The organism is Streptomyces sp. NPDC093094, assembly GCF_044754345.1.
Taxonomy (GTDB): Bacteria; Actinomycetota; Actinomycetes; order Streptomycetales; family Streptomycetaceae; genus Streptomyces.
In genome coordinates, this window is sequence record NZ_JBIVOX010000008.1 from 115,344 (window position 1) to 171,774 (window position 56,431).

The 56,431-nt window shown below is 71.8% G+C and carries 49 protein-coding genes and 3 pseudogenes (2 of these 52 only partly in view); 33 read left to right on the forward strand and 19 right to left on the reverse strand.

What is annotated here, in order from left to right; all coding sequences use genetic code 11:
* Nucleotides 1–196: the 5' end (the start) of an ATP-binding protein gene (locus ACIQGV_RS18655; RefSeq protein ID WP_402496084.1), read on the reverse strand. Its footprint begins 1,199 nt before the window's first position; 196 of the gene's 1,395 nt are visible here — the first part of the coding sequence; the start codon lies at nucleotides 194–196; its stop codon lies beyond the left edge, outside the window.
* Between the two features lie 534 nt (nucleotides 197–730).
* Nucleotides 731–1,252 (reverse strand): hypothetical protein, encoded by a 522-nt coding sequence (locus tag ACIQGV_RS18660; protein ID WP_402496087.1) that lies wholly within the window; start codon nucleotides 1,250–1,252, stop codon nucleotides 731–733.
* Nucleotides 1,253–1,714: 462 nt separating this feature from the next.
* On the opposite strand from ACIQGV_RS18660, the gene ACIQGV_RS18665 reads away from it, so the two are divergent.
* Both ACIQGV_RS18665 and ACIQGV_RS18670 read left to right on the forward strand, forming a co-directional pair.
* A complete protein-coding gene (locus ACIQGV_RS18665) occupies nucleotides 1,715–2,008 on the forward strand; it encodes a hypothetical protein (protein ID WP_402496089.1) in 294 nt (97 codons plus the stop codon).
* Nucleotides 2,008–2,193 carry a hypothetical protein gene (locus ACIQGV_RS18670; RefSeq protein ID WP_402496092.1) on the forward strand — a complete coding sequence of 62 codons (186 nt, stop codon included), beginning with the start codon at nucleotides 2,008–2,010 and terminating at the stop codon, nucleotides 2,191–2,193. The genes ACIQGV_RS18665 and ACIQGV_RS18670 overlap by 1 nt, the downstream gene beginning before the upstream one ends.
* Nucleotides 2,194–2,426: 233 nt before the next feature.
* On the opposite strand, the gene ACIQGV_RS18675 is transcribed toward ACIQGV_RS18670, so the two are convergent.
* Together ACIQGV_RS18675 and ACIQGV_RS18680 are read right to left on the reverse strand one after the other, a co-directional pair.
* A complete protein-coding gene (locus ACIQGV_RS18675; protein ID WP_402496095.1) occupies nucleotides 2,427–3,272 on the reverse strand; it encodes an NAD(P)H-binding protein in 846 nt (281 codons plus the stop codon).
* A gap of 512 nt (nucleotides 3,273–3,784) precedes the next feature.
* Nucleotides 3,785–4,882, reverse strand: a complete 1,098-nt coding sequence (locus ACIQGV_RS18680; RefSeq protein WP_402496383.1) for a MerR family DNA-binding transcriptional regulator — start codon at nucleotides 4,880–4,882, stop codon at nucleotides 3,785–3,787.
* Between the two features lie 501 nt (nucleotides 4,883–5,383).
* Here ACIQGV_RS18680 and ACIQGV_RS18685 point away from each other — a divergent pair.
* The 3 genes and pseudogenes from ACIQGV_RS18685 to ACIQGV_RS18695 form a co-directional block, all read left to right on the forward strand.
* Nucleotides 5,384–6,289: a universal stress protein gene (locus ACIQGV_RS18685; protein WP_402496098.1), complete on the forward strand. Its 906-nt coding sequence runs from the start codon at nucleotides 5,384–5,386 to the stop codon at nucleotides 6,287–6,289.
* A 64-nt stretch (nucleotides 6,290–6,353) separates the two neighbouring features.
* Complete coding sequence (locus tag ACIQGV_RS18690; RefSeq protein ID WP_402496101.1) at nucleotides 6,354–7,376, forward strand: zinc-dependent alcohol dehydrogenase; 1,023 nt, start codon at nucleotides 6,354–6,356, stop codon at nucleotides 7,374–7,376.
* Between the two features lie 5 nt (nucleotides 7,377–7,381).
* Nucleotides 7,382–7,528: pseudogene (locus tag ACIQGV_RS18695) on the forward strand (universal stress protein); the annotation flags it as partial.
* Between the two features lie 25 nt (nucleotides 7,529–7,553).
* Here the strand turns inward: ACIQGV_RS18695 and ACIQGV_RS18700 are convergent.
* The 4 genes and pseudogenes from ACIQGV_RS18700 to ACIQGV_RS18715 all read right to left on the reverse strand — a co-directional run.
* Complete coding sequence (locus tag ACIQGV_RS18700; RefSeq protein ID WP_402496103.1) at nucleotides 7,554–8,363, reverse strand: ABC transporter permease; 810 nt, start codon at nucleotides 8,361–8,363, stop codon at nucleotides 7,554–7,556.
* Nucleotides 8,360–9,370: an ATP-binding cassette domain-containing protein gene (locus ACIQGV_RS18705; protein ID WP_402496104.1), complete on the reverse strand. Its 1,011-nt coding sequence runs from the start codon at nucleotides 9,368–9,370 to the stop codon at nucleotides 8,360–8,362. The genes ACIQGV_RS18700 and ACIQGV_RS18705 overlap by 4 nt, the downstream gene beginning before the upstream one ends.
* Before the next feature lie 226 nt (nucleotides 9,371–9,596).
* Complete coding sequence (locus ACIQGV_RS18710; protein ID WP_402496107.1) at nucleotides 9,597–10,268, reverse strand: enoyl-CoA hydratase-related protein; 672 nt, start codon at nucleotides 10,266–10,268, stop codon at nucleotides 9,597–9,599.
* Nucleotides 10,269–10,455: 187 nt separating this feature from the next.
* Nucleotides 10,456–10,971, reverse strand: a pseudogene (locus ACIQGV_RS18715) (TetR/AcrR family transcriptional regulator); the annotation flags it as partial.
* 125 nt (nucleotides 10,972–11,096) lie between these two features.
* Here ACIQGV_RS18715 and ACIQGV_RS18720 point away from each other — a divergent pair.
* The 19 genes from ACIQGV_RS18720 (at nucleotide 11,097) to ACIQGV_RS18810 (ending at nucleotide 36,517) form a co-directional block, all read left to right on the forward strand.
* Entirely contained in the window at nucleotides 11,097–11,336 is a 240-nt protein-coding gene (locus tag ACIQGV_RS18720; RefSeq protein ID WP_402496110.1) for a hypothetical protein, read from the forward strand.
* 803 nt (nucleotides 11,337–12,139) lie between these two features.
* Nucleotides 12,140–14,188 (forward strand): phage tail sheath C-terminal domain-containing protein, encoded by a 2,049-nt coding sequence (locus tag ACIQGV_RS18725; protein ID WP_402496112.1) that lies wholly within the window; start codon nucleotides 12,140–12,142, stop codon nucleotides 14,186–14,188.
* A 14-nt stretch (nucleotides 14,189–14,202) separates the two neighbouring features.
* The gene (locus ACIQGV_RS18730; RefSeq protein WP_402496384.1) at nucleotides 14,203–14,724 is read left to right on the forward strand and encodes a phage tail protein; all 522 of its coding nucleotides are present in this window, start codon (nucleotides 14,203–14,205) and stop codon (nucleotides 14,722–14,724) included.
* On the forward strand, nucleotides 14,721–15,488 hold the full coding sequence (locus tag ACIQGV_RS18735; RefSeq protein WP_402496115.1) for a hypothetical protein: 768 nt from the start codon (nucleotides 14,721–14,723) through the stop codon (nucleotides 15,486–15,488). Before ACIQGV_RS18730 ends, ACIQGV_RS18735 begins: the two co-directional genes overlap by 4 nt.
* A gap of 47 nt (nucleotides 15,489–15,535) precedes the next feature.
* The gene (locus tag ACIQGV_RS18740) at nucleotides 15,536–16,342 is read left to right on the forward strand and encodes a hypothetical protein (RefSeq protein ID WP_402496118.1); all 807 of its coding nucleotides are present in this window, start codon (nucleotides 15,536–15,538) and stop codon (nucleotides 16,340–16,342) included.
* Complete coding sequence (locus ACIQGV_RS18745; protein WP_402496120.1) at nucleotides 16,339–17,088, forward strand: Pvc16 family protein; 750 nt, start codon at nucleotides 16,339–16,341, stop codon at nucleotides 17,086–17,088. The genes ACIQGV_RS18740 and ACIQGV_RS18745 overlap by 4 nt, the downstream gene beginning before the upstream one ends.
* On the forward strand, nucleotides 17,088–19,094 hold the full coding sequence (locus tag ACIQGV_RS18750) for an ATP-binding protein (RefSeq protein ID WP_402496122.1): 2,007 nt from the start codon (nucleotides 17,088–17,090) through the stop codon (nucleotides 19,092–19,094). Before ACIQGV_RS18745 ends, ACIQGV_RS18750 begins: the two co-directional genes overlap by 1 nt.
* The gene (locus ACIQGV_RS18755) at nucleotides 19,091–19,348 is read left to right on the forward strand and encodes a hypothetical protein (RefSeq protein WP_402496124.1); all 258 of its coding nucleotides are present in this window, start codon (nucleotides 19,091–19,093) and stop codon (nucleotides 19,346–19,348) included. The genes ACIQGV_RS18750 and ACIQGV_RS18755 overlap by 4 nt, the downstream gene beginning before the upstream one ends.
* Nucleotides 19,345–22,911 carry a DUF4157 domain-containing protein gene (locus ACIQGV_RS18760; protein WP_402496126.1) on the forward strand — a complete coding sequence of 1,189 codons (3,567 nt, stop codon included), beginning with the start codon at nucleotides 19,345–19,347 and terminating at the stop codon, nucleotides 22,909–22,911. Before ACIQGV_RS18755 ends, ACIQGV_RS18760 begins: the two co-directional genes overlap by 4 nt.
* A gap of 25 nt (nucleotides 22,912–22,936) precedes the next feature.
* Complete coding sequence (locus tag ACIQGV_RS18765) at nucleotides 22,937–23,593, forward strand: hypothetical protein (protein ID WP_402496128.1); 657 nt, start codon at nucleotides 22,937–22,939, stop codon at nucleotides 23,591–23,593.
* Between the two features lie 65 nt (nucleotides 23,594–23,658).
* The gene (locus ACIQGV_RS18770) at nucleotides 23,659–23,982 is read left to right on the forward strand and encodes a hypothetical protein (RefSeq protein WP_402496130.1); all 324 of its coding nucleotides are present in this window, start codon (nucleotides 23,659–23,661) and stop codon (nucleotides 23,980–23,982) included.
* Nucleotides 23,969–25,087 (forward strand): hypothetical protein, encoded by a 1,119-nt coding sequence (locus ACIQGV_RS18775; RefSeq protein WP_402496132.1) that lies wholly within the window; start codon nucleotides 23,969–23,971, stop codon nucleotides 25,085–25,087. The genes ACIQGV_RS18770 and ACIQGV_RS18775 overlap by 14 nt, the downstream gene beginning before the upstream one ends.
* A complete protein-coding gene (locus tag ACIQGV_RS18780; protein WP_402496134.1) occupies nucleotides 25,084–25,596 on the forward strand; it encodes a phage baseplate assembly protein V in 513 nt (170 codons plus the stop codon). The genes ACIQGV_RS18775 and ACIQGV_RS18780 overlap by 4 nt, the downstream gene beginning before the upstream one ends.
* Before the next feature lie 93 nt (nucleotides 25,597–25,689).
* Nucleotides 25,690–26,025 carry a hypothetical protein gene (locus ACIQGV_RS18785; protein WP_402496136.1) on the forward strand — a complete coding sequence of 112 codons (336 nt, stop codon included), beginning with the start codon at nucleotides 25,690–25,692 and terminating at the stop codon, nucleotides 26,023–26,025.
* Nucleotides 26,022–26,396, forward strand: a complete 375-nt coding sequence (locus ACIQGV_RS18790) for a GPW/gp25 family protein (RefSeq protein WP_402496138.1) — start codon at nucleotides 26,022–26,024, stop codon at nucleotides 26,394–26,396. Before ACIQGV_RS18785 ends, ACIQGV_RS18790 begins: the two co-directional genes overlap by 4 nt.
* Entirely contained in the window at nucleotides 26,393–28,897 is a 2,505-nt protein-coding gene (locus tag ACIQGV_RS18795) for a baseplate J/gp47 family protein (protein WP_402496140.1), read from the forward strand. The genes ACIQGV_RS18790 and ACIQGV_RS18795 overlap by 4 nt, the downstream gene beginning before the upstream one ends.
* Nucleotides 28,894–31,518 (forward strand): baseplate J/gp47 family protein, encoded by a 2,625-nt coding sequence (locus ACIQGV_RS18800; RefSeq protein ID WP_402496142.1) that lies wholly within the window; start codon nucleotides 28,894–28,896, stop codon nucleotides 31,516–31,518. The genes ACIQGV_RS18795 and ACIQGV_RS18800 overlap by 4 nt, the downstream gene beginning before the upstream one ends.
* Nucleotides 31,515–34,016 carry a hypothetical protein gene (locus tag ACIQGV_RS18805; protein ID WP_402496143.1) on the forward strand — a complete coding sequence of 834 codons (2,502 nt, stop codon included), beginning with the start codon at nucleotides 31,515–31,517 and terminating at the stop codon, nucleotides 34,014–34,016. Before ACIQGV_RS18800 ends, ACIQGV_RS18805 begins: the two co-directional genes overlap by 4 nt.
* Nucleotides 34,013–36,517: a DUF6519 domain-containing protein gene (locus ACIQGV_RS18810; RefSeq protein ID WP_402496144.1), complete on the forward strand. Its 2,505-nt coding sequence runs from the start codon at nucleotides 34,013–34,015 to the stop codon at nucleotides 36,515–36,517. Before ACIQGV_RS18805 ends, ACIQGV_RS18810 begins: the two co-directional genes overlap by 4 nt.
* A 306-nt stretch (nucleotides 36,518–36,823) precedes the next feature.
* On the opposite strand, the gene ACIQGV_RS18815 is transcribed toward ACIQGV_RS18810, so the two are convergent.
* Nucleotides 36,824–37,744 carry a matrixin family metalloprotease gene (locus ACIQGV_RS18815; RefSeq protein ID WP_402496145.1) on the reverse strand — a complete coding sequence of 307 codons (921 nt, stop codon included), beginning with the start codon at nucleotides 37,742–37,744 and terminating at the stop codon, nucleotides 36,824–36,826.
* Nucleotides 37,745–38,548: 804 nt separating this feature from the next.
* On the opposite strand from ACIQGV_RS18815, the gene ACIQGV_RS18820 reads away from it, so the two are divergent.
* Nucleotides 38,549–39,154, forward strand: coding sequence for a DinB family protein (locus tag ACIQGV_RS18820; protein WP_402496146.1), 606 nt, complete (start codon nucleotides 38,549–38,551; stop codon nucleotides 39,152–39,154).
* A 24-nt stretch (nucleotides 39,155–39,178) separates the two neighbouring features.
* Nucleotides 39,179–39,553 carry a hypothetical protein gene (locus tag ACIQGV_RS18825; RefSeq protein ID WP_402496147.1) on the forward strand — a complete coding sequence of 125 codons (375 nt, stop codon included), beginning with the start codon at nucleotides 39,179–39,181 and terminating at the stop codon, nucleotides 39,551–39,553.
* Nucleotides 39,554–39,998: 445 nt separating this feature from the next.
* Here ACIQGV_RS18825 and ACIQGV_RS18830 read toward each other — a convergent pair whose 3' ends face one another.
* A complete protein-coding gene (locus ACIQGV_RS18830; protein ID WP_402496148.1) occupies nucleotides 39,999–40,880 on the reverse strand; it encodes a GyrI-like domain-containing protein in 882 nt (293 codons plus the stop codon).
* Between the two features lie 291 nt (nucleotides 40,881–41,171).
* On the opposite strand from ACIQGV_RS18830, the gene ACIQGV_RS18835 reads away from it, so the two are divergent.
* The 4 genes from ACIQGV_RS18835 (at nucleotide 41,172) to ACIQGV_RS18850 (ending at nucleotide 43,830) form a co-directional block, all read left to right on the forward strand.
* Complete coding sequence (locus ACIQGV_RS18835) at nucleotides 41,172–42,287, forward strand: serine hydrolase domain-containing protein (RefSeq protein WP_402496149.1); 1,116 nt, start codon at nucleotides 41,172–41,174, stop codon at nucleotides 42,285–42,287.
* 136 nt (nucleotides 42,288–42,423) lie between these two features.
* Nucleotides 42,424–42,909, forward strand: a complete 486-nt coding sequence (locus tag ACIQGV_RS18840; RefSeq protein WP_402496150.1) for a DUF2750 domain-containing protein — start codon at nucleotides 42,424–42,426, stop codon at nucleotides 42,907–42,909.
* A gap of 22 nt (nucleotides 42,910–42,931) precedes the next feature.
* A complete protein-coding gene (locus ACIQGV_RS18845; protein WP_402496151.1) occupies nucleotides 42,932–43,093 on the forward strand; it encodes a hypothetical protein in 162 nt (53 codons plus the stop codon).
* Nucleotides 43,094–43,167: 74 nt separating this feature from the next.
* Nucleotides 43,168–43,830 (forward strand): lysophospholipid acyltransferase family protein, encoded by a 663-nt coding sequence (locus ACIQGV_RS18850; RefSeq protein WP_402496152.1) that lies wholly within the window; start codon nucleotides 43,168–43,170, stop codon nucleotides 43,828–43,830.
* A gap of 134 nt (nucleotides 43,831–43,964) precedes the next feature.
* Here the strand turns inward: ACIQGV_RS18850 and ACIQGV_RS18855 are convergent, their stop codons facing one another.
* The 3 genes from ACIQGV_RS18855 to ACIQGV_RS18865 form a co-directional block, all read right to left on the reverse strand.
* Nucleotides 43,965–45,614, reverse strand: coding sequence for an alpha/beta hydrolase (locus ACIQGV_RS18855; RefSeq protein ID WP_402496385.1), 1,650 nt, complete (start codon nucleotides 45,612–45,614; stop codon nucleotides 43,965–43,967).
* A 537-nt stretch (nucleotides 45,615–46,151) separates the two neighbouring features.
* Entirely contained in the window at nucleotides 46,152–47,237 is a 1,086-nt protein-coding gene (locus tag ACIQGV_RS18860; protein WP_402496153.1) for a MerR family transcriptional regulator, read from the reverse strand.
* A gap of 155 nt (nucleotides 47,238–47,392) precedes the next feature.
* Nucleotides 47,393–47,785, reverse strand: a complete 393-nt coding sequence (locus ACIQGV_RS18865) for a hypothetical protein (RefSeq protein WP_402496154.1) — start codon at nucleotides 47,783–47,785, stop codon at nucleotides 47,393–47,395.
* A gap of 90 nt (nucleotides 47,786–47,875) precedes the next feature.
* Between ACIQGV_RS18865 and ACIQGV_RS18870 the strand changes: the two genes are divergently transcribed.
* Entirely contained in the window at nucleotides 47,876–49,858 is a 1,983-nt protein-coding gene (locus ACIQGV_RS18870; RefSeq protein ID WP_402496155.1) for a CHAT domain-containing protein, read from the forward strand.
* On the forward strand, nucleotides 49,855–51,057 hold the full coding sequence (locus ACIQGV_RS18875; RefSeq protein ID WP_402496156.1) for a hypothetical protein: 1,203 nt from the start codon (nucleotides 49,855–49,857) through the stop codon (nucleotides 51,055–51,057). The genes ACIQGV_RS18870 and ACIQGV_RS18875 overlap by 4 nt, the downstream gene beginning before the upstream one ends.
* A gap of 78 nt (nucleotides 51,058–51,135) precedes the next feature.
* Here ACIQGV_RS18875 and ACIQGV_RS18880 read toward each other — a convergent pair whose 3' ends face one another.
* From ACIQGV_RS18880 to ACIQGV_RS18890, 3 genes are all read right to left on the reverse strand, one after another.
* Complete coding sequence (locus tag ACIQGV_RS18880; protein ID WP_402496157.1) at nucleotides 51,136–51,813, reverse strand: cyclic-phosphate processing receiver domain-containing protein; 678 nt, start codon at nucleotides 51,811–51,813, stop codon at nucleotides 51,136–51,138.
* Between the two features lie 243 nt (nucleotides 51,814–52,056).
* Nucleotides 52,057–52,731 (reverse strand): NAD(P)H-binding protein, encoded by a 675-nt coding sequence (locus ACIQGV_RS18885; protein WP_402496158.1) that lies wholly within the window; start codon nucleotides 52,729–52,731, stop codon nucleotides 52,057–52,059.
* Between the two features lie 126 nt (nucleotides 52,732–52,857).
* Nucleotides 52,858–53,466, reverse strand: a complete 609-nt coding sequence (locus tag ACIQGV_RS18890; RefSeq protein ID WP_402496386.1) for an SDR family NAD(P)-dependent oxidoreductase — start codon at nucleotides 53,464–53,466, stop codon at nucleotides 52,858–52,860.
* On the opposite strand from ACIQGV_RS18890, the gene ACIQGV_RS18895 reads away from it, so the two are divergent.
* Entirely contained in the window at nucleotides 53,419–53,580 is a 162-nt protein-coding gene (locus ACIQGV_RS18895) for a helix-turn-helix domain-containing protein (RefSeq protein WP_402496387.1), read from the forward strand. The two genes, ACIQGV_RS18890 and ACIQGV_RS18895, sit on opposite strands and share 48 nt — an antisense overlap.
* 82 nt (nucleotides 53,581–53,662) lie before the next feature.
* Here the strand turns inward: ACIQGV_RS18895 and ACIQGV_RS18900 are convergent, their stop codons facing one another.
* From ACIQGV_RS18900 to ACIQGV_RS18910, 3 genes and pseudogenes are all read right to left on the reverse strand, one after another.
* A complete protein-coding gene (locus ACIQGV_RS18900; RefSeq protein ID WP_402496159.1) occupies nucleotides 53,663–54,457 on the reverse strand; it encodes an SGNH/GDSL hydrolase family protein in 795 nt (264 codons plus the stop codon).
* Between the two features lie 470 nt (nucleotides 54,458–54,927).
* A pseudogene (locus ACIQGV_RS18905) lies at nucleotides 54,928–55,284 on the reverse strand (ATP-binding protein); the annotation flags it as partial.
* Nucleotides 55,285–55,503: 219 nt separating this feature from the next.
* Nucleotides 55,504–56,431: the 3' portion of a hypothetical protein gene (locus tag ACIQGV_RS18910; protein WP_402496160.1), read on the reverse strand. The gene runs 50 nt beyond the window's last position; 928 of the gene's 978 nt are visible here — the last part of the coding sequence; its start codon lies beyond the right edge, outside the window — the gene reads right to left on this strand; its stop codon occupies nucleotides 55,504–55,506.

The following is a 56,431-nucleotide window of genomic DNA, read 5'->3' on the forward strand; positions in this document are numbered from 1 at the left end:
CCTCGGCCAGAGCCGGGAGCCGAACCCCGGCAAGGTGCCGGACCTCCTTCTCACGTGCGAGCAGGCCAGCTTCCTGGGCCGTCAGCCGACAGCGCAGGACGGCGGTGATCCGGTACTGGCGTACCAGCAGCAACGGCCCGGCGAGCGAGACCGCGGCAAGGCACCAGAACACCGCCTCCGGTATGTGTTGTGTCATCAGATCCTCATGAAAGGGGAGCGCGGCAGGCCCGGAGGGAACGAGGCAGGCGGAAACCGGCGCTGAGGACCATCGGATTGCGATTGGCCGGGCCGGACACAGCACCGTGGTGTCGGTGGTGCCAGGAATCACTCGCGTCCGTCCAACGGGCGCTGGAGTGCCCGATCATTCATGGCCGGAAGGGATGCTTCAAGTGCCGTACGGGCACAAATAGAGTTCAACAAGGTGCTACCACTCGGTAACAGTCCGTTACGTCCGGATGGCGAAGACTCACAGGGCTTCGACAGGTCATGTCCGCCGCAGCGGCGCAGCCGGTCGGCCTGTCCTCCGTCTTCTGCCCTCTGTCCTCTCTCCCGACCACCCTCAACTCCCACGGCGCGGGCCTCGGGGGCGGCTCTGCCGCAGAGCTCGCCGGGTCGGTCCGGGCGCGGTTGAGCAGGTCATGCCTCGCCCTGCCCCGGCAAGTGCTTCTGCCGGGGCAGGGCGAGGACGTAGCCGCGGGCCGACGGCCGCCCCGTCGGCCATGAGTGTCCTCTAGAGGCCGCCGACCTTGACGGGGAACTTCTCGATGACGGCGATCACCTTGGCCGGGTCGTCCGGGTCGACCAGTTCGACGGGCTTCTCGATCCGGTAGAGGTCGCCCCGGGGCGGGTACTGGGTCAGCTGTCCGATGAGGACCATCGGCTCCTTGGTGACCGCGACCACCGGTTCGCTCTCGGGCTGCTCGAAGATCATCGTGAAGCTCAGGAAGTCGCGGTGCTCGTACCTCGGCGGGAACTGCTGGGTCAGACGCAGGATGCTCTTCGCGTCGACATCGATGTCGTTCTGCTCGATGGTGACGCTGCCCCCGCTGTCCCCCGGGAGCTCCGCGGACACCCGGTGCCCGACGATCCGCAGGCGGACGGAGTTGATCGGGTCGTCGGGGTTCACGTCGACGCGGTGCTTGATGCCGCCGCGGAAGTCGATGCTGTGGAGCTGGTCCTTGTAGCGGACCGGGGTGTTGATCGCGAGATGCGAGCAGGGGATCTCGGCGCCGATCGGCGGAAGTCCGGGCATGTCACTGAAGCCTTACCTGAGCGGGGATGTCTGCACACGCCACCCAAGCAGGACGTCACCTGCCGACTTTCCCATTCACTCCGTCGTGGGCGTGCTCCTGCGGCCGGATGAAGCGCATCCGGCGGTGTCCTCACAGCGGACCCGGGGCGGCAGCCCCCGCCCACCGGAGCCGAACCCTCTTCCTGAGAAGCGCTCGTCCATGACACACCCGAGCCCGACCCTGACCTTCAGGACACCCGCCGCCGCCCCGGAAGACAGCCGCCACGCGTGGCACCGTCCTGCGCGCCTGCGCCGACCGCATCGCCCGGTCCGCCGAGCTGCCCGCGATTCTGGATGCCTCGCAGGGGTGGGACGCTCCCGCGCTGCTGCGCTTCCTGACCGCATCGGCCGCCGGCCACCGGGCCGCGGCCGCCCGCCACGGACACCAGGCCCGCACCGCCGACGGCGACCGACGACCGGCGTGTGGCCGTGTCCGTGTCCGTGTCCGTGGCTGCCTGGTGGTACGCCGCACGCCTGTTCACCGCCCGCCCGCACCCCGTGCTGGTGGTGCTGGCCGACTCCTACGGCTCCCTGTCGCGCACCACCCACATCGTGCAATGGCTCGGTCCGTACTGCCTCGCCACGGCCGGCGAGGAAGGTGAGCGGGCCCGCCGCACCCCCGGACGGAGGCCGATTCCCTGCGCGCCCAGCAGCGCTCACGCCGCCGGCGCCGTCGACTGCGGTCCGTCCGGGGGTACCGTGATGTGCGCCGGCTGATGACGCTCGGAGAGCGCAGCCGCCCCGGCACTCCCCCGTACGCCGGCTGCCCCGCACCGGGCGAGGCCCGCGCCGTCGCCCTGGGCCGGCTGTTCTCCGTCCTCCTCATGTGGCGGCGCGCCCTCGGCAGCGAACCGACCGCCTGGGCGGCAGAGTTCGAGGCGGGAGAACCGGCGGCTCCGTGAGCAGCTCGCCCGCGCACTCGGCGAACAGCGCACGGCGACGAACCGCACAGGCCCGCCGCGAGCGGACGCGAGGGATGCCGGGGCTGTCTGATGAGATCGTCCCCGCCCCGTGCCCGGCATTTCCCCGGGCCTGCCCCTGGGTCCCCACTCCGAGATACGGGAACCGTCTGGGCGGGGTCGGCGGTGCGTCGTGACGGATCGTCCAGGAATTGCCCTGGCCGGAGACACAGGGCCTATCGGAAGGCGGCGATGTGGCGCTCCGCCCACGCCGCGAACGGGCGGGGCGCGCGGCCGAGCACCCGCTCGACGTCCGGACTGACGCGCAGCTCCGCCTCGTTGGGCTCACCGAGGGCGGAGAGCGTCGTCTCCACCACCGGCTCGGGCATGAAGCCGAGCATCTTCTCCCGCGCCTCCGCCCGGGTCAGCTCGACGAACCTGACCGGCTCACCGAGCGCGTCCGCGATCGCCGCCACCTGCTGCCGGGGAGTGCTGAGCTCGGGCCCGGTCAGCTCGTAGATCTGGCCGGCGTGTCCGTCCTCGCGCAGCGCCGCGGCGGCGACCTCCGCGATGTCGGCCGGGTCGATGACGGGAATGCCGACGTCGGCGAACGGCGCGGCCACGATCCGCTCGGCGCGGACCGACTCCGCCCAGGCGAAGGTGTTGGAGGCGAAGCCGCCGGGCCGCAGGATCGTCCACTCGAGACCCGACCGCCGGACACCGTCCTCGATGGCCTTCAGCACGCCGCCGTGCGAGGCCGACTCCGGCCGGGACGCCACCCCCACCGAGGACAGCAGCACCACCCGCCGGACCCCGCCGGCCTTGGCCACGTCGAGGATGGCCGGCGTGTTCAGCAGGTGCGCGCTGGCGCCGCCGCTTTGGAGGAACAGCGCGTCGGCTCCGTCGAGAACGGGCCGAAGGCTCTCCGGATCGGCCAGGTCCGCCTGCGTGTACCGGACACTCTCCGGCACGTCCGCGCCCGAGATCCCCCGGGATGTCGCGGTCACCTGCGCACCGGCCGCCGTGAGGGCCTGCACGAGCGATCGGCCGACGTTACCGGTCGCACCCGTCACTACGAACATGAACAACTCCCGTGTGAATTCAGCATCGTTGTCGCCGCCCGAGCGGGCGGGACCGCCGCGGGGAGCAGCTCTCCGGGCGACACGGGGACGCTAACACCGTCGATATAGCAGGTACCTACAGGAAAGTGACTATCCCTAGGGGCGTGGACGGCCGGTGGCACCGACCGGGTGGCAGCCGCTGCGACCGACCCGGAACTCGCCTGTCCGACCGGGGCGTCGGTCATGCAGCGACCCTACGGAGGCTGTCCGGCCCGCCATCAGCCCCGTCCCGTGTGCCGGTCAGACGACCGGCCATCGGGGAGTTGCCCCTTTTCCGTAAACCGGCCACGGCTTGACTCCGCGATGAGACCCCCTCCGGTCCGGGTCGGATTCCGTCCGCGGCACAGACGAGTGCGTGATGGCCGTGTCCGGCTCCCACTCGTCGTCGGCAGTCGTCCGGTGGAGCCTCGACGGACGTCGAGGCCGAAAACACAAGGGCTTGAGCCACGGAGGGGGCTCCCCTGCGGAGGGGTTCACGAGATGAGCAGGCGGAGGCCGAGATCTGCCGCGTCGAGATGAGCGAGATCGCTGTTGCGCTCGGCCCATCGGCCGGAGTCGAGGTCGTCGCCGAGGCTTCGCACCGCCCGCTGCTCGGCCTCCGGCCCGACCCTCGTCCACACCGACATCGCACGGCGTACGTGATCCTCCAGATACGCTCCCGGCCGGCGCCAGTACGCCTCGAACAGGCCGTCGGCGCAGTCCCACGGGACGGGCACCGGTTCGGTGCGGGCGCCGATCGCGTCGGCCATCCCGGCAAGCGAGGGAAATCCCGCGAGGACGTCGGCGAACTCGGGCAGGTAGTCGCGGGTGAGCCAGAACCGGTCCTGCCATCCGGGTTCGTCGGTGTCGAACGTGAGCACCACCACCCGGCGGGCCACGCGCCGCATCTCACTCAGCCCTGCCATCGGGTCCTCCCAGTGGTGAACGGTGGAGACGGCCATCGCGACGTCGAAGGAACGGTCCTCGAACGGCAGGCTCTCCGCGGCGGCGGCCACGCACGGCGCCGAGCCGGCAGGCCGCTGACCCCGCATGACCTCCGACGGCTCCACCGCGGTCACGTCCCGGTCGCAGGGCTCGTAGGAGCCGGTGCCGGCCCCGACGTTCAGCACCGTCTGCGCGTCCCCGAGCGCGTCCGAGATCTGCGCGGCGATCCGTGGCTCGGTACGCCGTGTCGTGGTGTAGGAGCCGCCGATCGCGTCGTACAGCCGTGCACCGAGCATCTCCAGTTGCTCCTCCGGTGTCACCTTCAGTCCCTTCGCCCGTGTCTCGAGTTCCCTGTCGATGGCCGTCACCATGGCGTCAGCGCGATCACGCCGCTCCAGCAGCAGGCCGCGCAGTCGGCGCAGGTGTGCGACCGCGTCGGTGGACGGGTCGCCGACCAGTTCCGCGACCTCCCGCAGCCCGAAGCCCAGCCGCCGGTAGGCCAGCACCTCCCTGAGTCGCTCCACGTCGCCCGCCGAGTAGGCCCGGTACCCGGCCGCGGTCCGTGCCGACGGACGCACGAGTCCGATCTCGTCGTAGTGATGCAGCGTGCGGACGCTCACGTCGGCCAGTTCGGCCACGCGTCCCACGGTCCAGTGATCCTCCACGGCACCGACTATGCAGTCTGACGTCACGTGAGGGTCAAGGGCCGCACTCACGGCGGCAGGAGCCGAAGCGGAGGTCACGGCGGTACGCCGCATCACTGCCGGAAACGACCCCCCGCCCGGCCGCCCTCTCGGCAGCACAGGAAAGCGCCGGTTGCGAGCCGGTCCGGCTGCTCGAGGACACCGGTCTCGTCGACGGGCTCGCCGAGCATGCCGCCGGACTCCTTCACCGAGTGCCACGCCGTCGTGCCGGTCGCCCGCGCCACCGCGTCCGCGGGGAACGCCTTCGGCCTCGGCGGGCTCCGGGCCGCACTCCCGTCGGCGCGGGCCCGCGAGACGGCCGACGGACCCGGGCCCGTGGGTCCGTCGCCCCGGAACCCGGGCGGTTGGGCCGGGCGGTCCCGGGCAGGGACCTGCGGCCCATGCCGGGGAGATCGCCGTTGCACAAGGCTCGTGTTCAGAGCCCCGGATTCGAAGGTGGAGATCATGACCCGCACGATCATCGTCGGCCTCGACGGTTCGAGGGAGAGCCTGGCCGCTGCCGGGTGGGCGGCCCGCGAGGCAAGGATGCTCGGTCTGCCGCTGGAGCTGGTCCATGTACGGGAGCCGGTGCCGGCTCCCATGGCGCAGGCACCGTCGCTCGGAGCGGAGACGCAGACGCACTGGGCCGAGCGGATTCCCCGTGAGGCGGCGGAGGGCCTTCGGCTTCGCCACCCCGAACTGGAGGTGAGCACCGAGCAATTGTCCGGCCACCCCGCCGACGTCCTGGCGAGCGCGGCGAAGGGCGCCGAGATGCTGGTGCTGGGCTCTCGCGGGCTGAGCAGCGTCGGGGGGTTCCTGGCCGGCTCGGTCGGGCTGTCCGCCGTGGCGCACGCCGAGCGGCCGGTCGTGCTGGTCCGGGCCGGGCAGCAGGCCGCCGACGAGCACCACAGGGACCCGGACGGCGTCCCGTCCGCCGAGACGCCGTTCCGGCCCGTCGTGCTCGGCCTCGACGTCGAGAGCCTGGACGAGGAGCTCATCGGGTTCGCCTTCGCCTCCGCCGCGTGCCGTGGCACGTCCCTGCGGGTCGTACACGGCTGGAACCCGCCTCCGTACTACGCTTACGGTCTCTCCGCCGACCTCGAACTCCACGGTGCCCTCGCCCGCCGCGAGGCCGTCGCCCTGACCGAGTTCCTGCGCCCGTGGCGCGAGAAGCACCCGGACGTCGAAGTCACAGAGGAGTCCCACTGCGGCACCCCCGGCAACCACCTCGTGGACGCGTCCCGTGATGCCTCACTGATCGTCGTGGGCCGCCGCGTCTGGCGCAACCCGTTCGGCCGCCACATCGGGCCCGTCACACACGCCGTCCTGCACCACGCGTCCGCCCCCGTCGCCGTCGTCCCCCACGACTGACACCAGGCGGCGGAGAACCCGGACACCCCGAAGTCCTCCAGGAACCCGAGGAGTTGAACCCCCCATGAAGGCAGCGGTCGTACGAGCCTTCGGTGAGCCCCTGGTCATCGAGGAGCGCCCCGATCCCGAACCCGGACCCGGCCAGGTCCGCGTCGCCGTCGAGGCATCCGGGCTGTGCCACACCGACATCCACGCCGCCCACGGCGACTGGCCCGTCAAGCCCAGGCCGCCGTTCGTGCCGGGCCACGAGGGCGTCGGCCTGGTCGAGAAGCTCGGAGACGGTGTCACCCACCTGGCGGTCGGGCAGCGCGTCGCCGTGCCCTGGCTCGGCTGGGCCTGCGGGCGGTGCGAGCACTGCCTGACGGGCTGGGAGACGCTGTGCGAGCAGCAGGTCAACACCGGCTACGGCTGCGACGGCGGATACGCCGAGAAGATGCTTGCCTGGGCCGACTTCGCCCAGCCCGTGCCCGAGGGAATCACCGCCGTGGACGCCGCCCCGCTGACCTGCGCGGGCGTGACGACGTACAAGGCGCTCAAGGTCGCGGGCGTCCGGCCCGCCCAGCTCGTCGCCGTCTCCGGGATCGGCGGGCTCGGGCACCTGGCCGTGCAGTACGCGAAGATCGCCGGGGCGCAGGTCGCGGCGATCGATGTCACCGACGACAAACTCGAACTCGCGGCCGAACTCGGCGCCGACATCGTCATCGACGCGCGCAAGGACGACGTCGGCACGGCGCTGAAGCAGCACGGTGGCGCACACGCCGCGATCGCCCTCGCCGTCGACACCGCCTCCTTCGAGGCCGTCAACTCCGGGCTGCGGCGCGGCGGCAGACTGGTCATGGTGGCGCTGCCCGCGCACGGCACGGTCCGGGTGCCGGTCTTCGACACCGTCCTGAACGGCACGAGCGTGATCGGCTCCATCGTCGGCACCCGGCAGGATCTCGCCGAGGTGTTCCGGCTGCACGCGGCCGGACTCACCCGGGTCATCCACGAGACCCGCCCGCTGACCGCCGTCAACGACTGCATCGGCGAGGTGCTGCGCGGTGAGGTCAGGGCCCGGATCGTCTTCGACCTCGGCGCGGGGCGGTGACGGAGATGACGCCGGGCCTGCCGGTCGTCGCCGGTGTCGACGGCTCCGGGTCCGGTCTGCGGGCCGTGGACCGGGCGGCGGACGAGGCCGCCCTGCGCGGGGCGCCGCTGCGGCTGGTGCACGCGTCGCTGTGGGAGCGGTACGAGGGCGCCCTGGTTCCGGCCGGCGCGAGGCCCGTCATGCCTTCGCCCGGTACGCCCGCATGGCCAGCGGGTAGAACACGGCGGCTATCCCGGCCGCCCACACCAGGGACCATGTCACGGGTTCGGCGACGGGCCCGCCCAGCAGCAGCCCGCGGAAGGCGTCCGACAGATGAGTGACGGGGTTGACGTCGCTCCATGCCTGGAGCCAGCCCGGCATCGTGTCCACCATGACGAACGCGCTGCTGGTGAAGGTGATCGGGAAGATGATCGTGAAGGCGAACGCCTGCACCTTCTCGGCGTCGCCCGCGAGCATGCCGATGAGCACGGCGCTCCAGGAGACCGCCGCGGCGAACACGACGACCAGCAGCACGCCCAGCAGGAGTCCGCCGAAGCCGCCGGTGACCCGGAAGCCGAGCAGCAGGCCCAGGCCGATCATCAGCAGCATCGCCCACACGTGCTTGGCGAGGTCAGCGGTGATCCGTCCGACGAGCGGCGCGGACCGGGCGATCGGCAGGCTGCGCAGCCGGTCGAAGACACCCTTGGTCAGGTCCGTGTTCAACGCCATCGCCGTGTACATGGTCATGAAGAGGGTGTTCTGCACGATGATCCCCGGCAGCGCGTATTTCAGGTACGCCTCCGGAGAGCCTGCCATCTGCCCGCCCAGGACATAGGTGAACAGGAACACGAACATGATCGGCGTGATGCTGTAGTCCACGAGCTCCAGCGGGTTGTGCTTCACGGCGACAAGAGAGCGCCAGGCCATCGTGAAGGTCTGCTGGAGCCCCGCGAGGGGGCGTACCCTGCCGGACTTGGTCAGCGGGGCCGTGACCGTGGTGGCGGTCATGCCGAACTCACCGCCTTCTCGTACTCGCTCTCGTCCGCACCGGAGCCGGGACCGGAACCGTTCGGCTGCTGCTCCGGCTCGGCCTTGTGCCCGGTCAGCGCGAGGAAGACCTCGTCGAGGGACGATTTACGGAGGGTGAGCTCGCCGACCGCGATACCGGCACGGTCGAGGGTGCGCACGACGGCGGGCATCAGCACGGGGTCGTTGACCGGGGCGGTGATGGTCTCGCCCTCGATACGGGTGTGGGGTCCGGCAGCCTCCGTGACCAGTACGTGGGCGGAGGCCAGCTGTTCCCGGTCGACAGGCCGCAGCTCCAGCACCTCTCCGCCGACCTGGGACTTCAGCTCGTCGGGGGTTCCTCCGGCGATGACCCTGCCCTTGTCGATGACGACGATGTCGTCCGCGAGCACATCGGCCTCGTTGAGGTACTGCGTGGTCAGCAGGGCCGTGGCACCGTCGGCGACAAGCCCGCGGAGCATGTCCCACAGCTCGCCGCGGCTGTGCGGGTCGAGACCGGTGGTCGGCTCGTCGAGGAAGAGAATCTGCGGCCGTCCGACGAGACTGGCGGCGAGGTCCAGCCTGCGCCGCATGCCGCCGGAGAACGTCTTGGTCGCCCGCCCTGCGGCGTCGCTGAGCTGGAACCGCTCCAGCAGCTCATCGGCGCGGGCCCGGGCCTCGCGCCTCGGCATCCCCAGGAGGCGCCCGATGAGCAGCAGGTTCTCGGTCCCGGTCAGATTCTCGTCGACCGCGGCGTACTGCCCGGTGAGCCCGACGAGTGCGCGTACCGCGCCGGCTTCCTGCACGACATCGTGCCCGGCCACCCAGGCTCGCCCGGCGTCGGGCTGCAGCAGCGTGGCGAAGATCCGCACGGCGGTCGTCTTGCCCGCACCATTGGGTCCGAGCAGTCCGAGCACCGTGCCGGATCGTGCCGCCAGATCGACGCCTGCGAGCGCCTGGGTGTCCTTGAAGCGTTTGGCCAGGCCCTCCGCCTGGATGGCATACGACATGGGAGGTCCCCTCGCGGGTCCGTGGGCGTCAGGCCGACGCCCACTCCTCAGACAACTGTGACGTACGCCACTGACATTCCTCCGGGGGCTTCCTCGTACGGGCGCTCTCCCGCGCCTCCCCGGGAAGCGGTGCACGCCGCCTCGGACGAGGCGGTACGGCGGCGGCCACGACGCAGGCCGGCTCGGCCGCCGGTGTCGCCTCGGTGCGCGAGCGGCGAGGTGCCGGTCAGCCGAGCGGGTCGGCGGTGTCGCGCAGGGTGGCCAGCGCCGGGGCGTACATGCGGGCCTTGATGGTGCCGAGGGTGTCGCCGGCCCTGTTCAACTGCGCCCGGGCGATCTCGACGGCGGTGGAGCGTACGGCGTCCTCGCCGACCGCCCGGTCGACGATGCCGGCGGCCGCGGCGTCGGCACCGCCGTAGCGACGGGCGGTGAGCATGGCCTCGTGCGCGGTCTGCGGTGCCAGCCGGGACTGGACGAGTGCGGACATGGCGGGGGTGAAGGGGATGTCGATGTCCGCCTCGGGCAGGCACCAGTAGCCGCGGTCGGCACGCATCACACGGAAGTCGTGGGCGAGGGAGAACATCGCGCCGGCGGCGAAGGTGTGCCCTTGCAGCGCGGCCACCGTGACGACCGGCAGTGACAGCATCCGCGCGAACAGCTCATGGACGGACACGACGTAGTCCCGGTGCCGGTCGGCGTGGGCGAACAGCCAGTCCAGGTCGAGTCCGTTGGAGTAGAACTTGCCCGTGGCGGCGGTCACGAGGGCGCGGGGGCCTTCCGCCTTCTCCACCTCCTCCAGCGCGGCGCTGACGGCGGTGATCCAGTCGGGGTGAAAGCGGTTCTCTCCGTCTCCGAGATCGAGAACGAAGACGTTGTCCTGACGGTCGAGCGAGGGCATGGCGACTCCTTCGAGCTGAACTGAACAGGTCACATGACTGCGGACCACGGCCGAAGCCCGGGGCCGGGGCCGGCGCCGGGACGGTCACGCAAGGCGTGGAGAAGCAGGTCGTGGATCCCGGCGGCGGCCGCCTCGATCGGGCGGTGCTCCGCTCGGCCCTGCACATGATCATCGCGCCTTCGACCGCGGCGACGACGAAGGCGCCGAGCCTGCGACTGCGGTCCCCGGTCAGGCCGTGCCGGACGAACAGGGCCGCGAGCGCCCTCTGCCGGCGGGCGAAGACGGCGGCGGCCGGCCGCGCCGGCTGTGGTGCGTCGTCGTCGGTCTCCACGGCCACCGCCACGATCGGGCAGCCGGCCCGGAAGCCGCTCTCCACGAGCCGGTCGCGCCACGGCACGAAGAACGCGTCGACCGCCTCCACCGGATCGTCCGCCTGCACGGCAGCGTCGATCAGTCCCGCGATGAAGTCCCCCGCCGGCGCCACCGCCTCGTCGATGAGCTGCGCCCGCCCGCCGGGGAAGTGGTGACACACCGAGCCGCGAGGGGCCCCGCCGTGCGAGAGCACCCGGTCGACGCCGGTCGCGCTCGCCCCGTACTCACGCAGCAGGGCCGCGGCACCGAGGACCATGCGGTCACGGCTGTCGCTCCTGCGCGGACTCACCCGCCCACCACCCTTCCGGCCACGGAACGGGCCGACCGGCATGCTACTTGCCGGTAACTTATGGGGTGTGGCACAGAGCACGCAAGAGGGGCGGCGGCGGTCCGACAGCGGCGCCGGTGGACGCCACCCGGCCTGCGAGCGGTGCTCCACCGGCCGGAGCCGTCCGCGTGGGTGGCCGTCCACGGGGCAAGGAGTACGCCGACACCGGCCCGGCCGCCATCGGCGCACTCGCCCGCCGCGAACGACTGGGCCAGGGCGTTCGCCGACCGCACCTCTGCGCGGTCGGCGGCGGCCGCCTCACCTCGGGCGGCAGCATCGCCGAAAGCGGTACCGCCCCGCCGCCACCCGCGCACGCGCGGAACGACAACCGGTCACGAGCCGACCAGGACGGCACATGCGCCTCGTGACCGGCGTCAGCGCTCGCGGATCCTTGACCAGCACCAGCCCGCCCACCGCCCGTTCGCCCACCGGTCCAGGGTCCGGCAGAGTGCGGCGCTCGAACTCCTCGTCGATGCGGGCAATCAGCCGGCCGAGATCACGCCGGGCACCGTGAGGGAGGTGAAGCACGGCCTCCTCCAGATCGTCACGGGCATGCTCAACCTCCACCCCGGGCCGCCGGACCTCAGACACATCCGGATGACGGCCGGGGCGTCCGAACGCCCAATCGAATCGGGTGAGCGCGTCCGCAACCGCGTCGGGCCACATGCGCTCGTCCTCGACACGGCGGACGGCTGCTCGCGTCCTCGCGGAAACACCACGGATCCGCCGGACTGCGACATGTCCGCGAGGCCGCCGTCGCTCGGCGCGGACGGCCTTCGGGCACCCACGCGGCATCGCCCTTTCCGGTCAGCATGACGTCATCCCGCCACGAACGAGGCTGCACCCGCGCGCACGACCGAGCTTCCCGCCACCTCACGTGCTCCTGCTTCTCATCACCACTCACGCGCGCCGGCCCGACGCCGAGCCGCAGACTCATGATCCGCCCGACTTCGCACGACCACACAGTCATACGGGTCTCAGCCACAACGACACACGCCCGTCAGCCATTTGCCGTATCGACAGGGCGACGACGACGATGGGAGCCTGGTCCGGCAGGACACGAGCTGAAGGGGCGTCAGGTCGACAGCTCCCATGGTGACGCACCCTCGGCATCGCTCGTCGTCGTAAGCCGCTGTCACTGCCGGCCGCACAGGCCCACGGAGGCGATCAGATGCTCAACCTCACCTATCCGGGCGTGTACACACGTGAGCTGGACTCCGGTGTACGGACCGTCACGGGGGCGCCCACCTCGGTCGCACTGTTCGTGGGGCCGACCCTGACGGGCATCGACGAGCGGCCGGTGACCTGCCTGAGCTTCGCGGACTTCGAACGGCACTTCGGCGGACTGTCCGCGAAGAGCTCGCTGTCCTACTCCTTGATGCACTTCTTCGCCAACGGCGGGGGCCAGGCGGTCGTCATCCGGCTGCCCGTGCAGAACGCCCGGGCGGCCGAGTCGACGATCCGGCGCGACGTGACGGAGAGCAAGACCTCGCTCACGGTCACCGCGCTCAGCTCGGGCGCCGCCGGTGGATCGCTCTTCGTCGAGATCGACTCCTTCGGCATCGACGCGCACCCCTTCTCCACCTCGCCGCCGTCCGACAAGAAGCGTTTCAACCTCACGGTCGTCGATCCCGTCACGGGGCTGGTCGAGCGGTTCCCCGACCTCACCACCGAGGCGGGCAACGCGCGGACGGCCGGCACGGTGGTCAACGATCCGGCCACCGGCTCCCGCCTGGTCAAGGTGTCCATGGCCGAGGACGCCATCGGGGCGGAGGGGCCGCAGAGCACCGGATCCGTCTACCGGATCGGCAAGGAGCCGACGACGGGCACCTTCGACAAGGCGTTCGCCCTGAAGCTGTCGGTGACCCGGTGGAAGCCCGAGGACGGGAAGGCCGACGACACCTCGTCGGTCAAGGACCTGCCGGTGACCGTCTTCAAGCAGAACGACAGCAGACCGGCCAGTCGCCTGGAGCTGGTGACCCGGCTGGTCGCCGCGCTCAACGAGGCGATCCGGGCCGACGACGACGCCCGGCGCAAGCTCGCCGGCGCTTCCGTCGAGGGGACCCTGCACGAGGACGGCGGCTTCCTGCGCCTGTCCGTCAGCCGGCCCGCCGCAGCAGCCGGGTTCGAGCGCGTGCACGACGCGACCGTCACGATCGCCGGGCCGGCAAGTGGCACGGACTCGTTCCTGACGGAGTACACCGTCGAGCAGAAGGTCGCCAACCCGTCACGCTACCGGCTCGGCCACCCCTACGACGCGGCCCAGGCGTCGAGGAAGACGAAGGCCGAGGACGGCGACGCCGCCGGCCAGCCGTCGTCGTCCGACTTCAAGGACGCGGTCACCGCGCTCGCCGGACCCGACCCGTTCTTCAACCTTCTGTGCCTGCCCGACCTCGTCCGCCCGAAGACCACGGACCCCAGGGCGCTGCACCACAGCAACGCGTTCACCGTGTACGCCGAAGCGGCCCGGGTGTGCGCCGAGAAGTTCGCCTTCCTCGTCGTGGACCCGCCGCCCGACGTCACCGACATCGGGACGGCTGTGGCGTGGAAGTCGGCCAAGCTGGGACTTCGCTCGGTCCACGCCGGTGCCTGGTTCCCGAACATCCGGGTCGACGACCCGTTGCAGCCGGGCACGATCGTGTCGCATCCGCCTTCGGGAGCCGTCGCGGGCGTCATCGCCAGGACCGACAGCCGGGTGGGCGTCTGGCAGGCTCCGGCGGGCACCGATGCCTTCCTGGCCGGTGTCCACGGCCCCTCCGTCGAGGTGTCCGACGCCGAGCAGGGCCTGGTGAACCCGCTGGGCGTCAACGTGATCCGGCGGTTCCCCGTCTACCAGACCGTCGCGTTCGGCTCGCGCACCGTGGACGGCGCCGACGCGCTGGCCAGCCAGTGGAAGTACATCCCCGTGCGCCGCACCGCCAGCCACATCCTGCGCTCGCTGTCGGAGTCCCTGCGCTGGGCGGTGCACCAGCGCAACGGCGAGGAGCTGTGGTCCCAGCTGCGGGTCAACTGCACGGCCTTCATGCACGGGCTCTTCCGCCAAGGCGCGTTCAAGGGCGTCTCGGCTCGCGAAGCCTACTTCGTCGCCTGTGACGCGACGACCACCACCCCGGCGGACATCGACCTGGGGATCGTCAACATCGTGATCGGGTTCTCGCCGCTCAAGCCGGCCGAGTTCGTGGTGATCAGTCTCAAGCAGATCGTGCAGCCGGCCGTCTGAGACAGGAGCACATGGTGGGACAGTTCTCGGTCAACGCCCAGCGGCTCGACCCGTACAAGAATTTCAAGTTCCGCGTGAAGTGGGACGGCCGCTACGTGGCCGGCGTGTCGAAGGTGTCCCTGCTCAAGCGGACCACCGAGGTCGTCAAGCACCGGTCCGGCGGGGACCCTTCCACGTCCTACAAATCTCCCGGACGCACCGAGTACGACGCGATCACACTCGAACGCGGAGTCACCCACGACCAGGAGTTCGAGCAGTGGGCGAACAAGACGTGGAACTTCGGATCCGCGCTCGGCGGTGAGGTGTCCCTCGCCGACTTCCGCAAGGACATCATCATCGAACTGCTCAACGAGGCCGGTCAGGTCGTGCTCAGCTACGCCGTCTACCGGTGCTGGGTGTCGGAGTACCAGGCGCTGCCGGACCTCGACGCCAACGCCAACGCCGTGGCCATCGCCAAGCTCAAGCTCGAGAACGAGGGCTGGGAGCGCGACTACGCGGTCGCGGAGCCCAAAGAGCCGAGCTTCGTCGAGCCGTGAGCCGCAGCGTGAACACCTCCACCGGCCCCACCGCCGTCCCGGGCGCGGAGAGCGCCGTACGGCTGTGGCCGCTCGTGCGGCACCGTCCCGCGGGGGAACGCGTCGTCGGCCTCCTGGTCGCGCTCGACGGACCCGCCGCGCTGCGCTATCCGCTGGGAACCCGCAACCAGCGGCTGCTGGCGGTGCATCATGCCTGGGTGCACCGGCCGGTCGACGGCCTCGTCCCCTGCCCGACCTGCGGGACCGACAACGAGTTCACGCTGCCCGTCCGTGCCGTGGCCGAGCTGCCGCCGGCGGCCCCGGACGCGGTGGCACGCCTTGAGGCAGGCGGCACAGAGCTGACGTTCCGGCTGCCGGTCCTCGCCGACCTGGTCCTCGTGGCGGGCCGTCCCCCGGCCGGCAGCCTGTACGCGCTGGCATGCGGCACCTGCTTGGACGCCCAGGTCCCGCCTCTGGACGCGGACGATCTCGACCGGCTCGCCGACGCCTGGGAGGTTCTCGATCCCGCCGGTTCGCTGCGTGTCGACCTCACCTGCGCGGAGTGCGGGCGGGAGATCACCGCGGACGCCGATCCCGCCGACTTCGTGGCCCGCGACCTGGACCTGCTCGTCGACGAACTGATGCACGAGGTCGACGTGATCGCCGGTGGCTACGGCTGGTCGGAGGAGGCGATCCTGGCGATGCCCGCACCTCGCCGCCGCCGCTACGCGGAACTCATCACCGGCCGGCGTTCCCCGGCCCGGCACGCGGCGGCCGTCCGATGACGGCGCGGCGGTCGGCGTACGCGGAGGCGCTTCGGCGTGCCGGAGGAATGACGGTCACCGCCGCCGAACACGACGGTGCCGCGGCCGTGGCCGCGGCACCGAGGCCGCGCTCCCTCTTCGAGGAGTCCTGGGACGAGGCCGTCGTCGACCTGGCGCCCTCCCCGGAGGACGGCGTGCCCGGCGCGCCCCCGGCCCCGGCAGCCCGTCGGTCATGGGCGGCCGGGACACACGGCTCCGATCCGTCCGCCGTCGGCGACGTCCCTGCCGGCCCGTCCCCGCCGCGGTCCCACAGACCCGCGCCGGACGCGCAGCGGCCGCCGTACGTGCCCTACGCCGCCGTGGAGGACGGCGGGCGCCGGGACGCAGCCCCCGAGGTCCCCCGTCCGGGCGCGCGTCCCGACGCCCCCGGGCGGGTCGACGGGCCCACGGCCCGGGCGGAGACCTACGAGGGGGCCATGACGCACGTCGGCCCGCTGCCCCCTGCTCCCGTCGCCCCGCCCGTGGCCGCCTCGTGGACTGCGGTGCCCGCGCATGCGCCGGCGCCGCCTCACGACAGCCGCGACGGCATCCTGCCACCCCGTACGGTCGCGGCCCCGGCCGACGGCACGGCGATCACCGAGGCCGCACCGGAAGTGGTGCGTGCCGAGCCGGTGCCCGTGGCACCTGACGCCGTGGCAACGCCGGCCATGCCTCCGGCGGAGTCCGTCCCTGTGGTCGTGGAGATCGAGCGGCTGGAGGTGAGAGTGGTCACCGACACGCCGTCGGGGCCCTCACGCGAGCGCAGGCCCCGGCCCCGCACCGGGCCGACCCTGGACGAGTACCTGGGAAGCACCGGCGGACGGGGGACCCCATGACCGCGCATTTCGCCATCCCCGCGACCACCTTCGTGCTGCGGGAGATCGTCCAGCGTCGCCTCAAGGACGCCTACGGGGATTTCACCGCGCCGACCGTCTCCGTCGAGCCGCCGCCGCGCCCGCCCGCGTCACCGACGGGCGCGGCTCCCGCTCCCCAGCCGGAACCGGCGGGCCTGCACCTGTTCCTGCACCACGTGGCGGTGAGCGCGGCCTGGCGCAATATGCAGGAGGTGCGGCTGAAGCCGGAGGAGGGGCAGGCCGAGGGCCCCCGGATCGGTGCTTCCCCGCTGGCCGTCGATCTGCACTACATGCTCGCGGCCACAGGCGCCGACCTGGAGCGTGAGGTGCTGCTGGGCCTCGGGATCGCGGCGCTGAACCGCCGTGCCGTCGTCCCGCGGACGCTCATCGGGTCGATCCTCGGCGAGATCGCCGTGCCGGCCTCGCCCACCCGCCTGCTCGACCGCCTCACGGCCGAACCGCTCCACCTTCCGGAGAGCCAGCCGCAGCGGATCACCGTTTCGCAGGCGCCGGTCGACGTCGACCTGTCGACGAAGATCTGGTCGTCCCTGCAGTCCCCGATGCGGCCCTGTGCGCACTTCCTCGTGACGACCGTGTTCCTGGACCTCGGCGACAGCACCACGGGCAAGGAGGTGGCGAGGGCCCAGGTCGGTGTGCGGCCGGACCCGACGCCGTCGAGGACACTGCCGCCGGGCGACACCGTGACGGTCACGGGCGGTGGTGCCTGATGCCGACACCGGCTGCCGGCACCACGGCCACGGCCGGTCCTGAGCCCCAGGACGCCTCCGCCCGCGCCCACGAGCCGGACCTGGCCGGCGTCGCCGAGTCGATGTCGCTGTCCGTGCTGACCGGCATCGCCCGCGGGGAGCCCGCCGCGGACGGGTTCGCCCCGCTGCGGCAGTGGCTGGACCGGGCCGGTCCCGAGTCGCCGCTGCGGCGCCTGGCCGAGGGTTTCGACCTGTCCCCGGCCGAACTGCGGCTGATCGTCCTGCTGCTGGCGGCCGACATCTCGGAGCCGGTGGCACGCGCGGCGGCCGATGCGGTGACCGCCAACGGCGGTGTGACGGGCGGCGGTCTGCCGGTGTGGCTGGCCTGCCGTGCCGTCGGGGAGCCGCGTCCTTCGATGCTGGCGGCGGCACTGCCGCTGGTGCGGTTCGACATCGTGGAGGTGGAACCCGCCGCGCCGCGGGTGGAGGCCCGGCTGACGCTGACCGCGCCGGTGGCGGACCGGCTCCTTCACCGGCCGGTGCGGGACCCTCTGGTGGCCGGCCGTATGGCACCGGTCGCGGTGCCCGCAGCGGCGTCCGGCGCCGAGGACGGCCTGCCGGCCGCCGTGGCGCACTCCCTCGCGTCCCGCGGCCCTCTCGGCACCCCGCCCCTGGTGCTGTTGCCCGACGTGGCCCTCGACGACATCGCGCGCACCCTGGCCTGCCTGGGCCTGACGCCATGGCGTATCGCGGGCGACGACATCCCCGAGGACGCCGAGCGGCGCGATCGTCTCGCCGCGCGCTGGAGCCGCGAGGCCATGCTCGACGCCGCGGCCCTGGTGATCGACACCACCGGTTGTCCGCCGGGAGGCCCGGTCGCGGCCTTCGCCGACCGGGTGCTCGGCCATGTGCTGCTGATGGGGCATCAGGTGCCCGACGGGATCACCCGGGGGTTCCACGTGGTGCCGCCTCAAGGGGACGGCCCCGCCGCCGCGGTCCGGCGGTGGGCCGACGCGCTGGGACCCGAACGCGCGGCCCGGCTCGGGCAGGGCGTGCACCGGGTGGCCGCGCAGTTCCGGCTCGACGCCGAGGGGATCGCCGGGGCTGCCGCCCGGGCCGCCCTGGCCGTCGACGCCGCCCCGGACGCCACGAGCGCGGCAGCGGCCCTCTGGCATGTCGCCGCCCGCTCCTTCACCCCGTCCCCGCTGCCCGGCGCGAGCCTGGTCGAGCCCGCGTACACCTGGGACGACATCGTGCTCCCGCCCGCCACCGAGGCCGCGCTGCGCCGGGTGGAGTCGCATGTGCGCCACGCGGCCCAGGTGTTCGACGACTGGGGCTTCGCCGCCCGTGTGGGCGGGCGCGGAAGCTGGCGCGGGCGCGGCGTGGCGGCGCTCTTCTGCGGTCCGTCCGGCACGGGGAAGACGATGGCGGCCGAGGTGCTCGCCTCGGCGCTCGACCTGCGCGTCATGGTGATCGACCTGAGTCAGGTCATCTCCAAGTGGGTGGGGGAGACGTCCAAGAACGTCGCGGCCGTGTTCGAAGCGGCCGAGCGCTCCGGGTCGATGATGGTGTGGAACGAGGGAGACGCGGTCTGGGGGACCCGCGGCGGTGTGGCCACGGCGACGGACCGGCATGTCAACGCCGAGGTGGGCGACCTCCTCCAGCGCATCGAGTCCTTCTCGGGCTTCACCGTCATCACCACGAACCTCCGGCACGCCATCGATCCCGCGTTCCTGCGCCGTTTCCGGTTCCTGGTGGACTTCCCGCTGCCGTCGGAGGCGGAGCGGCTCCGCCTGTGGCGGTCGGTGTTCCCCCCGCAGACCCCGGTCGAGCCCGTGCGCTGGGAGGCTCTGGCCTCGCTCCCGCTCACCGGCGGTTCGATCCGCAACGTCGCGCTCGGCGCCGCTTTCCTCGCCGCGGCCGGCGGGGGCACGGTGGACAGGACGATGATCGAGGCGGAGCTCGCCGAGGAACTGCGCAAGCAGAACCTGCCCGTGCCCCATGTGGCCTGGGAGGAGCCGACATGAACGCACTTCCTCCGGAGGTCCGGGTCCACGTCGGCACCCTCCGGGTGACCGCGGGCTCGGCGATCGAGGCGCGGCAGCTCGCCGATGCCCTGCCCGCCGCCCTCGAAAGGGCGTTGCGGTCGTGGCAGGACCCGAGCCCGGTGGCACCGGTCCCGGGACGGCGTCCCGGCACCGCGGCCCGCAGGGCGGACCAGGTGGCCGCGGCGATCGTCGGCCGGCTGCGGATCCGGCTGGACGGTGGCGGGGCACGATGAGGCGACTGGCACAGACCGTGCGCCCTGCCCGGCGCGCACAGGTGGAGCCGTCCGTGACGCGGGCGCGGCAGGGCCGGCGCGGGACCGTCGCCGGCCCGCGTGCCACGGGGCCGGCGTTCGTCCCGACGCGGCCGGCGTCGTCCACTGTGCCGACCGGCACCGGCGTACCGGCGGCATCGGTCCTGATCGGCCCGCCGACCGCGTCCGTGCCGGCCTTCACCCCGTCGGCTGGTGCCTCCCCGCCCTCGGATCCCGCTGCGCCCACGCCGTCCACGGCGAGGCGCCGGCACCGCGACGCACCCGCGCGTTCCGCGATCGCCCGGCCGGGACGACCGCTGCCGCCGTCCGTGCGGGGGCAGATGGAGGCCGGGTTCGGCCGCGACCTGTCCCATGTGCGGGTGCACGACGGCCCGTCCGCCGTGCGCGCCGCAGCCGCACTCGACGCCCGGGCGTTCTCGCTGGGCCCGCATCTGGTCTTCGGAGCCGGGGAGTACCGGCCCGACACCCCCGGCGGACGCGGTCTCATCGCGCACGAGCTGGCGCATGTGCTCCAGACACCCGCCGCCGGGCAGCCGCACGCCGCCGTGGTGGACGACCCCCGGCTGGAGGCGGAGGCCGACCGGGCCGTGCAGACGCTTGCGGCGGGCGGACGGCCGGTGATCACGTCATGGCCCGGTACCCCGGTCATCCGCCGGGCCGGCAAGGGCACCTCCGCGCCGCCGCCCCTCCCGGCGGCCGTGCCCGTGTCCGCTCCGGGCCCCGCGGCCGCGCCCAAGGAGGCCGCCCCCCGGCCGGGGACCGCCGCGGGCCCCGCGCTGCGCCTGCCTCCCGGACTGAAGGTGATCACGGACGAGCCTGCCGGTGTCGGCACGACCGAACTGGTCGTCGAGATGCCGGCTTTCACGCTCCCGCTGGAGAAGGGGGCCGGTCCCTGGGTGCAGAAGGCGTACGACGACGCCGCGGCCGGCGGGCGCCTGGTCTTCAGCCCTCTCATCGAGGGCAACTCGACCGCGAGTTACGAATCCGTCGCCGCCTACAAGGAAGGCGGCGAGAAGTACAAGGACATCTGGCTCGGGGCCTACGGGTTCGCCGACACGGCGAAGCTGGCCGACGCGGTCACCTCGGCGGCGGCGAGCGACGAGAAGGTGCGCGGCAAGCTGGCCGATCCGGCCCTCAAGGCCGTCGTGCAGGGCCTGGGAAAGAGCCTCAAGCAGTCGCAGTGCGACATCGACCACATCGTCGAGAAGCAACTGGGCGGAACCTCGATCCCCTCGAACCTCCAGCTGCTCACCAGCTCCAAGAACCAGGCATCGGGCCGGGAGACCTACCAGGCGCTCGTCGATGTCGTGAAGCAGATCCGTGACCCCGCCATGCGCGGCCCCCACGTCCGCAGGCTCCAGATCCGTATCGCCAGGGCGACCGTTCCCTCCGGACAGCCCGACGGCAGCTACGGGATCGAGGAGCTGCTGCGCTCGGGTGCCGTACGCGGCTCCGAGGCGCAGAAGGCCAAGGCCGCCGGAAAGCCCGTCATGCTCACCGCGGGCGGTCAGGGCGAGACGGTGCTGGTGAGGGACACCGGCGAGACGCCGCTGGACTCCCTCGCCCGGCGCATCGTGCCGGGCATGCGCATCGAGACGTACAAGCGCGCCGCCGCGGGCGCCAAGTCCACGCGTGACACCGTCCTTGGCTCGCTCGACAGCCGCGCCGTGTCGAGCACCAAGGCCGGTCCGGCAGTCACCCTGGAGGCCGAACTGATGCCCGCCGCGGCGCCGGCAGCCCCCACCGCCGCCGGCCCGGAGGCCACGGCGGACCCCACGGCGGCGCCTGTGGGCGAGGTCCGGAAACTGCGGCTGGACAAGGCGAAGAACGCGAGGATCGCGTTCTACTACCCGTACCTGAGCCCCGGTGAGCTGACCAAGGTGGCTCTCGACGAACAGGGCAACCTCAGCGGCGAGGGAGTCATCCACGCCTCGGTGCCGTTCCTCGGCAAGCTCAACGTGCGGTACTCCAAGGACGAGTTGAAGCTGGTCGCGCCGATCCCCGCCGCCAAACTGGTCTCGCCGCTGCCCGGCGCGTTCCGTTTCACCGGCGGCGAGCTGGCCCTGCAGCTCTCCCCCAGCCTGGTGCCCAACGGGACACTGACGTTCACGGTCGGTCCGGCCGCCAAGCCCGTGATGAACGGCACCCTCACTGTGACGGTGCGCGGCGGCGCACTGGTCGCGGCGGGGGACCTGACCCCGGCGGGCAAGCTGCCCGGAGTCAACGCGGCAGCGGGGCATGTGGAATGGAACTCGGAGACCGGGTGGTCCGGCAAGATCACCGCCGATTCGACGGCCATCCCCCGGTCCACCGCGAACGTCGAGATCGGTTTCACGACGGCGTCCGGCAGATTCGATCCGTACGCCAAGGGCGGGATCACCACGACCATCCGCAACTCCCGGCTCGAACTCGGCGCCCGCTGGGACGGACAGGCCCTCACTCACCACGGATCGGTGACGGTCGACAAGCCGCTTCCGCTCGTCAACTCGGTGAAACTGTCCGGCCGTTACAGCGAGCGCGGCCTGTTCCTCCAAGGCGAGGCCGACATCGCCTGGAAGCAGTTCAAGGCCACCATGAAGGTCGACTACAACCGCAAGGAGGAGGAAGAGGAGGGGCGCTTCTCGGGCGCGGCCACGATCACCCTCAAGACCGAGAAGGCCGACGGCTCGGTGAGCCTGAACTTCGACGAGGAGGGGCGCTACTGGGGCAAGGGCAGCGTCGCCTACCAGGTCACCAGGAACCTGCGGCCGGTGCTGGGCGTCGAGATCACCAAGGACCGGCGGGTCAAGCTGTCCGGCGAGGCCGCCGTCGGCGACATCGTCCTGGTCCGCAGATGGCCGTCGCCCGAGGGCGGGTCGGTCGCACTGCTGAAGGGGATCGGGGCGAAGTTCTCCTTCCCCACACCGGTCCCGGCCGTGACCGCCTACCTCGAACTGCGCGGGTCACTGCACCTGGGCTACGGCGTGGGCCCGGTCATGCTGAAGGCTGTCGTGTTCAAGGGCGAGCTGTACCCGTTCGAGGACGATCCGAAGGTGGCGGCGAAACTCACGGGTGCCTTCGCGGTGCCCGCCTACGCCGAACTGTCCGGCACGTTCGGCGCCTACATCGGGGCCGAGGTCGCGCTCGGTGCCCTCGGCGCCAAGGGCGGCATCGACATCACACCGAAACTGCGCATCGACGGGGAGGGCGGTGTCACGTTCGCCGCGGACTACGACAAGGACGGGTTCTCGTTCGACGCCGAGGCATACGCCAAGGGCCAGCTGACAGCGAGCGCCAAGGTGCTCCTGGCCGCCGAACTGTACGCCGCCTGGGGTCTTTTCTCCCACCGGTGGACCTACGAGGTGGCCTCCGTCTCCGCGCGGATCGGACCCGAGCTCAAACTCACCCTCGGCCGCCTCGCGTACGCCAAGAACGGCGAGATCACCTGGCCGAGCCTGTCCCAGATCAAGGTCGAACCCGAGTCCATCGACCCCGTGCAGATCGTCAAGGACATGCTCGGGCGCGGCAAGGCGGTGGAGACATGACGCGTGTACGGAGAGGAGGACCGCGATGACCGGCTTCCCCGGCTCACCGCGGACGGTGCGAGGCGGTTTCGTCGTCATGGACGGCGACGGACGCGCCGTCGTACGCACCGTCCCGTTCCAGTACAACCCCGAGACCCTGACCCGGACCCTGACCCCGCGGGGGGCGGCCACCGACACCGGCGACCGGCTCGAAGCGCTCCGGCTGGTCGGGCCGCCGGTGGAGACCATGAAGCTGGAGATCGTCCTCGACGCCACCGACCGGCTGGAGAAGCCGGGCCTCAACCCGGCCGCGGTCGCCGACGGCGTCGCCGCGGATCTCGCCGAGCTGGAGACGATGATCTCACCGGCCACCACCGACCTGGTCGCCGCCGAGGCGCTGGCCCGGCGGGGAACGCTGGAGATCCTTCCGCTGCCCTCGCCGCTGCTGCTGCTCGTCCTCGGGGCCAACCGCACGCTGCCGGTACGGATCACCGAGTTCACCGTCACCGAGGAGGCGTTCGACACACGGCTCAATCCGATCCTCGCCCGGGTCGGGCTCGGGGTGCGTGTGCTGTCGTCCGACGATCTGCCGCCGGGATCGAAGGGGGCCGAGCTGTTCCTCACCGCCGTCCGCCGCCGCGAGCGGCTCGCCGGCCGGCGCGGGGCCGGTATCCGGAGCGTCGGACTGTCGAGGATGCCGTGACCGCCGTGGAGAGAGTGCCGTGACCGCCGTGGAGAGAGTGCCGTGACCGCCGTGGAGAGGGTGCCATGACCGCCGTTCCGTTCCCGCCGAACAGCAGGTACCACGCGGTGCCCGTCGTCAGCCGCACACGCGACGACGGAACCACCGAGGTCTTTCTCGCACGCCGCATCCTGCCCGCGTCCGAACGCCATGTGCCGCTCGGGCACCGTCGGCTGAGCGGTGCGGAACGACCCGACACCCTCGCCCACGACGCCTACGGCGACCCCGCGCTGTGGTGGCGCATCGTCGACGCCAGCGGCGAGGCCGACCCGGCCCGGCTGACCGGCACGGAAGGCCGGCTCGTCATGATCCCGCTGCCTCTGGAGATCGCCGACCATGGCCGCGCTTAGCCCCGTCACCCTGACCGTGCTGACGGGGCCGGTCGCGGTCGCCCCCGCGCCGAGGGCGGTGGTCGACGCCCTGGAGGGAGCCACGGTGACGCACGCGGTCGGAGCGCGCTCGGGGTTCCAGCTGAGCTTCACCTATTCCAAGACGTCGCCGATCGCGACCTCTCTGCTTCCCACGGGCTTCTTCGACCCGATGACGCGGGTCGTCCTCGTGGGGACGCTGCGTGGAGTGCCGAAGGTGCTCGCCGACGGGCCGGTCAAACGCCAGGACGTCACCGCCACCGGCCGCCCCGGCGAGCACCGGCTGGTCGTCACCGGCGAGGACGTCTCGGGGTACATGGACGTGGCCGACCTCACCGGATTCCCGTTCCCCGGTATGCCGCCCTTCGCCCGGGTGGCGGCGATGATGGCCAAGTACGCCCCGTTCGGCGTCGTACCGGTGACGGTCCCTCCGCCGTTCCAGCCCGTGACGGCCCCGGTGGAGAAGTACGCCCATCAGCAGGGGACGGACTTCGCGTACGCCACCAAACTGGCCAAGGACGCCGGCCACGAGTTCCATGTGACTCCCGGACCGGTGCCCGGAACGAACACCGCCTACTGGGGACCCCAGGCGCGCGTCGGCACCGTACAGCCCGCGCTGACCGTCGACATGGACGCCGCGTCCAACCTCGACGCCCTGAGCTTCTCCGCGGACGGCAACGCCGCGGTCCTGCCGTACGCGCACGTCAAGGTCGCGAACTTCTCCGTGCCGGTTCCCGCGCCGGACGTGGCACTGCTCAAACCGCCGCTGGCGGCGCGGCCGTTGGTGCCGAGCCGCACGCAACTGCTGGAGACCGACCGGATGGCGCTGCCGGAGGTCCTGATGACCCTGCTCGCCGGCCGCGGCACGGCGGATCCGCTGACCGCGACCGGGACGATGGACCTCGCGCGCTACGGGCAGCCGCTCGACGCCCGTTCCCTGGTCGGGGTGCGGGGCGCAGGCCGAGCGCACGACGGACTGTGGTTCGTGCGCTCGGTGACCCACACCCTCGGGCGCGGCAGCTGGAAGCAGGCGTTCCAGCTGGCCCGGGACGGTCTCGTATCGAACGTCACGGAGGTGACGCCATGACGGCTGGACCCAAGTACTTCGGGAAGTACCGGGCGACCGTGCTCAGCACCGCGGACCCTCTCGTGCAGGGCAGGATCCAGGTCCAGCTGTCGGACCGCTACGGGATGTTCCCGTCGACGTGGGCACTGCCCGCGGTGCCGTTCGCCGCCAAGGGCGCCGCGGGTGTCATCGCGCTGCCCCAGACCGGCAGCGCGGTCTGGGTCGAGTTCGAGGCCGGCGACCCCGACTGTCCCATCTGGACGGGTGCCTTCTGGCCCGACCCGGCGGGCGCCCCGCTGCTCGCCATGGCCGGCACGCCCGCCACGCCCAACATCCATCTGCAGACCACGACGGGCGTCTCGGTCACCCTGTCCGACCTCCCGGCGGTCCAGGTGCAGGTGCTCACCCCCACGGGCGCGTCGGTCGTCGTCGGCTCCGCGGGGATCAGCCTGAGCAACGGTCAGGGCGCGTCCATCGTGCTCTCCGGCGCCTCGGTGATCATCAACGGGGGTGCGCTCGTGGTGACCTGAGCCGACGGGCTGCCGTGTGCCGGGCGCCGCCCGGTGCGCGGCAGCCCGTCCTTCCACCGCCCGCTCCCTCACGCACCGTGGAAGGAGGCCTCGATGCCGGGGCCCGTCCTGCACACCGGAGCGACCGTGACCTGCCCGCACGGCGCGCCGCTGAACATCGTCGCCGCCGGCTCCCGGGTCACCGTCTCCGGCACCACCGCCGCCGTCCTCACCGACCAAGGAAACGTCACGGGTTGCCCGTTCACCGTCCCGCCCTCGAAGCCGCAGCCCTGTGTCAGCACGAAGTGGCTCGCCGGAGCGACCCGTGTGACCGCTTCCGGGCAGCCGCTGCTGATCAACCCCGCCGGGGCCGTCTGTCTGTCCGCGGACCAGATCCCGGCCGGACCGCCGGTCGTCTCGGGCACCCAGGCCCGGGTGGTCGCGACATGAGCCGGCTCGCCTTCCCGTTCACCGTGACGGGACCGGGCCGGTCCGCCGAGGTGGCCTACGGCGGTGACGAGCACGTACGGCAGATGCTCGAACTGCTCGTGCTCACCCTGCCCGGCGAGCGGGTGATGCGGCCGGAACTCGGAAGTCCCGCCCGCCAGCTGGTGTTCGGCCCGCAGGACGGTCCGGCCACGGTCGCGCTCGGCGCCGCGCTGCAGTCGGCGATCCAGCAGTGGCTCGGCGATGTGCTCACCCTGCTGGACGTCGCGGTGGAGGTCTCCGACGGGAACGGAGTGCTCGAGATCGTCGTCGCCTACGAGGTGCGCTCCAGCGGGACCACCGACGAGGTGCGGATGCGGAAGGACGTTCCGTGACCGGTGCCCGCTACCACTGCTGCGACGAACGCCGCCGGGCCGCGCTGGCCGCGTCCGGGCCGCCGGGCGTCTCCGGGATCGACTACCTGGAGGTCCACAGGGGGGCCACGGTCGCCGATCCGACCCTGATCGACATCGTGCTCGTCAAACCGCTCCCGCTGCCCGACGCCGCCCTCACCGGCGACAACATCGCCCTCACCGGGGGCGTACGGTTCCCGGCACCCGCGGTGGAACCCGTCGTCGGCGCGGCTCCGGGCGGAACGGAGGTGTCGCGGTACACGGTCACGGTGCCCGGCGGGCAGCCGACCGACTTCTCCGCGTACCGGCTCGCGATCGTCCGGGGGCCGGGATCCGACGCTCCGCCCGACTTCGTCGACCCGCGCCTGTCCGCGGTCGACTTCTCCTTCGCCGTGGACTGTGCGGCGGACGGCGACTGCGTCCCCGACTGCCGCGACCTGCCGACGGCCGCACCGCCGGACCCGCAGTTCGACTACCGGACCCGCGACTGGGAGGGCTTCCGGCGCCTGATGCTCGACCGGATCTCGGTGCTGGTCCCGGGCTTCCGCGAGGACGACCCTGTCGACCTGACCACGACGATCGTCGAGGCGCTCGCCTACCGTGCCGACCAGCAGAGCTACACCCTCGACTGGATCGGGACCGAGGCGTTCCTCGACACCGCGCGCAGCCGCGCGTCACTGACCCGCCACGCCCGTCTGCTCGACCACGCTCCCGGCGAGGGCGCCTCCGCCCGCACCTTCGTCGGCCTCTCCCTCGCCGAGGCCGGCGACGACGGCTACCGGCTGCGGGCGGGGACACCGGTCCTGCCGCGCTCGGCGGCGCCGTCCCCCGTCGTGCCGGCGTCCGACTATCCGGCGCTGCTCGCGACCCGGCCGGTGGTCTTCGAGACGCTCACCGACCTGCGGCTGTGGCAGTGGCGCACCGCCATCGCCCTGCACACCTGGGGCGACGAGCGCTGCACCCTGCCCGCGGGGGCGACGGCGGCCACGCTGGTCGACGCGAGCGAGGGGAACGGGCCGCTCGGGCCGGGCGACTTCCTCCTGCTGGAGGAGACGGCGGCCCCCGACACCGGTCGCGCCCAGGACGCCGAACCCGGGCACCGGCACATCGTCCGGCTGACCCGGGCGACACCGGCGCGGGACGTCCTCGCGCCCGTCGGCACGAAGCTGCTGGAGGTGGAGTGGGACGCAGCCGACGCGCTGCCCTTCGACCTTCCCGTCTCCGCACTGGTACCACAGCCGTCCGGCCCGGCACGGCACGTCGTCTGCGCCGCGGCGCGCGGCAACGTCGTCCTCGCCGAGCACGGCGCGACGCTGCCGCCGCCCGCCCACCTGGACCTGCCGCCGTCGGCCGCCGAGGCGCTCGCCCCGCGGCTGTCCCCGCCCGCCCCGCAGCCGGGGGTGCCCTGGCGTCCCAGGGTGACCGGCGGCATCGGTCCACCGGCACGCTGCGCGCGGCACGGCCCGGACGGCCCGGGTGCCTCGTCGGCCCTCGCCCTCACCGCCGTGGACCCGGCCCGGTGCCTTCCGCAGATCACCCTCCACGACGCGTTCGCGAGCTGGGCCGTCCGGCGCGACCTGCTGGCCGGCGGGCGGTTCTCCCGGGAGTTCGTCGTGGAGACCGGGCCGGACGGGCATCCGGTGCTGCGGTTCGGCGACGGCACGCACGGGCTGGCCCCCGCGGTGGGCGACTCCTTCGGCGTGAGCGGACGCTTCGGCACCGGCACGGGCGGCAACCTCGGAGCGGATGCGCTGGGCCATGTCGTCCTGCCCGACACCGACCGCGGTGTGCGGATCTCGTCGGTGACCAACCCGGTGGCGGCGACGGGCGGTGCGGCACCGGAGGCGGACGCGGTGGTCCGGGTCGCGACTCCGCAGGCGTTCCGCCGTCAGGAGCGCGCCGTCACGCCCGAGGACTACGCCGAGGCGGCACGCCGGTTCCCGGGGGTGGCGGGCGCCGTCGCCGTGTCGCGCTGGACCGGCGCCTGGCAGACCGTCGTCGTCCATGTCGACCGGCAGGGCGGCGCCGCCGTCGACGCGGCCTTCCGCGCCGGTCTCCTGACCCACCTGGAGTCGTTCCGGCTCGCCGGTTTCGACGTCGCCGTACGCGAGGCCCGTACCGTCCCGCTCGACGTCAGCCTGTCGGTGTGCGCCGCGCCCGGCGAACTGGCCGGAGAGGTGGGACGCCGGGTGCGTGCCGCCCTGTCGCCCCCCGGCAGCGGCGGCACCGCGGGCTTCTTCCATCCCGACCGTTTCGGCTTCGGCGCTCCTCTGTACCTGTCGGCGCTGCTCGCCGCCGTGATGGCCGTCCCCGGGGTGCAGAGCGTCAGGCCGCTGGTGTTCCAGCGCTTCGGGCGCGTGGCGATGCGCGAGCTGGAGCGCGGAGCGATCCGTCCGGCGACGACCGAGGTGCTGGAGCTGCGCGACGATCCGAGCTTCCCGGAGCGGGGACGTCTTCTGATCAGGACCGGAGGCGGGCGATGAGCTGCGCGTGTGGCTGCGGCGAGGCAGGCACGGCGGGGTGCGCGGGCGGGGCCCCGGGCGGTTCCCGCGGCCTTCCCGGCGATCCGTCCCGCTTCCGTTACGGCGCGATCCTGGAACGGCTGCTCGACCGGATCTCCCGGGCCGAGGCCCTGGGCGACCGACCGCTGGCGACGCTCGGGCGCTCGCCCGACGATCCCGCGGTCGCCCTGCTCGCGGCGGCGGCCGGAGCGCACCACGTACTGGCCTGGACCCTCCACCGGCTCGCCGTCGACTCCACGCTGCCCGGCACCGAGGACCGCGCGGCACTGGTCCGGCTGACCGCCATGCTGGGGCACGTGCCGCGGCCGGCGATCGCCGCCGACGCACTGCTGGCCTTCCAGGTCGGCACGCTTCCCGGCGCGCCGGAGGGGACCGGACTGCCGGGTGTGCCGGACGTCGTCACGATCCCGGGGGGCGTGAAGGTGGCCTCGGTGCCCGAACAGGGCGGACAGCCGGTGACCTTCGAGACGGACGGCGCGGTGGAGGCACGGGCGGTGTGGAACGTGCTGCGGCCGCTGCGGGCGCCGGTCCTGCCGGACATCTCGGCCAAGACGGCGGGTGTCGAGGTGCTGGGCGTCGAGCCGGGGGCACGGGTCGGCGACCGAGTGCTCGTGCACGCCGGGGCGGCCAAGGCTGCACAGTCGTCCTCCTGGCTTCTGGCCCGTGTCACCGCCGTCGAGGTGGCGGCCTCGGCCGAACCGGCCCACACCCGGCTCTCCCTCTCCGCCGGGCAGTTGCTCACCGTGGACGACAGCCTGACGGGGCGGTCCGGCCCGGGCACGGTGATCCTGCTGGGGAAGCGTGCTCAGGCGTTCGGCGCGACCGCTCCGGACATCACCTTCATGCCGGATGCCGTGCGCACGGCTCACGGGCAGAAGATCCCGGACAGCACCGCACTGCCGACCCAGTGGGCCGGCTTCACGATGGGCACCGTCCGCGAGAGCGAATGGGACATCCGTCTCGACGCCGTGCACCCGGAGGCCGCGCCCGGCCGGGTCGTCGTGCTGGAGACCGGGTCCGGGGAGCCCGCGGCCGGCGCCGCACGTGTCTTTGCGGCCCGGGAGACCGCGCATTCGGCGTTCGGTCTGTCCGCCCGTTGCACCCTGATGACCCTCGGGTCCTCGCTCGCCGGAGAGTTCGATCCCCTGGTCCGTGAGACGACGATCCATGTCGAGACCGCCAGGAGCGTGCTCGTCGCCCGCCCCGAGGAGCGCGTCCTGCCGGTCACCGACCCGGGGCCCGACGGCGAACCGGCCCCGCCGCAGCATCCCGGCCTCGACCGGCAGAATCTTCCCGACCGGTTCTACCTGGCCACGGAGACCGACCTGCCGCCGGGACGGCGCGTGGTCCTCACGGGGCGAACACCCGACGGCGAGCCGCTGTCCGAGGCGGCGACGGTGCTGCGGGCGGAGACCCGGGCCGACGGCGCGCAGCCGGCGACGCTCGTCGTGTTCGACCGGCCGCTGTCCGGCCGGTGGAGCGGCGCGACGCTGACCGTGCTCGCCAACGTGGTGGCGTCCTCGCACGCGCAGACGCCCGCCTCGGGCACCGAGACCCTGGGGTCCGGCGACCCGGCGACCGCCCTGCCGCGTTTCCCGCTCAGGCAGTCGCCGCTCGCCCATGTCGCCGCGGCGGGACCTCGCGGATACGCTCCGGCGATCGAGGTCCGGGTCGACGACCGTCGCTACGAGCACACCGGCTCCCTGTACGGCGAAGGGCCCGACAGCCGCCGGTTCCGTGTCGTCGAGCGGCCGGACGGCGGGTCCGAGGTGCAGTTCGCGGGCCGGTTGCCGAGCGGGACCGGGAACGTCGCCGCCCTGTACCGCACCGGCGGCGGTTCGGCGGGGAACGTTCCGGGCGACCGGCTGAACCAGATCGTCACCCCGGTGATCGGAGTCGCCTCGGTGACGAACCCGCTGGCCGCGGACGGGGGCAGTGACGCCGAGACGCTGGAGGAGATGCGCGTCGGCGCGCCGAAGGCCGTCCGGACCCTGGACCGGGCCGTGTCCCTGGCGGACTTCGAGGCGTTCGCCGAGGCGTATCGCGGAGTCGGCAGGGCCTCGGCCGTCGAACTGCGGGCGGGACTGCGGCGGATCGTGTGCCTCACGGTCGCGACCACCTCGTTCGCGCCGCCCGCGACGGGGTCCGACCTGGTCACCGGACTGCACGCGGCGCTCGTCGCGGCGGCGCCCCCGGGGACGCACGTGCGGATCGCGGGATTCGTCGACCTGCCCATGACGGTGACACTGGCTCTCGCCTCCGACCCGGGTCTGCCCAGGCAGCGGGTGGAGAGCGCCGTGCGGGCCGCGCTCGCCCGCGACTTCGGCAAGCCGGTCCGGCCCTTCGGCACCGCCGTGCACCGCTCACAGATCATCGCCACGGCGCAGAACGTCCCCGGCGTCACGGCCGTGGTGCTCTCCGGCTTCTCCGCACCGGGCGTGACGCCGGACGCCGAAGGACGGCTGCCCTGCCCCGGCCCGGCGCTGGTGACCGACCCGATCACCGGCCTGGCCCGGCTGGAGCCGGCCCGGCTCCTGTCCGTCGCCGCGCCGGACATCACGTTCACGGAGCTGATCGCATGAGTCCGACGACCACGACGGACGGCGGGGCGCATCTGCCGGAGTCCCGCATCGAGGCGGTCGCCGAGGCCCTGTACCGGCTGCTGCCCTCCCATGTGCGCCAGGCGGATCTGGCCGCCACCGGGTCCTTGCGGGCGCTGTTCGGGGTGCTGGGCCGGGCGAGCGCCGAGATCGACGCCGAGATCGAGGCGTGGTACGACGCGCTGTTCGTCGAGACGGCCGGGGAAGAGGCGCTCGACGCGATCGCCGCCCTGGTCGCCGCGCCCGCGCTGCACCCCGTCCCGGGCGGCTCCGGCATCACCCGCCGGGCCTTCGTGGCCAACACCGTCCGTTACCGGCGCGGCAAGGGGACGGCTCGTGTCGTCGAGGGGATGGCCGGGGACGTCACCGGCCTGGCCGCGGTCGCGGTCGAGTACCACCGGCGGCTGGCCTGCTTCGCCTCTCTGCTGGACGTACGTCCGGACCGCCCCGCCACCGCCGGCCTCGTCCCGGGGCGGACGGCTTCGTCGGCGGGCGGCGCCTTCGACCTGCTGCCCCGCCTCCTCGACGCCCGCAGCATCGACCGCACCCGCTCCGGGCGGCTCGCCGGGCGGCATGCTCCGACCTCGGTGGGTGTGCACCTGCTGCGGCCGCTGGTGACGTGGTTCCCCTCCCCCGCCGCGAAGGCCGGTCCGCCGGACGCCGTCCCGGCGGCGGACCTGGGGGGCGTTCCCCGGGCACGGCCGTGGGAGGTCGACGGGGCGGAGCGGCCCGGGTACTTCCAGCTGGCGCAGCAGCCGGGTGCCGTGCTGCGCCTGTTCAATCCCGACCGCCGGTCCGCCGCCGAGGGGACCCGGCTGCGGGAGGTCGACCTGCCCGACCGGCTGCGCCGTCTGCCCCTGCACGAGGAGACCACGGAGCTGCGTGCCGCCGAGCTGGAGAAGCGCCCGCTCCGGCTGCCCGACCGGCGCTGGTTCGGCGAACCGACCGGTGCGCCGTTCACCGTCTTCCTGCGGCGGGACGGCGAGAGTGCCTTCCGGCGGGTGCCCGCCGGCGAGGTCCGCATCGTGAACCTGGAGTCGCCGCCGGCCCCGTCAGGTGCCCGGCCGGCCGGCGAGGTGACGCACGTCTGGTACGAGCCGGGAGCCACGGCCGCGCAGCGCAGGACCGCAACGCATGACATCGCCTGTGTCCTCGACCCGGTGACCGGGCGGATCGTCGTGCCCGAGGCCCCTGACGGCCCCGATGTCGTGGAGGTCCGGGTGTCCTGTGCCACGGCCGCCGGACGGGCCGTCGGAGCCGGCGCCCAGGACCGCAACGCCACGGACCAGCCGTTCGACATCCGGGACACCGGCGGCCCGCGCGACCTGGTGTGGATCGTCGACCCCACCGCCGCGACCGGTGGCTCCGCGGAGACGTCCGGCCGGACGGTCCCGGCGCTCGCGACCGCGCTGGCGGAGGTCGCCGCCCTCGGTGCGGGACGGCGCAGTCTCGTGGTCCTGGCCCGCTGCGACCTGGAAGGGGCGCCCGCCGGCTCGGGGACCCTCGACGTGACCGTGCCGCCCGGGTCGGAGGTGTACCTGGTCGCCGCCCAGTGGCGGCCCCCGCGGCCGGCGCCGGGCGCGGCCCCGGACCCCGCCCTGCGCGGGTTCCTCGTCCGCCGGGAGCGGCGCTTCACGGTGGACGCGCCGACGCGGGTCCTGCGAGGGGCGGGAGACGCCACGGCGCCCGCCGGCCGCCTCGTGCTCGACGGCCTGGAACTCACCCGCGGCCTGGCGCTCCACGCGGCCTCCGTGGCCGAGCTGCATCTGCGGTACGTCACCGTGCGCGCTCCGGGCGAGGCCGCGGTGCGCACGGACGGTCCGCTGGAGGCGACCCGTGTCGAGGTCGACCACTCGGTCTGCGGCCCGCTGCGGATCGGGGACGGGAGCGTTCCCGTCGGCGGTGCCCTCGTGGTGACCGACAGCGTCGTGGCCGCCGACGGCGCGCCGGGCGACGCTCTCGCCGCGCCGGGCCTCGACACCACCCTGCGCAACGTCACGGTGCTCGGCACGTCGTCCCTGCGCTCCCTCACGGCGACGAACGCGGTGTTCGCCGGGACCGTGACGGTGACCCGCCGTCAGACCGGGTGCGTGCGGTACAGCTTCGTCCCCGCCGGGTCGGCGGCACCGCGTACGTTCCGCTGCCAGCCCGCGCTCGCCCTGGCCGCGGCCGAGGAGGCCGCCCGGCGGCCGTTGACCGCCGACGAGGCCGCCGCGGTCCGGCTCGCGAACGAGCCCGTCTTCCTGGACGTCTCCGCCGACGAACCGACGCTGGCCATGCTGCACCCCCGGTGTCCGGACAGCGTGCGCTCGGGGGGCTACGGCGACGCCGAGATGGGTGTCTTCGCCCGCGCCGCGTACGGGATCGCCGTCGCCGACGTGCGGGCTCTGTCGGACGAGTACCTGCCGGTCGCCCTGGAGGCCGGAATCATCGACGAGACGTGCTCCAGTGCCGTCGCAGCCCGGAGGAACAGACCATGACCATCCGTAACGACGCCACCCGTCTGACGATCCGGGCGCAGGACGAGCGGCAGCCGCGCTCGGTCGTCGGCCGGCAGGGGCAGGTGCTGCTGGACGCCGACCTCGACCAGCAGAGCCGTCATCTGCTCCACCGGGTCGAGACGGCGACCGACGACATGCTCGGCGCCGACGGCCGTCTCGTGGTCCCGCCGGGGTCGGACGCGTTCTCGGTGACGCCGGCGGCGACCCCGGACGCGTGCGGGCTCGGAACGGGGCACGGCTTTCTGGGCGGCCTGCTGGTGGAGAACGCGACGGACTGCCTGCTGAGCACTCAGCCGCATCCCCGCACCGACACCGTCCCGGCGGCCCCGGTGCTGATCGCCGTGAAGGCGCTGGTCCGGTACGTCGACCCGGTCGAGGAGCCTGCCTTCGCCGACCGGGCTCTCGGCGACGCCCAGGCGGCCGGGCGCGCCCTGGCCGACTGGCAGGTGTTCCCCTTCGCCCCGCCCGGCGGCTGGGGCGGCGGCTTCGGCTGTGCCACGGCGACGGCGCACCCGGACTGGGTCAAGCTGACGAAACCGTCGTCCGGCACGCTGGCCGTGGTGCCCGACACGGCACCTTCTGCGGCCGACCCCTGCACGCTGCTGCCGCAGGGCGGCTACTCCCGGCCCGAGAACCTCCTGTACCGGATCGAGGTGCACGGCGGCGTCCCGCGCCAGGACCATCCGGACGCGGACGGTCCACGGTTCGGCATGGACGGCCTCACACTGAAGCTGTCCCGGCGCAACGCCTCGGTCATGGCCGGGGTCATGAAGATCGAGGGCACCGACATCACGGTCGAGCCGGCGGCACTGGACCCGCTCAACTGGTTCGCCCCCGGCGCCTACGCCGAGTTCGTCTCACCGCACGACGACGTCGACCCACGCGACGCCGTCGTCCGGGAGCGGCTGTTCCAGGTCGCACGGGCGACGGACGTCGTCGTGACGCTGGAGTCCGCCGCGGCGGACATCGCCACCGCGGTCGGGAGCGGTCCCGAGGGCTGGTTCCTGCGGCTGTGGGACGCGTTCCCGGAAGGGCAGGGGGTCGCGACCGCCGAACCGTCCGTTGCCGACCCTCAGCGCTCCGAACTCATCGATCTCGGCGACGGTCTGGCGATCCGGCTCGGCCGGGGCGGCGACGACGTGTTCCGCCGCGGCGACCACTGGACGTTCTCCGCGCGGGCCGACGGGTCGGTCGACTGGCCGGCGGGGCTGGAGGAGCCACCGCACGGCCCGCAGATCCGGTACGCACCGCTGGCGGCGCTGACGGGCCCGTCGACCGCCGGCGACTGCCGGGTGCCCATCGCCACACTGACCGACCGCACGCTGCTGTACCGGGGCGGTGACGGCCAGGAGGTGCCGGCACCTGCAGGTGGCGGCTTCGTGGCACTGCCCGGCCGGCTGCGGGTCGCCGTGATGCGCGGGCGCACCCCGGTCGCCGGGGCCGAGGTGACCTGGAGCATGCCCGCCGGCGGCGTCCCGAGCCGGATCGACGGCTCGGCGGTGGACGGGGCGGGCTCCGTCTCGGCCCGGACCGACGCGGAGGGACTGTGCGAGGTCACATGGGCCGTCGACGCCGGACGCGCCGACGTCGGGCATCAGGTGCAGGTGGCCGTCGGTTCTGCCGCGGACACAGCCGAGGGCCCGCCGCTGGTGTTCACGGCGGGCTTCCGTACGGCCGCGGCCACGAGTTACCGGCCCGGTGACTGCACCCTGCTCCAGCAGGCCACCACGGTGCAGGAAGCGCTCGACGTGCTGTGCGCCCACGAGGGCGGGCCCGCCGAACCCCTCACGCTGCGGCTCGCCTCGATCGAGCTGCTCAACGGCCGGAACCGGCCCGTCGAGCTGGTGCGGGACGACCTCGTCCTCAACGGCATCGAAGTACCCCATGACGCCTTCGCCGAGGGGATCGACCTGACCGCGGCACTGCGCAAGGAGCCGGTCCCTCTGGAGTCGACGCCGGAGTCGTTCGACCCGGTCGTCGAGGTCGAGCTGGACCTGCCCTACCCGGGGACGGACTTCGACAAGCTGTACTGGGCGGAGGCGTCCGGCAAGGAACGCGGACGGGCGAGCATCGTCATGCCGTTCGGTTTCCACCGGGTGCGCCTCGACGGGGAGGTCACCGTCACGAGGGAGCCGCGACCCGGTCTGCGGTGGAGGCCGTCGGAGATGGCGAGCACCTTCCTCAGGACCGCGCCGCAGCACCGCTGGGGCCATCGCGTCCTGTCCGCAGCCGCGAACGGACTCGGCGAACTCGGTTGGCGTGAGGTCAAGATCACGCCGGTCCTGTGCCGCCTGCGGATCCGGTCGGCCCATGTGTGGGCCCACGACCCGGAGACCGAACGCCGGGTGTACCTGAACGCCGAGCACCTCGGGGTGAGCGCCGACCAGACCGGGCGCGAACTGCTCGTCCGGGAGCCGGACCCTCAGCGGGCGGCCGATCTGGAGCTGTTCTTCCGTCTCGATCTGCGGCCCGACCGGTGATCCGAGGGCTGCCGGCGACAGGGCGCGCCGTCAGGCGGACCCTGCACACGACCGGACTGCCGCGCCCGCATCGCCACACAGTTCTCCCGGACGGCTCTCCCGGGGCAGGGACATGGACGGACAAGAAGACGCCGACGACCGTTTCGTGAAGTGGTCCAGGGCAAGACCAGAACATGACGGCTGAACGTGCCGGCTCCCGCCGGGAACTGAACGACCTGACAGAGTCGTCCGCGACGGGCACGGCTCCCCGGACATCCGCCCGAGCCGTACGAATCACCGATGAGCTGTCAGTTTTCCCGAACTGACCTACGGCTGGAACGGATACAACGTGAGCGCGCCGATCAGATCGTCCGGCCACAGTGAACGCCGAATGGAGTTGGGGTTGAGCTGAGAGAACATCACCGCTGCCGGGTTGCTGGAGTGGTCCAGCCCGATGAGGTGTCCGATCTCGTGCAACGCCACTGACTCCACGTCGTACGCGCCGGGCTCTTCTCCTATCGCCCAGTATTGCTCACCGTTGTCGAAATGGAGCGGCTGGGGCGGCCCGAAATCCAGTATGGAACAGTCCGGTGGATTATCGGAGTGGGCCACTACGTCTCCGGTCATGTCGTGGTCGTAGGCGATGGTGGGGTGCCAACCCACAGCGATGTCCGGGTTACTGCCGGCGGAGACTTCCGTGAATGTGAGTGGCGTGGAGAGCGCCCAGGTCTCAAACGCGTTCCGAACAGCACCGAACTCTTCGTCCCCCAGAACATCCGAAGTTCCCGAGGTGAAGGAGAAGGTCAAATTCGTGCGGTCCCAGGGGCACACCGTCACGTAAGTGAGTGATGAACCCGGATCAGCCATACCGCACCGGCTTGTCGTCATCTGAGCGCGAGTCTCTTCATCGAATTCGCCGGTGACCGACAAGGCGTGCAACTTCTGGTACCGCTCCAGAGCGTCAGAGACTTCCTCCGTCAGTACACCCTGGGAGGGATGCTGAGCGCGATCAAGATAGCCGAAGCGCTGAAGGAAGGTCTCGACCTTCTTGAAGTATGGATATTTGTCGCCCTTTTTCAGGACGGGGACCGACCCGATGCCATGAAACACTTCTCCTGGATTTCCATTCATACGTCCGCCCCAGACGAGAGTGGGTGGCAAAGAAGATGCAAGTGGCCCGGCGGTGTCCAGCGTTCGAAACATCGCGATGGAATGCTGAGACTCAAGCACTTCAAGAGAGCCTTCCACCTCAAGATTACAGCGCAATCGCCGCACGAGTTAAATACCGGCGGGTGCAGCGTCTGCCGGTGGAATCCGGGCACGGCCTCGTCACCGTGGAGTGCCGTCGGCAATCATCGGCGCGACGAGGCACGGTTCAGCAGGAATGACGATCGGAAATGACGTGGTGCGGTGCCGGGTTCCGTCGCGTGGACACGGGCGGCACTGCCATGACGTGCGCAGGGAGAACAGGTCTCACACCTGCATATAAACCTGAGCATGGGTGTTTCGCTCCTGCTCTCATGCTGCACCTGCATCACAGGGACAGCAAGCGCGGACGACCGCGCCGTCGCCCGGACGTCGTACTCGGGGACCGAGGTCACGACCACGACAAGCACCGCCGGCTCGGCCGGGGCCCAGGCGTGAAGCCGGTCATCACCCGCCGCGGCACCGAGCACGGCTCCGGCCTCTGCTCATCTCCGTCCAGGCAACATCCTCGCCGGCCTCAAGCCTGCTCAGCGCATCCGCCCGGCTCTCCGGTCGACGGTGACGCTGTTCCTCTCGTCATCAGCAAGAGCAGACGAGCTCTCGGAACAATGTCGTCCACAGCTGCCCCCCTCATCGGCAAGTACCGAGAGATCCTCACCCTGGCAGGGGCACATCCTCCACCCCATTTCGTCAGAGGTCCTCGGAGAATGTCTCACGTGGCACGCTTCGCGGGCTTCTTGCAGCAGGTCAGGGCGGCGGCCACGGCAGGGCATCGGCTCTCCCGGTCGTTGCGGACCACGTACGGGATCTTGAGAGCACGAGCAGCTCATGGCAGGCTCATTCCGCATGATCGATGAATTCGCGAAAGGCCACCTGCACGGGAGACTGCGGCGGGACCGCAAAGCGCTGCTCTGGAAACTCGACGGCTTGTCCGAATACGACGTCCGCCGACCTCTGACAGCGACCGGGACCAGCCTCCTCGGTCTGGTGAAGCACGTGGCCAGTGTCGAGGCCAGGTACTTCGGCGAGGTCTTCGACCGCCCTTCCCCGGAGCCGCTGCCCCGGTGGCAGGACCACGACGGCAGCGACATGTGGGCGACGGAGGACGAGACCCGCGATCAGATCATCGGGTTCTGCCTGCGCACGTGGGAACACGCGGACGCGACGATCAACGAGCTTCCCCTCGACGCCCCCGGCCATGTGCCGTGGTGGCCGGAGCCTTCTCCCAATACGAACCTGTTCGCCGTCATGGTCCATGTCCTCGGCGAGACCAACCGGCATGCCGGGCACGCCGACATCCTGCGCGAGGGCCTCGACGGCCGGACCGGGGTGCGCCCCGAACACGAGCAGCCGATCGACGAGGAAGCCCGTGCAGCCTACTGCGCGAAGATCGAGCAGGCCGCCAGGTCGGCCGCACCGGTCAAGGCTCAGAGGTTGCCTCATGTGACTTGATGTTCGTGCGACATGGTGCCGGTCGTGGGTGCTGATCTGTCGAAGCGTCCGGTTCCTGATGAACTCAGCGAGTACCCGGAGCTCGCCCTGGGCGAACCGCTCGGAGCCGAGCGACGACTCCTCGACGCATACGGCATCACGGGGAAGCCCGAGGAACTCGATCCCGGCAGTGCCCCGGCCATCGGCTGGGCGGCGGCCTTCGGTGACTGCCGGGCGGCGACGGTCGCAGAGGAATCCAGCGTCAACCCCGCCACGGCCTCCGCCGACAAGCGCTCGAACAGCAGCACGTCGGTGGCAGTCGCTCCCGCTCTCGAGCAGGAACACCTGCTGGCGGGCTCCGAGCCGCTGGAAGCCTCGGCCAGGCCCCGCAAGGTCCTCGGACACCTTCAGGGCCTGTGAGGCAGCCTTGCTGTCCCGCTCGCGGACATGGGACCTGGCCTCGATCAGCTTGGTGAACACCGCCACCCTGGGCACGGCCTGGCCCTTGGCCCGTTCGAAAGCGCCCTGGGTCATGTCGACGGCTTCGGAGGGAAAGCCCCGCAGCAGGGACTGCACGGCCATGGGGATCATGCCGCGCCGGCACCGGTTCGTGAGGGGTTTCGTATGCCCTCGCCCCTCACCCATGCGTCCGGCACTGGGCCCAGCGACGCCGAATCCGCCTCCACAGCGTCAACCTCGACGGGCTGGACCCTGGGGGACGAGGACGGCCGCACCTGCACCTTCCACGGCCGACTCGGCGGCGCACAACCGCGGCCCTGTTCTCGCACCGCCTTCAGCAGCGTCGGAAGTGCGTCGGACACGGCGCTGCGAGCCCTTCATGCACGTAGGGCGTACCCGTACCGATTCACGCCCCGGCGCCCGTGGTGTTTCGTTCGACCGGGATCCACAGCTGGATATCGGTCTCCGCACCGGTCTCCACCGGCCGCGTCCGCATGAGCTCCGGACCCGGCCTGCTCACATAAGAGTTCGACGGGAACCACAGCGTGAAAACATCCCGCCACAGATCCTGCAGCGCGCTCGGGCAGAGACCGTGGCTGTCGAACACTGCCCAGGTCCCGGCCGGCACGTCCAGGGCATCGAATTCCCCGGCAATCGCCTCAGGACCGGTCGCCACGCCGATCCAGAAATCCGCCTCCGCGCCCTCCTCCCGGCTGTCGGTCAGATACACCGCCGCAGACAAGATCCCCTCCGGCTCCCGGCCGGACAGTTCCTTCATCCGTACGAGCGCCTGCTCGTCCAGGCTTTCCACGTGCGACACGGCGGCCGCGTTGAGCCCCTCGTGCACGAGCGGGACCCGGGCCTTCTTGCCGACGACCCGGAAGGACTCCTTCTCCACGATCCGGTACCGCATGGCAGTACTTCCTTCGACGACAACGCGGAAGGACATGCGCGGCTGTGACGTAAGCACCGCACCCGTACGTCGGGCCTCACCCGGACCGATACCGTGCACCGACCGGAATGCCCGGGCGAACGCTTCACCCGAGCCGTACCCGAACCGCACCGCGATATCGAGCAGCGTCGCCTTCCCGGCCACCACCTCGGCCCCTGCGAGCGTCATCCGCCGGCGCCGCACATACACCGGAAGCGGCATGCCGGCGAGGGCGGAGAACAGCCGCCGGAAGTGGTGCTCCGACATCGCACCGATCCGGGCCACGTCTGCCATGTCGATGTCCCGGTCGAGGCATTCCTCCAGGTGGTCCAGCGCCTGATTCAGCCGCTCCAGCACGCGTGTCCGTCCTTCCTTCCTGTGTTGCTCCTGCGGGCCCCACCCCGGCTGTCATCGACGCTGTGGTGTCGGGCGCCCGCCGAACTGTCGTGACGCACATGTGCGACAGGTGATCCGGGGCGTTCCACGGCGTACCAGCCATCGATACGGCCGGTCGCCGTACGGGCCGACCACGGCCCTCGGGCCGCCGCGCCGGCGTGAGAAGAGAATTCATCCGATCGTGCCCAGCCCGACAGAACCGGTACGGGAATTGTCGGGCGGGAGATCCGGCGCCGTCTGAGTCTTATGTCCATGACCGATGTTAAGGGACTTTGCGAGCCGCGGTTCGTCGCCGTCGGCGAGGCCCTCGCGGCTTCGCTCGGCAAGGATGACGTAGGTGCCTCGGTCGCCGTCTACCTCGAGGGCGAACCAGTGGTCGACATCTGGGGTGGGTACGCCGACGCGGGTGGCTCTGTCAGCTGGGAGCGAGACACCCTCGCCTGTGTGAACTCGACGACCAAGAACATGACGGCCCTCTGCGCGCTGATCCTGGCCGACCGGGGCCGGCTCGATCTGTCCGCACCGGTCGCCGCCTACTGGCCGGAGTTCGCCGCGGCCGGCAAGGAGAGCGTGCTGGTGCGGCACGTGCTGTCCCACACCGCAGGGCTGCCGGACCTGGCCGGGCCGGCAACGGTCGAGGATCTGTACGACTGGGAAAATGTGACGGCCGGGCTGGCGGCGCAGGCTCCTGAGTGGGAACCCGGGACGGCCGCCGGCTATCACGCGCTCACCTTCGGGTTCCTCATCGGTGAGATCGTCCGCCGCATCACCGGCCGCAGTCTCGGCGAGTTCTTCGCCGAGGAGGTGGCCGAGCCGCTGGGCGCGGACTTCCACATCGGACTGTCCGCCGAACACGACCACCGCGTCGCTCCGCTCATCGCGCCGCCGTCGCTCACCGACGAGTACACCGCCAGCGCGCCGCCCGGCCCCGACGGCGCAACTCGGGCGATCACAGGTGCCGCGATCCGGGTCAAGGACGCCAACTCGGTGGCCTGGCGCCGTGCACAGATCCCTGCTGTGAACGGCTTCGGCAACGCTCGCTCTGTCGCCCTCGTCCAGTCGGTACTTGCAAATCAGGGAACGATCGGCGGCGTGCGGCTGCTGTCCCCTCAGGGATGCGAGCCCGCGTGGCAGGAGGTGTTCTGCGGCCAGGACCGCATCCTGGGGGCGCCGATGTGCTGGACGGCGGGCTTCGGCAAGTTCGGCAACACCTTCGGCTGGGGCGGCTGGGGCGGGTCACTGGTCGCGAGCGATCCCGACTCACGCATGACCGTGGCCTATGTCATGAATCAGATGGTCGACCGGAACCAGCAGGAGGACCACCGCGGCATGGAGATCATCATGGCCGCTTACAGCGGGCTGCGCTGACAGGCAACAGGGCTGTCCGGGCCTGCGCAAGCTGTTTAGGGAACACTGGGCTCACGTGGCATGAGTCAGAGTGGTTCGCAAGCGGCAGCCTTCTTCCGGGAGACCCGCCGGAGCGGGGTGGTCTGGTTCGCCAGGGATGACAAGGGAAGCCCGGCCCCCCCTCTCCGCGGACGGCACACGAAGTCTTCCCCACTGGTCGACCGCGGCCCGCGCGCAGAGGGCGGCGAGGATCTGGGGGCACGGGCTCCGTGTTGAATCCATGCCTCTGGACGCCTGGCGGGATCGCGATCTGCCCGATGCCGCCCGAGAGGGATACACGATCGGCATCAACTGGAGCGGACCGCGGCTCGTCGGCTGGAGCTTCACCCCGGTGGAAGTCCTCGATCGACTCGCAGCGCCTGAATGGCCCACGGCGCCACTCACACAGAGCGCGGTCGCAGCCGAGGAGCGGGTGACCGGACAGCGGCTTTCACATTCACGCCGCTGTTCCGGCTTCCTCGGCCTCATCGAGTGCCAGGCAGAGGGAGGTGACAGCCGAGGACTTGCCCGTGTTCTCGTCGGTCCTGACGCGAGCTGCTTCGCGATCTCGCGGATGAGGGTGCAGGCGAGCGCCTCAGTGTGACCTACGTGCCGCGGGCTACGACATGAACTCCCTCTACCGCAGCCACCGCCTCCTGCTCGTGCCGTCCACGGTGCAGGACGCCTTCCTCCGCGTGATCGTCGAAGCCGCGCTGCACGGGACCCCGGGCATCGGCACCGACCGGGGCGGCATCCCCGAAGCCGAGGTATCGAGCCGCAAGAGATGAGTACAGCTACTCAGGCTCCGAGCACCTCGGCAACCGACGATGAAGACCGACTCGTCGAGACCGGGAGACCGAACATGCTCAGCCGCCTCGCCGACATGCTGGTCCCTGCCGTGGGCCGTCTGTCGGTGACCACCCACTCGGGCGCCGTGCTCGCGCCGGGCAGCATCATCGCCGCGAACCACACCTCGCTCGCGGATCCCGCCGTCGTCCTCGCCGCCCTGCGGCGGCTCGGCGTCGAACCGGTCGTCATGGCGGCCGCCGGGCTGTGGCGCGTCCCGCTCCTGAGCCGCGCGCTCGTCCACGGACGACACATCCCCGTCCACCGCGGCGACCGACGCGCGGCAGACGCCCTGGACCAAGCGATCCAGGCTCTGGAGCGCGGACACCTCGTCCTGATCTACCCGGAAGGCTGCCTCCCGCATCGGACGGACGCCGCCGAGGCAGCACCCCAGAACTTCCGCAGCGGCCTGTCCCGGCTCGTTCAACGCACCGGGGCCCCGGTGGTGCCCGTGGGCCAGGCCGGCGCCCGCCGAATCACCTCGGGAAACCCGGCCAAACAGCTCACGGGCCTGCTCACGGCACCCTTGCGCCGGCCGCGACTGCACGTGCACGTAGGTGAGCCCCTGCACATGACACCAGACGACGCGGCCCGGACGGAACAGGCCCACACCGCAGTGACGGCTGCATGGCGCACGGCCGCCGCACAGCTCGGAGAGACCACCGCTCTCGCCTCCTGACCAGGGTGTCAAGCCACGGCTGTGACCGGGAGTGCACGTCGGAAGCACCGGACCGCCGACGCCCCGGGGGAGGCAGACCCCGGACGCATGTCTGTGGAGGGGAACGGGGCGAGCGCCCGTGCCCTGAGGAAGCGTCAAGAACACGTCGTGCCGCGCTCAGGGGTCCTACCGTTGAGGAGGTACGCATCGACGGCCCTGGTCGCACAGAGGCTGTAGGGGTACGACCCATGGCCCTCGGCCCGCACCGTCAGCAGGACGCCGACCCCCTCGCCCAGCTCGTCCGCCATACGCTTGGCACCCTCGTACGGTGTCGTCGGGTCGCCGGTATTGGCGACGACGAGGATCGGGGAAGCGCCTTCCGCGCTGACGTCGGGGGCGGCACTCTCGCCCTTGAACGGCCATTCGTAGCAGAGGTAGACGCCGACGGCCCAGGTTTCGCCGAAGACGGGGGAAGCCGCCCTGATCCGCTTCATCATCTCCTCGGACTCGGTGAAGCCGGGGCGCAGGTTGGAGTCGGCGCAGGTGATCGCGACAAAAGCGGACGTGCCGTTGCCGCCCGAGGTCTTGCTGCGGGGGCTGACGCCGACTTCGCTGCCGGCCCGGGCGCCTCGGCTCCGGGTGTCCGGGCCGTGGTCGTACGCCTCCTCCAGCAACGCGCTGCCGTTGCCCCGCTCCATGACCTCGCGCAGCGCCTTCGCCAGCGGCTTCCAGCCTTCTTCGCCGCTGTCCAGGTGGTTGGCGATGGCGTGGGCGGCAAGGCTGCCGGTCAGTTCCCCGCCGTCGTCGGTGGGCGCGGGCTTTTCCTCCAGCCTGTTCAGCAGCGCGACGACGCGTCGGCCGGCCTGCTTCGGGTCGCTGCCGGTGGGGCAGTCGTCGTAGGCGTCCGCGCAGTGCGCGGTGAAGCGGTCGAAGGCGAGCTGAACGGCCTTGACCTGGCTGATCTGGTCCTGCAGGCGGTCCAGTGTCGGGTCGATCGGGGCTTCGAGCACGACTCGGCCCACGTTCTTCGGGAACAGGTGGGCGTAGACGCCGCCCAGCCCGGTGCCGTAGGAGACGCCGAGATAGTGCAGCTTCTCGTCACCGAGGAGATAGCGCATCAGGTCCATGTCACGCGCGGTCTGCGTCGTGCCGACGTAGGGCAGGATCCCGCCGGAATGCTTCTTGCAGGCGTCGCCGCCCTCGTACTCCTTCTCGCCGCAGTTCACGGGTGCCGTCCCGCCGACGCCGCGAGGATCGAAGCTGACCAGGTCGTAGCGCTCGCCCAGCCTGGCGTAGTCGTCGGCGTACTCGGGCAGCCCCACCACGCCCGACTGGCCGGGGCCGCCGAAGTTGAAAAGGAGGGATCCGATCCGCTCGTCCTCCGGTCCGGTGGCTCTTTTCCGGATCATTGCGACGTCGATCATGCCGCGGCCGGGCCGCTCGTGGTCCAGCGGCGCCTTCATCGTGGCGCACTCCCAGCCGTCGCCCGGGGCATCACCGTCCCCCTGCGCCCCGGACGGTGCCGGGCAGGCCGACCAGGCGAGCCGTTGGCCGACGGTGAAGGCCCCGGGCAGTCCCGCAGGCGGGTTCGTCGCCTTGCGCTCGACCCGGCGCCTCGCCTCGCCGCCCTCGGTCGACGCAGACGGGCCCGGGCCCGAGCCTCCGACGACATCGCATCCGACCCCTACGCCCACCTCGACCACGACGGCAAGGGCAAGCAGGCCCGCGGCGGCGCGGCGCCCCGGAGCAGCGGACACCACAGCAGGCCGCGAGCTGCCGCCGGCCCTGTCCGCCCTCATGCGCAACCCCCGGGCCAAGCGCCCCCACACCCGTATCCATGTACGCATCCGCAAGTCCCCCCGCCCCCGACACGCCGGAACGCCGCGCCGCTCGCACTTCGACGGCACGAACCCTATTGATCATCGATCTCCGATGGCAATCGATCAAACTCCCCCGGCAGCGGACACAGCGGACAAAGACAGCTCGCTCACCCCTGCAGCCTGCACGCCGACGCCGGCCACCGGGCCGACACCACCGCCCGAACGCGCCTGATCCTCACCCTTCGAACCCCGGCCGGGCGCATCCGGCGCCCCGCCCTGGTCCTGAAAGGCCGCCCTGACCGGCAGCGAGCGCGCGATCCCGCCGGGCCCCGGCATCCCCTCCGACGCCGCCGCAGTACTGCTGCTCTCCCCCGCGGCCGGCCCCGGCCACGCGGGGCGGGGCCGGCCCTCGGCAAGAGCTGTCCCCCGAGCAGAGCACGGACCCGGCCTCGGCACGGCAGAGGTGAACACCAGGACACACCGACGTCCCCGAGATCTCACCGCATACCGTGCACGGGCTCGTCAGTTCTCCTGCCGGACCGGCATCAGGAGCGAGAAGGTGTCCTCGTCGTCGGGCCGGCGGATCGCGAGTGGCGCCGTGGGGGCGCCCAGTTCCAGGACCAGTTCGTCCCGGGCTCCGGCGGCGAGCGCGTGCAGCAGGAACTCGCGGTTGACGGCCACGTTGTCCTGGCCGTCGTCACCGTCGTCGCACACGATCACGGACCCGTCCTCCGCCACCCGGAGCACGCTGAGGTCGTAGGACCCGCTGTCCTGCTCGCGTGTCTCGCCCGCGCGGACCGGGCCGGTCTCCAGGGCGTGGCGGAAGGCCGCCGTGCCGACCCGGGCCCGGCGGCCGGCCGGGAGGTCGACGAGGCGCCGGTAGTCGGGGAACTCGTGGCCGAGGCTCCGGCCGGACGTCTGCCCGTCGCCGGTCTCCAGCGTGACGCGGTCACCGTCCACCGCGAGCCGGACGGGGTCCTCACCGGTCAGCAGCGCCCGGATCGCGTCGGCGAGCGGAAGAGGCACCACCACCTGGGTCCTGGGCCCGCCGTGCCCGGTCGCGGATACCTGTGCGACAGCCATCCGGTAACGGTCGGTGGCCACCAGACGGAGTCCCTCGCCTTCGATGTCGAACAGGATTCCGCCGAGCATCGGCAGCTCCGGGTCGGTACCGGCGGCGAACCGGACCGCGTCCAGCGCGGCGGCCAGTTCCGGCGCGGGGACGGACAACCGGGCGGTGGCGGTGTGGAGCGAGGTCATGGGGTCTGTCTCCCTGCGGTCGAGTAGGGCTCGGAGCGTGGAGAACTCGCTGCGGGCCTCGGACAGCCCCAGCTCGAGACGGCGCAGGTGCGCCTGGAGGAGACCGCGCACCAGGTCCGTGTCCGTGCCGGCCCAGCCGGCCAGCACGAGCCGGATGTCGGCCAACGGCATGCCCGCCCGGCGAAGCCGGGCCAGCAGCCGGACCTCCTCCAGCTGCCCGGGCTCGTACCAGCGGTACCCGCTGACCGGGTCCACCCGGGCAGGGACCAGCACACCGGCACGGTCGTAGAACCGCAGCGCGCTCACGCTCAGTCCGCCGTCCCGCGCCATCTCCCCGATACTGCGCATCTCGTTCTCCACACCCGGAACTCTGAGCCCTCGACAAGGTCGAGGGTCAACCCCGGCCACGGTCACGATCCTCCTGCGACCGCCCCCTGAGCAGTTCTGGGAGGCCGTCGGCAGCCGCGCGAGCGGCGCCTGCGCAGAGAAGTCCCGGCACGCATTCAGTCCCTCCGGGCCAGGTCCGTTGCCGCCACTCCGGCGAACCAGTCCAGCACCTCGCAGATCTCGCCACCGTGCTCCGCGAAGACCCTGATCGGGAAGGACGGGCGCAGCTCCAGCTTCGCCTCGGGCAGGTCGATGCCGTCGATCTTGTTCAGGCGGTTCAGGAGCTCCCGGCGCTGTTCCGTGTCGTCGAAGGGGCTGCGGGTCTTCAGGTACTGGAAGACCACCTCGACCGTCCCGCTGACGGGATAGATCCCGACCGGCCACAACAGCTGCGGCCTGCGGCCGGGCCCGAGGTCCAGCACGGGGAAGCAGCTCGTCTCCTCGTGACGGCCGTAGGTCACACGGCCGCCCCGGCGGCGCCAGAAGTCGAGGGCCGCCGCCGATGACAACGGGATGACACGGCGTTGACGCCGTGTCTGTACCGTCGAAGGAGGCCCAGCCGCACGTCACTGCCGGTTCCGACGCGGGCGGTGTTTCCCATGCAGGAATTCAGTGAGCCCTACGACCCCGAGACGGGCGATCTCACGCATCTCTCACAGGCTTCCGTGGTCCACCGCGGGCAGGTCCTGGGGCACATCAGCCATCTCCTGGTCGACCCGGCGACGAACAGAGCGGAATGGGCCCTGGTCACCGACCGGGCCGGGACGCGTCGCGCGCTGCCGCTCGACCTGCTGGAGGACGAGGACGAGCACATCCGTGCGGTGCGGGGAGATGTCGACGTGGAGCACATCCGGGTCGGCGCCTGGAGCGTGGACCGGTTGCAGTACCTGCGCACGGACGTGAACGCGGTCGTCGCCGGCCTGCGGGGGGCCGGCTTCACCGACGTGCGGCCCGTGCCGTGGGACGTAAGGCTGGTGACACTCGATCAAAAAGTTTCGGCGGCACCGGAGATGGGCGAAAGCTCCGACCTCGCGCAGGCCGCGCCTCCCGACGCCGTACCTCCCCAAGCCGTGTCTCTCCCTGCCCCACCGCCGCCCGTCGGTCCTTCCTCCGCCGCCCCTCCCCCGGCCCCTGTCGCCGCGGAGGACGTGCGGCGCGAGATGGTGGCGGAACTCCCCAAGTCGGTCCGCAGGCAGCGGTGGATACCGGTCCAGGTGTCCATCCGGCAGACCAGCGGGGCGGAGACCCTCCTGGGCGTGCCCCTCGACATACCCGGGGGCGTGACGGTCTCGGTGGTCGCGACGGTGCCGGACTCCTTCGAGATCCAGGGCGAACGCGTCATCGACCTCGCCGTCCCGGAGTTCGGCGACTCCCCACCGGGACTCTTCATGATGCGGGCCGGCGCGGTGGGCAGCTTCCCCGTGCGGTTCACCGCCTACCGCGGCGGCACCTTCCTGGGCGCGCTCGAACTGCAGATACAGGTTTCCGCGCTGGCCTTCCGCTCCACCGCCACCCGCGAAGTGGCGAACGCGCTGGACGTCGACGAGGCGGCTCAGGAGGAGGCCAGCCTGCAGATCATGTACGACGACGCGAGCAGGACCTTCCGCTTTCTGTTCATCACCGACTCACAGCGCCTGGAGGTGCCCAGCCGCCCGATCGAAGGGGACATCCGTGACCGTGTCGAGGCGCTGATCCCGCAGTTCGACGCGTACGCCTCCGACGCGGGCAGTCTCACCCCGGAAGCGGCGCGCGAGCGGATGAAGAACGAGGGCTTCCGCCTGTGGAAGTTCCTGGTTCCCCCGCCGATCCAACGGATGATCCTCGACAACGCGGACACCATCAGCCAGATGACGATCTTCAGCGACCGGGAGGTCGTGCCCTGGGAACTGCTGTACCCGCTGGACGAGAACGGTGTGGGGTTCGGCCACTTCCTCGTCGAGCACTTCCCTGTGGTGCGGTGGGTCATGAAGAGCAGGCGCGGGCGGCGGCTGACCCTCGAACGCCCCACGTTCGTGGTACCGGACGGCTCCCCGCAGGAGGCCGAGTCCGAGATCGACGACATCGCCCTCAAGCTCGACCAGACCGCACCGAACCGGGTGAGCAACCGGGATGTGCTGGTCTCCGCCCTGGCCGCCCCCTCGTTCGACTGCCTGCACTTCGCGTGCCACAACACCTACCGTGCCGGGCAAGGAAGCCGCATCCGCTTCACCGACGGTGACTTCCAGCCGCAGGACCTGGCGATCGCCACCGTGACCTGTCCGCTCGCGGCCACCGTCCCCCTCGTCTTCCTCAACGCCTGCCGCACCCAGGGAAGCGCCCCGAGCTATACGAGCCTGGAGAACTGGGCCGATGTCTTCCTCCAAGCCGGCGCCGCCGCGGTCATCGGCACGTCCTGGGCCGTGCGCGACACCACGGCACGGCTGTTCGCCGGGACGCTGTACGAGCGGCTGCGGGCAGGGCTGACGCTGGGTGAGTCGGTGAGCGAGGCACGCGCCCTGGCACGCGACAACATGCCGGGGGACTCGACCTGGCTCGCCTACACGGTCTACGGAGACCCACGCGCGAAGGTGGTGCAGTCATGACCGGTCCCGTGTTCGTCATCCACGGCGTCGCCAACCGCGACCGTGGTGCCTTCGAGGCGAGAGTCAAGGACTTCGGCGACCGTCTCCGCCCCACCGAGGCCGACCTGCACCCGGTCTTCTGGGGGGACCTCGGTGGCCGGGACGCCTTCCTGGACCGTGTGATCCCCACCATGGGGGCGGCGGCCGACTCCCGCGCCGGTGCGGCGCCCGGCACCGAACCGATGCCTGTCCCGCCGCCGGACGATCCGGTGTGGACGTTCCTCGCCGGTCCGCCTCCCGCGACGCCGACCGGTACCAGCACCGTACGCGACGGTTCCGACCGCTGGCGCGAGGGCCTGCGGATCGTCGCCGAGGCCGCCGCCGAACAGGACCGGCAGGGCAGAGCGGCCGTCCGCGGCACACAGGCGGACTGGCGGTCCGAACTCGAAGAAGCCTGGGACGAGCTGACGTACCTGCCCCGCCTGCGCAACGCGACGGTGCTCGCGGACGTCGGCGTGGCGCTCGCCGAGGAGGACACGGAGGCCCCCGGGGGACAGCACGTCCGGGGTGCCGGGGACTGGATCAGGAGAAGGCTCCGCGACATGGACCGTGCCGCGGGGGCCGTCATCGGCGCGGGGGCCGGCCGTCTCAACACCTACCTCCGCGCGGAGCTGAGCCCCGGCTTCGCCTCCTTCGCCGGTGACATCGCCGTCTACCAGCGCAGCCAACCGCTGATCCAGCAGCGGGTCCGTGACGCGCTGCACGCCTACGACGAGGACGCCGGCCTCGCCGACCGGCCCCCGCAGGAGCGGACCGGCGGGGAGAACAATCCCGCGTGCTTCATCTGCCACAGCCTCGGAGGCGTCATCCTGCTCGATCTGCTGACGGCGCGGGAGGAGCCCGTGCACACGCGCGGACTGCTGACCTTCGGCAGCCAGTGGCCGCTGTTCCAGCTGATGGACCCCCGCAACGGCCTGGGCCCCTACGACGGCGAGACACCGGTCTCCCTGCCCGCCTCGGTGGGACGCTGGATCAACGTGTGGGAGCCGATGGACCCGTTGGCCTTCGTCGCGGGCAGGGTCTTCCGGCTGTCGGACGGGTCCCGCCCCCAGGACCGGACGGCTCAGCACCTGGTCACCTCCGGGCTGTGGACCCACTCCGCCTACTGGGGCCTGAACGTGGTCCGGGACGCGGCACGCGAACTCGTCCGGGGGACGTGAACTCCCCCGCGCGCAGGCGGGGTGGTCCGGGCGAGAGCATGTCGCCGGGCACCGCGGGCCGGCAGGGCTGCCGGCCACTCATCGGGCGACAGCCCGCCGAACGCGGTACTTCCAACGCGAAAGGGACCGCACGACAGTCTCGGCCCCGATGGGATTGGCGCTGTGCACGTAGACGGTGCCGATCCGGAACGGGTTTCCATGGAAGGCGGCCTCCTCCAGGAGGGTCACCACCGGCATGATGCTGTCGTCCCCGCCGAGGTCGTGGTCGAGCCAGAGCTCGTCGATGAAGATGTCCTGGTGCTCTTGGAGCAGCCGGACTCCCTCGCGGCTCGTGCGGGCGAGCCGTGTCGCCCGGGGCAGCGCCCTGAGGTCGTCGACGGCGAGGATGACCGGTGCCGGTTCAGGAGAGGGCTGCTGCATCCGGCCATCATGCCCGGTGAACGGCGGGGCCGGGTGCCGGCAGCGGGCGGTGGTGTGCCCGTCCTCCGCGGGGTGCAGGCCGAGCTGCAGGAAGTGAACCCATCGGGAGACGAGCGCAGTTGCGCAAAGTTGCTCGACCACCTGACAGGGTTGCGTGATGTCGCCGATGAGAGCTTTGCGAGCCGGGGACGGGCGGCGCCGCCCTCCGCTGCCGGCGGACGGTGCGTTCCCACCTGCCAGGAGCTCATCCTCCTTCTGGCGCGGCTCCTGACGCCGGGCGCGGACCTCGCTGTCCGCCAGGACGACGACGTCAGCACCCCCGGCGGCCACGATCATGCGGGCGATCCGGCGGGCACCGCGCCGGCACGGGGTCCGGTCGGGCCCGACGGCAGGCCGTCGACGTGTGCACAGTCCTGCCGCCGTCGCCCTCCTCGCCGAATCGTTCCGCCCCGCTCCCCTGGCTGCCGGTGCTCGTGTCGTTGCTCCTCCTCTTCGCGACGTGGGCTTTCGTGTTCGTCCGATGGGTGCGTGAAGGCTCTCCGATCGGCGAGAGGCCGGTCGGGTGACACCCCCGCACCGCTATCGCCGTGCGGCGGCGAGGCGGTTGATGTCGGGGTTGCGCAGGACAGCGGGAGCGTCGCCGTCCGGCCCGGCCGCGGCGAGCATGGCGCGGCCGACGGCGTCCGTGGTGGTGACGTGACGGGGGAAGAGGCGCTTGAGCAGTGGGTGGAAGACCGCGGTGGCGCGGTAGAGCCGGCGGTAGAGCGGGGTCCGGGAGACGGCGCCGTCGACCAGCTGGACGAAGCCGGGACGGAACATGTGGGCGGTCATGGGCAGTGCCCGGAGGTCGTTCTCCGTACGGCCCTTGACACGGGCCCACATCTGACGGCTCTTGCCGGTGGGGTCGGTGCCTTCGCCGGAGACGTACACGAAGGTCAGGTTCGGGCTCACGGCGATCAGGGCGCGTGCGGCAGCCAGTGCGTAGTCATGGGTGATGCGGGTGTACTCGGCCTCGCTGCGGCCGACGGCGGAGACACCGAGGCAGTAGAAGCAGGCGTCCAGGCCGGTGAGCTGGTCCTGGATCGCCGTGTAGTCGGTGAAGTCGGCGTGGACGATCTGCCGCAGTTTGGGGTGAGCCACGTCCAGAGGGGTTCGGACGACGGCGAGGACTTCGGTGACCGCGTCGTCCCGCAGGCAGGCGTGCAGAGCGCCGTGCCCGACCATTCCGGACGCCCCGAAGACGATGACGCGCACGAGTTCTCCTGGTGGTGAGGGGTGTGCCCGGGGGCGTGTTCATTGTGCAGGGTGACGGCGGGGTGCGGTGCAGGCGTCGCCGCGGTCCGGGCCGCCCGCGGCCCGCGGCGTGGGGCCGCTCCCGGCTCACCGTCCCGGGGACCGGCGGGGAACGCCTACGGACCGGAAGACCAGGGCGTCGAAGGCGCGGTCGGGCAGGAAGCGCCGCAGGCCGATGAGCGGGCGTGCGCCGAAGCCGGTGGCGTAGCGGGTCCTGGGCCGGCGGGCCGTGACGGCCTTGCCGACGGCGTCGGAGATGACGGTGGGCGGGGACATGCGTCTGGCCATGGTCTCGGAGCGCATGGAGGCGGCGACGGCCTCGGCCTGGTCGGCGTAGGCACCCGCGGCGGAGGATTTCTCCAGATGGTCGGCGGCGATGCCGCTCCACTCGGTGCGGATCCCGCCGGGTTCGATGACGACGACGTCGACACCGAAGGGCTTGACCTCGATCCGCAGGCAGTCGCTGAGGGCTTCGAGGGCGAACTTGGTGCCGTGGTACCAGCCGCCCAGCGGGGTGTAGATCTTCCCGCCCATGGAGGTGATGTTGACGACCGTACCGCTGCGCCGGGCACGCATGTGCGGCAGGGCGAGCTGGGTCAGGCGGACGGCGCCGAAGACGTTGACGTCGAACTGGCGGCGGGCCTCGTCCTGCGAGCCCGCCGCTACCTCGCGGACCGCTCCCTCCCCACCTCCCAGGTCGCCTACCTCCTCGCCTACGACGACACCAACTCCTTCTACCGGGCCTTCCGCCGCTGGACCGGGCTCACCCCGGACGCCGCACGCAACGCCGGCCACCCCACCCCTGCGTGATCACTGTGGCGACGCCCCCCCCCGGGCGGCGAAGTCCGCACGCCGGGTGGTTCAGACGGCCGTCCGCATCGGGAACTTGCTGTCAGTCCTTGGCGAAGAGGGTGGGCAGGTACCCCAGGGAGTGGCCCTTGGCGTTGGGGTGGTAGCTCTCGTGCACGGCGAGGCGCGTGCTGTTCAGCCACCAGTCGTCGGAGCAGATCTCATGGTTGGTGAAGATGCCGCGTACGTCGCCGAAGGCGAATCCGTGGGCTGAAGCGCGCCCGGAGGTGACGGAGTCGATGGTGTCGGCGGCGCTGTTGATGGCGTTGCGGCTGGTGTCGCTGATCCCGAAGGAGCAGGATCCGCCGATCTTGTACAGGTGCGGGTAGCCGAGGACGACGACGCGGGCGTTGGGCGCCCGGTTGCGGATCTGGGTGTAGAGCGAGTTGAGGCGTGCGGGCAGCTGGTTCGTGGCGAAGGTCTTGGCGTTGTCGACCGCGGTGAGGCAGGCGTCGGTGCCCTGGAGCACGCAGGTCTGCATCGCGCCGGCGAAGCCGGCGTCGTTGCCGCCGGCGCTGACGGTCACCAGTGAGGTGGCTCCGTTGAGCGCGCCGAGCTGGTTGTTGATCACGTCCTGGGTCGTGGCGCCGGAGCAGGCGACGAAGGCGAACGAGGACGGGGAGTTGGCCGACGCCCACAGCTGGGGGTAGGCGTTCGGGCTGCGACGGCACGAGCCGCTGGAACTGATGTAGTTGCCGGTTCCCTCGCCCGATGAGTACGAGTCACCGAGTGCGGCATAGGGGCCGGTGGCGGCGGAAGCGGGGCTTGCCCCGATCACGGCGCCGAAGGTGAGCAGGATCGCCGACAAGAGCGCGTACAGAAGACGTGCGGGTCTCACGGTGCCTCCACGAAATGACGAAGCAACACAGCTGACACGTGCATGCCATGTTGTAGAGGTGAGATGCCGCCGGCGGATAGATGTGTGAACGTAAAATTGTTGAATCCTGTTGCGTGTACGAGTGGGTCAGTGTGGGTTTGTGTGCATCGCGCGTAGACGGCGCGACGGCATGAAGGGCCCCACGGCCTTGGAGCTCCTCGGCCGGCCCCGCTTTCCGCCCGGGAGCCGGCGGTTCGCCTCCGCTGCGAGCACCACTGTCCGGGCGCCCTCCGCCGCCACGCCCAGCGGGCCCGGGCCTCCGGCGCGAACTGCGTGGTGCTGTACCGGCTGCATGCCGACGGGGAGCCAGGGCGGGTGCACCAAAGTCCGCGGTCGCGGAACAGGTCCTCGAGCACGCTCAGGGCACGGCGCTGCCCGACGTCCTGCGGGAGGAGCTGCACGCGCCCCTGACCTGGCACCGTGCGGCCGCGTCATGGGTGAGCCGGGGGCGTACGGCTGTCCTCCAGCGGCGGGCGGGCTGCGGCGCCTGCGGGACCGTCGGTCAGGGCGATGCGGGCGGTGATGCGTTTGCCGGCCGGTTCGCGCCGCACCTCGAAGGCTTCGGCGACGGCCATGACGATCTCCAGGCCGTGTTGTCCCACCCGGCCGACGTCGGCGGCCCATGCGACGGGCGCGGCCGGGTCCGAGTCCCGGACCACGACTTCCACCGCGTCCCCGACGATGCGCAGGTCCAGCAGAACCGGACCGGAGGCGTACTTGCGGGCGTTGGTGACCAGCTCGCTGACCACCAGCTGGATGAGGTCCATGGCGCGCTGCGAGACGGGCAGGCAGTGGCCGGCATCGGCACCGTCATCGACTGCCGCGAAGCCCTCCCCGGAACCGGTGCTGCGACGACCGGTCGAGTTCGAGCCGAGTTCGAGCCGAGGACAGCCCCCTCGATCGCCTGGACTCCGGCAACTCGACCCCGCGCAGGCCGGGGCACATCACACACCCACGGCGTTTCCCCGGCGCCGGCCGGCCTGGCTCCGAGCCCTGCACGTCCCTCATCAGGGCTCGAAACCCCGGGCAGGTGCCCTGACGTTGTCCAGAACGAGCTGGCCCTGTTTGTCGACCGCGCGGGTCACCGTCTCCTGGAGTATTCCGAACGCGGCCGCCCAGGCGACGATCTGGGCCTCGCTGTCCAGGCTGCTCAGACCCGGCAGGAATTCACCGCTGATCAGCAGAATGCCCAGGGCCGCGCTCAGCGCTCCCACCGGCAGGCGCAGCACGAGCAGCAGTACCGCGATGCGGTAGGGCCCGGCCGTGCCGTGCATCGTCCGCAGTGACACGGCACCGGCGAGCGCGGCGGCGAGCGCGCCGATGAACAGCACCAGAAGCAGGTCGCTGCCCTGGGCCGAGTGTCCGATGGGACAGACCATTCCTTCCGGTGGGGTAAAGCAGAATTTCTCCGCGACTCCGGGGACGGCATAGCCCCACACGGCGAACAACGCCGCGATGACGGTCATGATCACGATGGAGGCCGCGACGATCTGGGTGAAACTGCGCGCTCTCGCTCGCTCCTGCTCCTCCGCCTGTTGCGCCGCGTGGAGGGTGCTCACGGCCAGATCCCTCAGGTCAGGGGTGAGGAGGTTGCCGTTGCGCTTCAGCGCCGCCTCCAGGTCCGCCAGGCGCTGATCGTCCGCGGCCAGATGCAGACGGGCCTGCGTGACGATCCGCGGGCCGCGCCACCCCAGCTCGCCGGCCGGCAGCAGCTGCAGAATCTCGACCTCCGCCTCATGGACGTTGGCCAGGGCCGCGTCCGCGTACAGTCCGGTGATGCGCTTGAGGAATCTCTGCCTCTCGCTCAACGCCTGCCGCGCCGAAGCGAGTTGTTCCTCGGCTTTCGCCGCCACCTCGGCGTCGGCGGGTGACAGGCCGAGCTTCACCATTCTGTTGATCTGTGACTGGAGTTCCGCGATATGGGCGCCGAGCCGC

Excerpts from the sequence above, each read along its gene's own strand:
- ACIQGV_RS18860 (WP_402496153.1), bottom strand. The coding sequence starts at position 47,237 with ATGCGCAGTATCGGGGAGATGGCGCGGGACGGCGGACTGAGCGTGAGC.
- ACIQGV_RS18760 (WP_402496126.1), top strand. The coding sequence starts at position 19,345 with ATGAGGCGACTGGCACAGACCGTGCGCCCTGCCCGGCGCGCACAGGTG.
- ACIQGV_RS18675 (WP_402496095.1), bottom strand. The coding sequence starts at position 3,272 with ATGTTCGTAGTGACGGGTGCGACCGGTAACGTCGGCCGATCGCTCGTG.
- ACIQGV_RS18750 (WP_402496122.1), top strand. The coding sequence starts at position 17,088 with ATGCCGACACCGGCTGCCGGCACCACGGCCACGGCCGGTCCTGAGCCC.
- ACIQGV_RS18875 (WP_402496156.1), top strand. The coding sequence starts at position 49,855 with ATGACCGGTCCCGTGTTCGTCATCCACGGCGTCGCCAACCGCGACCGT.
- ACIQGV_RS18755 (WP_402496124.1), top strand. The coding sequence starts at position 19,091 with ATGAACGCACTTCCTCCGGAGGTCCGGGTCCACGTCGGCACCCTCCGG.
- ACIQGV_RS18705 (WP_402496104.1), bottom strand. The coding sequence starts at position 9,370 with ATGTCGTATGCCATCCAGGCGGAGGGCCTGGCCAAACGCTTCAAGGAC.
- ACIQGV_RS18775 (WP_402496132.1), top strand. The coding sequence starts at position 23,969 with ATGGCCGCGCTTAGCCCCGTCACCCTGACCGTGCTGACGGGGCCGGTC.
- ACIQGV_RS18685 (WP_402496098.1), top strand. The coding sequence starts at position 5,384 with ATGACCCGCACGATCATCGTCGGCCTCGACGGTTCGAGGGAGAGCCTG.
- ACIQGV_RS18740 (WP_402496118.1), top strand. The coding sequence starts at position 15,536 with ATGACGGTCACCGCCGCCGAACACGACGGTGCCGCGGCCGTGGCCGCG.
- ACIQGV_RS18770 (WP_402496130.1), top strand. The coding sequence starts at position 23,659 with ATGACCGCCGTTCCGTTCCCGCCGAACAGCAGGTACCACGCGGTGCCC.
- ACIQGV_RS18785 (WP_402496136.1), top strand. The coding sequence starts at position 25,690 with ATGCCGGGGCCCGTCCTGCACACCGGAGCGACCGTGACCTGCCCGCAC.
- ACIQGV_RS18690 (WP_402496101.1), top strand. The coding sequence starts at position 6,354 with ATGAAGGCAGCGGTCGTACGAGCCTTCGGTGAGCCCCTGGTCATCGAG.
- ACIQGV_RS18765 (WP_402496128.1), top strand. The coding sequence starts at position 22,937 with ATGACCGGCTTCCCCGGCTCACCGCGGACGGTGCGAGGCGGTTTCGTC.
- ACIQGV_RS18660 (WP_402496087.1), bottom strand. The coding sequence starts at position 1,252 with ATGCCCGGACTTCCGCCGATCGGCGCCGAGATCCCCTGCTCGCATCTC.
- ACIQGV_RS18800 (WP_402496142.1), top strand. The coding sequence starts at position 28,894 with ATGAGCTGCGCGTGTGGCTGCGGCGAGGCAGGCACGGCGGGGTGCGCG.
- ACIQGV_RS18745 (WP_402496120.1), top strand. The coding sequence starts at position 16,339 with ATGACCGCGCATTTCGCCATCCCCGCGACCACCTTCGTGCTGCGGGAG.
- ACIQGV_RS18725 (WP_402496112.1), top strand. The coding sequence starts at position 12,140 with ATGCTCAACCTCACCTATCCGGGCGTGTACACACGTGAGCTGGACTCC.
- ACIQGV_RS18850 (WP_402496152.1), top strand. The coding sequence starts at position 43,168 with ATGCTCAGCCGCCTCGCCGACATGCTGGTCCCTGCCGTGGGCCGTCTG.
- ACIQGV_RS18840 (WP_402496150.1), top strand. The coding sequence starts at position 42,424 with ATGACAAGGGAAGCCCGGCCCCCCCTCTCCGCGGACGGCACACGAAGT.
- ACIQGV_RS18710 (WP_402496107.1), bottom strand. The coding sequence starts at position 10,268 with ATGCCCTCGCTCGACCGTCAGGACAACGTCTTCGTTCTCGATCTCGGA.
- ACIQGV_RS18820 (WP_402496146.1), top strand. The coding sequence starts at position 38,549 with ATGATCGATGAATTCGCGAAAGGCCACCTGCACGGGAGACTGCGGCGG.
- ACIQGV_RS18670 (WP_402496092.1), top strand. The coding sequence starts at position 2,008 with ATGACGCTCGGAGAGCGCAGCCGCCCCGGCACTCCCCCGTACGCCGGC.
- ACIQGV_RS18810 (WP_402496144.1), top strand. The coding sequence starts at position 34,013 with ATGACCATCCGTAACGACGCCACCCGTCTGACGATCCGGGCGCAGGAC.
- ACIQGV_RS18780 (WP_402496134.1), top strand. The coding sequence starts at position 25,084 with ATGACGGCTGGACCCAAGTACTTCGGGAAGTACCGGGCGACCGTGCTC.
- ACIQGV_RS18700 (WP_402496103.1), bottom strand. The coding sequence starts at position 8,363 with ATGACCGCCACCACGGTCACGGCCCCGCTGACCAAGTCCGGCAGGGTA.
- ACIQGV_RS18870 (WP_402496155.1), top strand. The coding sequence starts at position 47,876 with ATGCAGGAATTCAGTGAGCCCTACGACCCCGAGACGGGCGATCTCACG.
- ACIQGV_RS18805 (WP_402496143.1), top strand. The coding sequence starts at position 31,515 with ATGAGTCCGACGACCACGACGGACGGCGGGGCGCATCTGCCGGAGTCC.
- ACIQGV_RS18845 (WP_402496151.1), top strand. The coding sequence starts at position 42,932 with ATGAACTCCCTCTACCGCAGCCACCGCCTCCTGCTCGTGCCGTCCACG.
- ACIQGV_RS18880 (WP_402496157.1), bottom strand. The coding sequence starts at position 51,813 with ATGATCGTGGCCGCCGGGGGTGCTGACGTCGTCGTCCTGGCGGACAGC.
- ACIQGV_RS18790 (WP_402496138.1), top strand. The coding sequence starts at position 26,022 with ATGAGCCGGCTCGCCTTCCCGTTCACCGTGACGGGACCGGGCCGGTCC.
- ACIQGV_RS18835 (WP_402496149.1), top strand. The coding sequence starts at position 41,172 with ATGACCGATGTTAAGGGACTTTGCGAGCCGCGGTTCGTCGCCGTCGGC.